The following is a 54,675-nucleotide window of genomic DNA, read 5'->3' on the forward strand; positions in this document are numbered from 1 at the left end:
GGCGCCGTCCCGGCAATCCGCGCCCGAGCCAGCCGGCGCCCTCGCCGAGGCCCTGCGCCGGGCGGCTCTCGCCAAGGGCTCCGCGCCGGGCGGGCGCAAGGGTTAGGCCGCCTCGCCCGCGTGCCCGTCGCCTCCGCCGGTGCCACGCCCGAGATGCGGCGCGCGGGCTCAGTCCTTCGTCACGAGTGGCAGGGGTGCCACCGGGGCCTCCGGGGCGGCAAGCCCGCAGCGCAGGGCCGCGTCGGGGGGCTGGAGCGGGTCGAGCAGGGCGCGGCGGCTGTTCAGGGCCGCCAGCGTGCGCTCGACCGGAACCGCCTCCGGACCCACCGGCACCTCGATCACGAGGTGCTCCAGGGCGTAGCGGTAGCGCGCGAGGCGCTCGCCGGCCTCCAGGCGCACCCAGGCGATCAGGCACCGATTCTCGGCCACCCGCATCGCGGCGTGGCGCACGTCGGCGTCGTCGAGCACCTTCACGAAGGGCAGGCTGCGCAGGCGCAGGGCGTCGGCGTCGTTCACCCGGACGGCCGTCGCCGCGAAGGCCGGGATCAGCCGGGCGTCGGCGGTCGCGTCCTCCGACAGGCGGCGGTAGCGCGAGACGGGCGAGCGGGCCTCCTCCGAGATCAGCGTCGCGAAATAGGCGGCGATGTCGGCGGGGCGGCCCAGGGTCGGCGGAAGTACGCGGGCGCGGGTCAGGTTCCCCAGGACGTCGAGGAAGGCGTCGCGGCCCGCGGCCGGCATCAGGAAGCGCCAAGCCCGGTCGCGCAGGGTGAGTTCGTCGTCGGTCAGCGGGAAGGCGGAGGCGGGCTCTCCGCGCTCGCGCGCCGCGAGCGTGCCCGTGGTGTCGACGAGGCTGTTCCAGGCGCCCGCCTTCGGCCGGCCGAAATCCCCCTGCTGCGCGCAGGCTCCGAGGAAGGTGAGCGCGGCGGCCAGCGCGAGGGAATGCGGGCGGGGTGAGGGCAGCGGGTCGTCCCGCGTCGGCGCGGGCGCGGACCTTGGAATTCGTCGCATCCGGCTACGGCTCTCGGCATCCGGGCAGGCCGGCATCGTCCCGCCGCGGTCGGGGAAATCGATCGTGGGAAGCGTCAGGAGTGGCGGCGGCGCGGCACCGGCGCCACCTCGGGCTCCGGCAGGCGCTCGTAGCGCACACCGAGGAACAGCAGGATCTCGCCCCTCGCCTCGCTCGGCACGGCCTCGCGGCGCGCCGGCCGCGCCTCTGCCGACGGGAAGGCCAGGACATTGCCGGCTCTCGGCGCGGGCTGCGGGGTGACGGGCTTCATGGGTCGTTTCCTGACGATGATCCTCGCGGCCCCGAGTCGCGGTGTCGGCTTCGGTCTCGACGGAACGCCCCGGGCAGGCGGCACCGCGGCACCAGATCAGCACGGTATGGTTAACGGTCCGTTTCTCGGGGCCGCGGCCGGGGACGGAGCGGCCCGATCCTCCGCTTCCGCAGCCGCCACGATCGCCCGGCCCGGACGTCGACGAGGCAACTGGCTCGCCCCTTGCATCGCGGTCGGCTGCCCATGGCGGGCGTTTCCTCCCTTGCACTCGGCCTCGCTCACGCTTCGAGCGAGGCCTTTTTGTTTCAGGCGCGCATGCACGGAACCGCGGCCGTGCGCGGCGGCTTGCCTAGCCGACGGAACGCCCGATATGCCGTCCCCTCTGACCCACAGCGAAGGACACCGCTGGATGCGACTGGACATGCCACGACTGATGCACTCCCGGGCGAATGCCCGAGACCGCCTCTCCGCGGGCCGTTCGGCCGCTCTGAAGATCGCGCCATTGGCCCTGCTGATGCTCGCCGCGAGTCCGGCCCAGGCGCAGCGCGAGGACCAGGGCCTGCAGCTCGGCTGCGCGAACGACTATTTCCGCCTCTGCGCGGGCGTCGACCCGAACAGCGACGACGCCGAGCGGTGCATGACGCGCAACCGCAAGCGCCTCTCCCCCGAATGCCGCTCCGCGATCGGCGATTACGACCGTCGCACGGGTGGCAAATCGATGCCCGAGAACTGACATATCCCCGCGTCCCGGGGGCGCGGAGGGGGCGGCTTCTCCGCAACCCGGCATCGTGGAGCATCGACGACGAACATGGCCCTCACCGTGGCGGTCCAGATGGACCCGATCCAGGCGATCCGCATCGCTGGGGACACGACCTTCGCCCTGCTGCTCGAGGCGCAGGCGCGTGGACACAGGCTCCTCTACTACACGCCGGATCGGCTCTCCCTGCAGGGGCGGCTGGTCACGGCGCGGGTCGAGCCCCTGACCGTGCGCGATGTCGAGGGCGCCCATGCGAGCCTCGGCCCCATCGAGCGGATCGATCTCGCCGAGGCGGACGTGGTGCTGATGCGCCAGGACCCGCCTTTCGACATGGCCTACATCACGGCCACCCACATCCTGGAGCGGCTCCACCCGCGCACGCTCGTCGTCAACAACCCGGCCGAGGTGCGCAACGCGCCCGAGAAGCTCTTCGTCCTCGACTTCCCCGAACTGATGCCGCCCACCCTGATCACCCGCGACAAGGCGGAGATCGAGGAGTTCCGGCGCGAGCACGGCACCATCGCGATGAAGCCGCTGCACGGCCATGGCGGGGCGGCGGTGTTCCGGGTCTCGGAGACCGACCCGAATTTCGGCTCGATGTTCGACCTCTTCGCCGCGACCTTCCGCGAGCAATGGGTGGTGCAGCGCGTCCTCGACAAGATCACCGAGGGCGATAAGCGCATCATCCTCGTGGATGGCGAGCCGATGGGCGCGATCAACCGCGTCCCGGCCCTGAACGACATCCGCTCGAACATGGTGCGGGGGGGGGCGGCCGCGGCCTCGGACCTCACGGAGCGGGAGCGGGAGATCTGCGCGGCGATCGGCCCCGAGCTCCGGCGGCGCGGCCTGATCCTTGTCGGCATCGACGTGATCGACGGGCATCTCACCGAGATCAACGTCACCTCGCCGACCGGCATCCGGGCGATCAGGCGCCTGGGCGGCCCCGATCTCGCCGTCGCGGTCTGGGACGCGATCGAGGGCAGGGTCGGGCGCTCGACCTGAGGCCCCTCACGTCTCGGCGCGCGGCGTCACGTTGAGTTCGGCCCAGTCGAACTCCTCCTCCAGCACGTAATAGGCATCGTCGCCGATGCGGCCCTCCCGGCGCAGTGCCAGCACGCGGTCGCGGGCGGCGCCGATCGCGCGGCGGCGGGCCTCGTCGGCCGGCAGGCTCTCGGGCGCGAGGCCCTCCTCGTGGCCCTTCGCCTCCTTCAGCGCGGCGGCGAATTCCTCCCGCAAGGCCTCCGTCGAGGCACCCTCGTCCGGATCCAGCGTCTCGATGGCGGCGGCGTATGCCTCGGCTCGGGCGCGGCCCACCTCCCGCCCCACGGGATCGTCGTCGGAGAGGCCGAGCCAGGCGAGCAGAGGCCCCAGCGTGAGCCCCTGGATCACCAGGGTGCCGATCACCGTGCAGAAGGCCGTGAACACGATGAGGTCGCGGTAGGGGAACCCGCCGTTCGAGCCGCCCTGGGGCAACGCCAGCGCGGCCGCGATGGTGACGATGCCGCGCATGCCCGACCAGGAGAGCGCGACCGCCGCCTTGAGGCCCAGCACCGTGTCCGCGGTGCCTTCCCGCGCCCGGCGCTGGCTCGCGAATTCGAGTCGGTCGAGACCGCTCGCCGGCAGGACCCAGGCGATGCGCACGAGCACGACCGTGAGGAACACCATGCTGGCGAGGACGATCGCCGTCGTCTGCTCGGCCTCGTTCAGCCGCTCAAGGATCGGGCCGATCTGGATGCCGATGAGCACGAAGGCGAGTACGTTGAGGACGAACACCGACGTGTCCCAGACCGCGTAGGACAGGATGCGGGTGCGCGGCGGCGTGATGCCGGGCGAGAACCGCGCCACCGTGATCGCGAAGCTGACGACCGTCAGCACCCCCGACATCTCGACGCCCTCGGCCGCGATCCAGATGCCGAAGGCGGCGACGAATTGCAGCACGATGGTGCTCGCCGCGTCCTGGAAGTGGCGCATCACCCCGACATAGGCGAAGGCGAGGATGGGGCCCGCCACGAGGCTGCCGACGACGCCGAGCAGGAAAGTCGGCGCGATCTCGCCGGGATGGAAGCTCCCCGTGATCGCCGCCGCCACGCCGAGGCGGTAGATCAGCAGGGAGCCCGCGTCGTTGAGGAGGCTCTCGCCGCGCAGGATCGTGGTCAACCGGTGCGGGAGCGGCACGTGCCGGAGCACGGAGAGAGCCGCCACCGCGTCCGGCGGGGCCACGACCGCGCCGAGCACCACGCAGGCGGCGAAGGGCATCTCGGGCACGATCGCTTTCGCCACGACCGCGACGGCCACCGTCGTCACCGCCACCGCGCCGAGGGCGAGGCCCCCGATCGGCCGCCAGTTGGCCTTGAGGTCGCGCAGCGAGGTGTCGTAGCCCGCATCGAGCAGGACGGGGGCGAGGAACAGCGCCAGCGCCAGCTCCGGGTCGAGCTTCAGGTTCGGCACGCCCGGCACGAAGGCCAGCGCCACGCCGCCGAGCGCGAGGAAGGCGGGATAGGGAGCGCCCACCCGCCTCGCCAGCGCCGCCAGCAGCACCGCGCCCAGAAGGACGCTCACGACCCACTCGAAAATCACCATCCTGTGAGGGAAACTAGGGCAGCCTTCGCCCTGGCGAAGGGATGATGGGAGACGGCATCGTCCGCGACGGCCGGTGACGTCAGCGACCCCATGATCCCGACGCCGGGCATCCCGGTCTTTCCCGGAGCGCGCCGCTCGCCTAAGCCGGCGCGGTTCGAGCCTTGCAAGCGGATCCCCATGCCCGAGACACAGAGCCTTGAAACCCCGACCTTCGCCCACGGCGCCGTCGCCGCGCCCCACAGCCTCGCGGCGGAGGCCGGCCGCACCGTGCTGGCGCAAGGCGGCAACGCGGTCGAGGCGATGATCGCCATGGCGGCGGCGATCGCCGTCGTCTACCCGCACATGAACGGCATCGGCGGGGACGGCTTCTGGCTGGTGCGCGAGAAGGGCGGGCGGGTGCGGGGCATCGAGGCCTGCGGGCCGGCCGGGCGCCTCGCCACGATCGCGCGCTACCGCGACCGGGGGCTCGACGCGATTCCCGCACGCGGGCCGGACGCGGCGGTCACCGTCGCCGGCGCGGTCGGCGGCTGGGGCATGGCGCGGGAGCTCGCCCGAGCGCTCGGCGGCCGCCTGCCCCTCGACATCCTCCTCGCCGACGCGATCCGCCATGCCCGCGAGGGTTGCGCCGTCTCGGCCTCAGAGGCGCGCTACGTCCCGAAGGAACTCGACACGCTGCACGACGCCCCGAACTTCGCCGCGACCTTCCTGAAGGACGGAAAGGCTTGGCCGGCCGGCGAGATCCGCCGCCTGCCCGCGCTCGCCGCGACGCTGGAGCAGCTCGCCCATGCGGGGCTCGACGATTTCTACCGGGGCGATGTCGGGCGCGAGATCGCCACCGACCTCGAACATCTCGGCGCCCCCGTGACGCGGGCCGACCTCGAAACCTACCGGGCGGCCGAGCGCGCCGCCCTGTCCATCCGGCGGCGCGGCGCCACGATCTACAATTTCCCGCCCCCGACCCAGGGGCTCGCGGCGCTCCTGATCCTCGGGATCTTCGACCGGCTCGACATCCGCGAGCCGGAGACGGTCGCGCATTATCACGGGCTGATCGAGGCGACGAAGCGCGCCTTCGCCATCCGAGACCGGGTGGTCACGGATTTCGACCGGCTCCGCGCCGACCCGGCAAGCTTCCTGACACCGGAGCGCCTGGCGCGCGAGGCGGCCGCGATCGACAGGGGCCGGGCAGCCTCGGTGCCGCTGCGCAATCCGGGCGAGGGCGACACGGTCTGGATGGGGGCGATCGACCGCGACGGGCTCGCCGTCTCCTACATCCAGTCGATCTACTGGGAATACGGCTCGGGCACGGTGCTGCCGAAGACCGGCATCCACTGGCAGAACCGGGGCATGTCGTTCTCGCTCGATCCGAGCGCCGTGAACCCGCTGGAGCCGGGCCGGCGCCCGTTCCACACCCTGATCCCGGCGCTCGCGGCCTTCGACGACGGCCGGGTCACCGCCTACGGCAGCATGGGCGGCGACGGGCAGCCGCAATTTCAGGCACAGGTGTTCACGCGCTATGCGGATTACGGGATGAGCCCCGCGGCCGCGGTCGATGCGCCCCGCCTGCTTTATGGGCGGACCTGGGGGGCGGAATCGCTGTCCGTGAAGGTCGAGGACCGGTTCGATCCGGCCTGCATCGCCGCGCTGCGCGGCATGGGCCACGACATCGAGGAACTCGGCGGCGCCTACATCGACTCGCTCGGCCATGCCGGCATCCTCGTGCGCCACCCGCAGGACGGCCGCATCGAGGCGATGCACGATCCCCGCTCGGACGGTGGCGCGCTCGGCCTGTGAGGAAGGGGCCTCAATTCGTGATCTGCGGCTGCAGCGCGGTCTGGGCGAACATCCGGGCCAGGGCCGCGTCGATGGCCGGCCCGTCCGAGGCCTCCGCGTACCAGCCCGGGGAGGCACAGGCCTGCAGGCTCGGGGCGATCTTGTCGGCGTGGGGCAGGACGAGGTTCTTGTAGTCGCCGTTGAGCGCCGTCGAGCCGTCGGTGGGGTTGTTCAGGATCGGCAGGAAGGTCGTGTAGATCACCCCCACCGTCACGTTGGCGCTCTTGTAGGTCTGGCACACCGCCGGATCGAAGGGCGCCGTGCAATGACCCGAGGTGCAGGCACCCTTCACGTCTGGCAGGCCGTCGGTGATGATGAACAGGAAGGCCCGGGACTGGGCCTGGGTGTTGCCGTCCCCGCTCGTCGGCACCCGGCCCCGCAGCGCGTTGAGCGGCTCCGTGAGGAAGGTGTCGCCGGTGCCGCCGCCGTTGTTGGGACCGAGCGTGATCCCGGCCGCGGCCGTCTTCAGCGACGCCCAGTTCGTACTGAGCGGGGCGAGCTCGACGAGACCGGAGGTCGTCGCGTTCGCCGAGGCGAGGCCCATCGTGTAGAGGCCGATCCGGTAGTTGCTGGTGCCCACCGCGCGGGCATCCGCCTCGGCTGTGCTGATCGTCCGGCTCACGGCGTCGCGCAGGACGTCGATGCGCAGCGGGATGCCGGCATTGCGCGCCAGCGTTTCGTAGCTGAGCGGCACGGCGCTGCCGTTCTGGACGACGTGGCAGCCGAAGACGCAGCCCTTCGGCGACTTGTTGCCGGCGTCCTTCTCGCTCTTCAGGGTGAGCCTGAACAGGTCCTGGGCCCCCGTCTTCGTGGCGGCGAGCCCCATCGACTGGGACACGTCGAGGGCCATGTAGAGATCGGTGTAGAGGGGCATCGAGGCCGAGGAGACGGCCTGCCCGATGGCCGAGAGGCTGCGCACGCCGAACAGGCCGCCGAAGGTCGTGCGCGTCGAGACCGCATAGCCCGCGGCCGCGTCGATCCGCTGGCCGGTCTTGGTCAGGGTCACCGTTGCCGCAACCGAGAGCTTGCCCGTGCGGGCGACGTGGGCGTTGAACAGGGCCTCGGAGCGGCTCTTGGCCTCGCCGAAGGCGGCCGCAACCGCTGTCGCGCTGCCGTCCGACTGCTGGATCAGCGTCTTGGCGACGCCGCTCGCGTAGAGGGCCGCGGAATCGGCGCCGGTCTGGCAGGCCGTGCGCGCGATGAGGAGCTGCCCGTAATCGATGGCGAGCCCGACCGTGCCGATGAGGGGCAGGATCAGGAGCCCGAACAGGATCGAAATGTTGCCGTCCCGCGCGGCGCTCCACGTGCTGCGGGCGCGGGAGAACTCCTCGGACGCTCTCCGGCCGGGCCGCCTCCCCGCCTCTCGCGCGCTGACCGGCATGACTCGCCTCCTCGCCCCGTGCACTAGACGCCAGGGCAGTTGCTGGCCGCCCTGACCTGAGTGACCTGCCGCGGCCGGAAGTAGGCGGAGCGCCGGAACTTCGCGGGGAACGCCATGGCCGACAGAAAGAGCGGCTTGAAGAACACCTCGACATCGACGACGACCAGCGAGACCGGCCCGAAGGTCGAGATCGGCAGCGTTTTGGACGCGGCCGGCGCGCCGTCGGCGGCCGGGAGCAGGAGGCCGCAGGGGCGCGTGGTGCCCGAGAGGGCCCGGCTGAAGATCGTCGTGGCGAGAAAGATGCAATTCGCCGTGCAGGTCGGGACGGCCTTGGTGAAGGCGATGCTCGACACCGTGACGTTGACGAGGCTGGCGAGGTCCGTGCTGCCGATCTGCCGGCCGTAATCCAGGATGTCGGCGTCGATCAGCGGCGCACTGCGGATGAAGCCCTCGATTTCGTCGGCCGTGAGAACGTGGTCCACCTGCGAGACCAGTTCGGCGATCGAATCCGCGACGTAGCCCGCCCGGTTGGCGGCCGTGACGGCGCGGCTCGCATCGACCGAGCCGAGCAGCATCAGAACGAGGATCGGCGCGACGAGGGCGAACTCGATCGCCGAGGTGCCCTTCGCATCGGCGATCGGGTGGCGCGCGCGCGCCGGGTCCAGGAGGTCAGTGAACCACCACCGGATCCTCCATCGGCTGACGGCGAGCGCCCGGATGCGGACGCGCCACGCGCTGCCCGGACGGGGTGGCCAGGGCCGTTCGCCGGCCGATCCGCTGCCGGGCCTCGCCATCTAGCAGCCCGCCTGCGCGCTGCCGCTCGAGACCTGGAACGGCTCGTTGTAGACGAAGGTCGTCGAACGCAGGATCAACGCCTCGCCCAGCGACTCCCCGAAATAGGCCTGAACGAACCTGCCGAAGCTGAGAAAGCTGTAGGCCACGTCGATGAAGAGGTAATCGCCCGGGCCGCCGAGACAGTAGACGCTCTTGTTCGGGTCGAGGTTGACCGGCCTGAGAGCCGGCAGCGTCTGATCAATGAAGGCGTAGATGCCCGAGCCGCTCTGCGCGGAGGAGACCTTCGCGATCTTCGAGATGCTAACGGTGATCTTCGAGCAGTCGATCGGCACCCTCAGCGCCGGGCAGAGGAGCTGGGTCCGGAACTGGGAGGCCGAGATCGACTTGGCCTGAACGTTGCCCGTCATCACGAGACGCGCGGCCGTCCGCGTCGCGCTGTCGAGGGATTGCAGGGCGAAGTGGTAGAGCGCGACCTGGAAGATCACGAAGACGAAGCCGAGGAACGGTACCGCCGTGAGGGCGAACTCGACGGCCGCGCTCCCGGCCCCGTCGCCGATCAGGCTCCCGACTGGAGAGCCCCTCCTGCCCCCTCTCCACGCTCCGTCCATCGCCGGTCCCGAACGGCCTCACCCGCGGTGGCATCCCGATCGATGCCTCGCGCCAATGATGAGTCCTGCCGCTTACGGACGCGTGAAGGGTCAACAGTATACCGCTCGGGCATCTGAGCGGAAATTGTCCTTTCAAGGCGGCGCCACCGCGAATCGAGCGATTTCGATCTCGCACGCGCAGAACAGAGAATTTCAGACTTGCGCATCCGTCGCAACGCCTGCTGTTATCGCTTCCTCAAATCCTGCGGCCCACGGGGAAGATGCATGCGAGAACAATCCGGGACGTCCTCGCCCGTTGTGACATCGCTCTCATCCTCGCGACGCTCGGACGTCTCCCGACAAAAACTGTCCAAGCCTCATTCCAGCAGCGGCGGGTGCCCGAGAGCCGCCCTGCCCCGTGCCGGGGGCGCCGCCACGGCATCCCTCTGGCACGGACGTTGCTAACGGTTACATCTGCAAGGAGCGTATAATGGATACAACAACAAACTCATCCCGCCGGTGGATACAACTTCTGCTTGGATTGATCGTCATGATGACGATCTCCAGTCCGCAATATGTCTGGACCCTGTTCGTCAAACCCTTTCAGACGAGCACCGGCGCCTCGCTGGCGGCCGTCCAGGTGACCTTCACCCTGGTGATCGTGCTGCAGACCTTCTTCTCGCCGGTGCAGGGCTGGCTCATCGACCGGTTCAGCCCCAAGCTGATGATCGCGCTGGGCGCCCTGCTCAGCGGGCTCGGCTGGGTCACGGCCTCCTACGCCGAGAGCCTGTTCGCCCTCTACGCTACCTACGGCGTGCTCTGCGGTCTCGGCACCGGCATCGTCTATGTCGGCATCGTCGGCCTGATGGTGCGCTGGTTCCCCGATCGCCGTGGCTTCGCCGTGGGCGTCGTCGCCGCCGGTTACGGCATGGGCGCGATGATCACGACCTTCCCGATCACCAACCTGATGGCCGCGACAGACTTCCGCCACACCCTGCTCGTGTTCGGCCTCGTCCTCGCGGCCGTCGGCCTCGTCGCGGCGCTCGGCCTGCGCGCACCGCGGCCCGGCGAGATGCAGGCGCTGCCGGACACGAAGGTGATCTCGGCGGCCGGGGACACGGCCCCGAAGGCGATGCTGCGCACGCCGCTGTTCTGGCTGATGTTCGGCATGATGGCGATGATGTCGACGGGCGGCCTGATGGTGGTCGCGAACTTCGCCAACTTCGCGCGCGAGTTCGGCGTGGCGGACGAGACGCTGGTCTTCTTCGGCGTCGCCTTCGCGGCGCTGCCCTTCGCGCTCACCTTCGACCGCGTCACGAACGGCCTGACCCGGCCCTTCTTCGGCTGGGTCTCGGACCATATCGGCCGCGAGAACACGATGGCGATCGCCTTCGCGCTCGAGGCCTGCGCGATCTGCCTGCTGCTCTACTACCGGCAGAACGCCTACGCCTTCGCCCTCCTCTCGGGCCTCGTGTTCTTCGCCTGGGGTGAGATCTTCTCGCTCTTCCCCTCGATCCTCACCGACACGTTCGGGACCAAGCACGCGACCACGAATTACGGCTTCCTCTACATGGCCCAGGGCGTCGGCTCGCTGCTCGGCGGCCCGGTCGCGGCGCTCATCCACGACTCGGCGGGCAATTGGGTTCCCGTGTTCGGCATCGCCATCGCCCTCGATCTGCTGACGGCGATCCTGGCCTTCTTCGTTCTGAAGCCGATGCGCAGGACGTGGCTCGGCGTCGCGAGACCGGCCGAGGGCGCGGCGATCGCGAAGCCGGCGATGGTCTGAGGGCCGAGGCGCGGCCCGGGAAGCGAAGGGGCGGGATGCCGTGCATCCCGCCCCTTTTTTCGTCCGGTCTCGCAGCCGGTCAGGCCTTGCCCGCGCTCACGGCCAGTTCCGGCCGGTGGTTCAGGGTCTGGAAGACCACGCAGTAGCGCTCCGTCAGCTTGAGGAGCTGGTCGAGCTTCTCCTGCGGCGCGTCGGTGTCGAGGTGGAAGGCGAGGCGGATCGCGCGGAAGCCCACCGGCGCCTCCTTGTCGACGCCGAGCGTCCCGCGGAAGTCGAGGTCGCCCTCCGCCGAGACGGTGCCGGCGCGCAGCGGGATTTCCAGGGCGGTCGCGACGGCCTTCAGGGTCACGCCCGCGCAGGCGACGAGCGCCTCGAGCAGCATGTCGCCCGAGCACAGCTCCGCGCCCGAGCCTCCGGTCGCCGGGTGCAGGCCCGCGACGGCCAGCGCGCGGCCCGTCTCGACTTTGCAGGCGATGCTGCTGTCGTCGAGCGATCCCTTCGCCTTCAGCGTGATGACCGCGGAATCGGGCGTGCTGCGGTACTGATCCTTCAGGGGGGCCTGGAGGGCGCGCAGGGCGGTGGCGTCCATGGATGTTTCCTCGTTCTGGTCGACCAAGGCCCGCGGTCTAGCCTGCCCGGGTCCGCTCGACCAGCGGGTGCGCTACCACCAGTTCGCGTTCTGCGGGGCCGCCTCGGCCGGGCGCAGGGAGCGGTCGAGGGCCGCGAGGATCTTCCGCGTGGCCGCCTCGCTCTGGGGGGCTGCCGGCTCCCGCGGCCGCGGGAGCGGCAGCGGAACCGTATCGTCGAGGCGGCCGGGCTTCGGACGCATCACCACGGCCCGGTCGGCCAGGGCCACGGCCTCGCCGACGTCGTGGGTGACGATGAGCACCGTCGGCCGTACCTCCTCCCAGAGAGCAAGGAGGTGCCGGTGCAGGTCGCGCCGGGTGAAGGCGTCGAGTGCCGAGAACGGCTCGTCGAGAAGGAGCACCCGCGGGTTCGCCACGAAGGCGCGGGCGATCGAGACCCGCTGCTGCTGTCCGCCCGAGAGCTCCCGCGGCCAGCGGCCCGCATGCTCGGCAAGCCCCACCCGCTCCAGCGCGTGCGCGACCCTGGCCCGCCGCTCGCCACCCGGCAGGTGTGCGAGGCCGAAGCCGACATTGTCGGAGACGCTGAGCCAGGGCAGGAGGCGCGGCTCCTGGAAGACGAGGCCGACGCCCGGATGCGGAGCCGTGATCGCCTCGCCGTCGAGGCGGATCTGCCCCGCGCTCGCCCGGTCGAGGCCGGCCACGAGCCGCAGGAGCGTGGTCTTGCCGCAGCCCGAGCCGCCGATCAGAGCGACGATCTCGCCGGCCGGCACCTCGAGGTCGATGTTCGCGAGGGCCTGGGTGCCGTCGGCGTAGGTCTTGGACAGATCCGCAATGGTCAGCACGGGCGCGCTCCGCACGTCGCGGGCCGGGGGCGGTTCGTTCTCCGTGACATTTGCATGAAACGAAATGTTTCTCGGCGCATTGTCCTCCTCGGGCGGCCATGGGCCGCGCCTCGGCCCATCGAGCGAGAGCGGCTGCGGGAAAGGCGCGTCGCGGGAGACGGTTTCAGCATGTTCCGGAGCGATCTCAACCCACCCCATGCCGGTCCCGAGTCGGACCCGGTCCTGTACGGGGTCGCGAGGGGGCTCGCAGAGCTGTTTCCGCCGGTCGAGACGACCCGTCCGCAGCGGCGGGAGCCGCACACCTCCTCCGAACGCGACGAGGAGCGGGACGAAGCCGACGGCTGAGCCCGGTCAGAGGCTGTCACGGGCCGTGTCCTGCCAGCGCGTCAGGGGCCGGGTCAGCATGACCAGCGTCGCGTCGGCGAGCTTTCCGAGGATCGCGAAGGCGATGATCGCGGCCAGGATCTGGTCCGGCTTGCTGAATTGCTGCCCGTCGACGAGGAGGTAGCCCAGGCCCTCGGAGGCGCCCATCAGCTCGGCCGCCACGACGAACAGGAAGCCGAGGCCGAGGCCCGTGCGCAGCGCCACCAGGGTCGCGGGCAGCACGGCCGGCAACAGGATGCGCCGCGCCAGCGCCGCCTTCGAGAGGCGGAAGATCCGGCCCACCTCCACGAGCTTGCGGTCGACCGAGGCGATGGCGCCGGCGACGCCCACGTAGACCGGGAAGAACACGCCGACCGCGATGAGCGCGATCTTGGGCGTCTCCAGGATCCCGAGCCAGAGGATGAACAGGGGCACCCAGGCGAGGGAGGGGACCGCGCGCAGGGCCTGCAGGCTCGGGTCGAGGAGGTGGCGCGCGAAGGGCAGGGTGCCGGTGAGCGCCCCCACCAGGATGCCCGCCACGGCCCCGAAGGCGAAGCCGAGGACGACCCGCAGGAGGGTCGCCGTGACGTGGATCCAGAGGTCGCCCGAGGCGGCGAGATCGTAGAGGGCCGCGCCGATCCGACTCGGCGGCGGCAGCAGGCGCCCCTGCGCCAGACCGTAGCGGACCGCCGCCTCCCAGCCGAGCGCCAACGCCAGGGGCAGCGCGAGGCCGACGAGGGTGCGGGCCCCATGACCGAGGACGGAGGCGCCGCGTCTGCCCGCGGCAGGGGAGATGGGCGCCGCCGCGCCCTCGGAGACCAGGATCTGAGCCGTCATGCGGCTCGCCCTATCACAGGCGGGCGCGAAAGATCAGACGGTCAGGGCTTCCCGCCGGGGTTGAACTGCGGGTCGATCAGCGCGTCGACGGCCGCCGCCACGTTCGTCTCGGCCGGGATCACGCCGGCCTGCTGCAGGGCGAGACCCGCCGCCCGGATCGCCTCCCCTTGCGTCGGGCCGACATTCGGCTGGCTCAGGTCGGTGCGTTCGATCTGGCGGGCGATCACCGGATCGGGCAGCTTCGTCGCCGCGACGAGGGCGCTCCTCAGCGCGTCCGGGTTCGCGATCGCGAAGGCGCGGGCCTGCTCGTAGGCCGCGATCACGGTGCGCACGAGATCCGGGTTCGCCTTGGCGAAATCCTCGCGCACGTCGAGCACGCCCCAGGTGTTGGCGTTGGCGTCGCGGAAGAACAGCACGTCGTCGTTCTCGATCTCGGCCGCCGCCATCATCGGGTCGAGGCCCGCCCAGGCGTCGACGTCGCCGCGGTCGAGCGCCGTGCGGCCGTCCGGGTGCTGCAGGAGGACGAGCTTGGCGTCCTTCTCGGTCAGGCCGGCGCCCTGGAGGGCGCGGATCAGGAAGATGTGGGGGTCGGTCCCGCGGGTCACGGCGACGCGCTTGCCCTTGAGATCGGCGACCTTGGTGATGCCGGTGTCCTTGCGGGTGACGAGCGCGGTCCATTCCGGGCGGGAATAGGCGTAGACGACCTTGATCGGGTTGCCGTTGATGCGCGCGAGGAGCGCGGCGGCACCCGCGGAGGAGCCGAAATCGATCGCCCCGCCGTTGAGGAATTCGAGCGCCTTGTTCGAGCCGAGCGACTGCGTCCAGCGCACCTTGATGCCCTGCGGCTTCAGCGCCTCCTCCAGGAAGCCCTTCTCCTTCAGGACGAGGCTGACGGGGTTGTAGGTCGCCCAGTCGAGGCGGATCTCCTTGACGTCGCCGGCCTGCGAGGCCCGCGGCAGAGAGGCGGCGACGAGGGCGAGGGCACCGAGGGTGCGCACAAAGGTCCTGCGGTCGAGGCGCAGCATCATCCATCTCCCCTGCCGATCGCGCCCGGTACCCTGCGCGTGCGGCAGATCAGCTAGGCAATTCCGTTCGTTTCGTCAAACGAAATTTCCGGGGAGGAGAACGCACTCTGGATTGTGCTCGCCGAGAGAAGAAGCCCACTGTTCCCGCCGTGTTCCGGCCGCTGGCAGCTTCGGCGTAACGTGCTAACGGGAAGGGCATGTTCGACGCTGCCGCCGCCCTGAGCAAAGTCCTCGACAACCTCGATCGCGAGGCCCGCGAGCCGACGAAGCTGCGCGCCATCCTCGTGCCGGAGCTGCGGGCCGTGATCGAGCGCGGCCACAAGGAGGCCGAGAAGCAGCTCCTGCGCGACCGGGACGGCATCGCCTGCGCGCGCGCCCTGTCGAACCTCACGGACGCGGTGGTGCGGGCGATCCACGACGCGGTCGTCTGGCGCCTCTACCCGAACGACAATCCCTCGACCGGCGAGCAACTCGCCGTGGTCGCCACCGGCGGCTACGGCCGGGGCACGATGGCGCCGGGCTCGGACATCGATCTCCTGTTCCTGCTGCCCTACAAGCAGACCGCGTGGTCGGAGAGCGTCGTCGAGGCGATGCTCTACGTGCTCTGGGACCTCAAGCTGAAGGTCGGCCACGCCACGCGCTCGGTGGAGGAGTGCCTGCGCGAGGGGCGCGCGGACATGACGATCCGCACCGCGCTCCTCGAGGCGCGCTTCCTGTTCGGGGCGCGCAGCCTGTTCGAGGAACTCGTCACCCGCTTCGACGCGGAACTCGTCATGGGCACGGCCCACGAGTTCGTCGAGGCGAAGCTGCGCGAGCGCGACGCCCGCGTCGCCAAGGCCGGCGCCTCGCGCTACCTCGTCGAGCCGAACGTCAAGGACGGAAAGGGGGGCCTGCGGGACCTCAACACGCTGTTCTGGATCGCGAAATACACCTACCGGGTGCGCGACCAGGCCGAGCTCGTCGCGGCCGGCCTGTTCACGCCCGAGGAGTTCAGGCTGTTCGAGCGCTGCGACGAGTTCCTGTGGCGGGTGCGCTGCCACATGCACTTCGTCACGGGACGGGCGGAGGAGCGCCTCTCCTTCGGGCTGCAGCCGCGGATCGCGGAGCGGATCGGCTTCGGCGCGCGCGGCGGCCTGTCGGGCGTCGAGCGCTTCATGAAGGCCTACTTCCTGATCGCCAAGGATGTCGGCGACCTCACCGCCATCGTCTGCGCGGAACTGGAGGCGCGCCACGCCAAGCGCACGCCCGTCCTCGACCGCTGGATCGGCCGCTTCCGCGACCGCTTCCGGGCGACCGCCATCGAGGCCGAGGATTTCTGGATCGACCATGGCCGCGTGAACCTGCGGGCCGAGGACGCGTTCGAGCGCGATCCCGTCAACCTGATCCGGCTGTTCTGGCTCGCCGACCGGCACAACCTCGCGATCCACCCCGACGCCAAGCGTCTCGCCAACCGGTCCCTTCGGCTGATCAACCCGACGCTCCGGGCGGACGAGGAGGCGAACCGCCTGTTCCTCGACATCCTGACCTCGAAGAACTCGCCCGAGACCATCCTGCGCCAGATGAACGAGGCGGGCGTGCTCGGCCGCTTCATCCCCGATTTCGGCCGCATCGTCGCGATGATGCAGTTCAACATGTACCACCACTTCACGGTGGACGAGCACCTGCTGCGCACCCTCGGGGTGCTGGCGGCGATCGATTCCGGACGGGCCGAGGAGGAGTTCCCCCTCGTCTCCCGCCTCATCGGCACGATCCACAACCGCACCGCCCTCTACGTCGCGATCCTCCTGCACGACATCGCGAAGGGGCGGCCGGAGGATCACTCGATCGCGGGCGCGGCCATCGCCCAGAAGCTCGGGCCTCGCTTCGGCCTCACCCAGGCCGAGACCGAGATGGTGGCCTGGCTCGTGGAGCATCACCTCCTGATGTCGATGACGGCCCAGAGCCGCGACCTCTCGGACCCGAAGACGATCGAGAAGTTCGCGAGCGTCGTCCAGACGCTGGAGCGCCTGCGCCTTCTCGCCATCCTGACGGTGGCCGACATCACGGCGGTGGGGCCGGGGGTCTGGACCGCCTGGAAGGGCACCCTGATCCGCACCCTCTACGACGAGACCGAGGTGGTGCTCTCGGGCGGCCATTCGGAGATCGCCCGCACGGACCGGGTCCGCCTGATCCAGATGGCGCTGCGCGAGCAGCTCTCCGCCTGGTCCTCGGAGGAGTTCGACGCCTACGCCGCCCGGCACAACCAAGCCTACTGGCTCAAGGTCGAGGCGGTGCGCCAGTTCAAGAACGCGGGCTTCATCAAGCGCCTGACCGGGGAGGGCCGCACGGTCGGCACCGAGGTCGAGACCGATCCGGTCCGCGGCGTCACGGAGCTCACCGTCTACTCGCCGGACCACCCGCGGCTCCTGGCCATCGTCACCGGCGCCTGCGCGGCGGCCGGGGGGAACATCGTGGACGCGCAGATCTTCACGACGACGGACGGCTTCGCCCTCGACTCGATCTTCGTCTCGCGCGCCTTCGAGCGGGACGAGGACGAGTTGCGCCGCGCCAAGCGCATCACCGCGGCGATCGAGCGGGCGCTGAAGGGTGAGATCAAGATCGCCGAGCTCGTGGCCGACAAGCATCCGCCGACGAGCACCCGCGCCAAGACCTTCCCAGTGCCGCCGGACGTGTTCATCGACAACGCCCTGTCGAGCCGGGAGACGGTGGTCGAGATCACCGGCCTCGACCGGCCGGGCCTCCTCTACGAGCTGACGACGGCGCTCAGCCGCCTCTCCCTCAACATCACCTCGGCGCATGTGGCGACCTTCGGCGAGCGGGCGGTCGACGTCTTCTACGTCACGGACCTCACCGGAACCCGGGTGATCCAGCCGGACCGGCAGGCCGCGATCCGCAGCGCCGTGATGGAGGTGTTCGCGGGCGACGTGGCGGCCCTCAAGGCGGAGGGCCTGGAGGCGCTCGTCGCGGCGCCGCCGCCGCGGGAGGCGTGAGTCCGGCCGCGGGTTGATTTCGCGGGCGCGCCGCCTGATATCAGCGGCCATCCCTGAATCCTTGGCCACGACAGAATCGCGATGATGAGCAACGACATGGAGCATGACGGCCGGCACGAGGACGCGAACCGGAACGCGGAGCAGGCACCCGAGACCGGCCTCGAGGGGCAGGCCCCGGAGGCGCAGGCCAGTGCGGATGCGGTCGCCGGAATCATCGCCGAGCGGGACGAGCTGAAGGACCGCGTCCTGCGCACGCTCGCCGAAATGGAGAACCTGCGCCGCCGGACCGAGCGCGAGGTGGCCGATGCCCGCACCTACGCGGTGACGAACTTCGCCCGCGACATGCTGAACGTCGCCGACAACGTCCGCCGCGCCATCGAGAGCGTGCCGGCCGAGGCGCGCGCGGCTGCGGAGGGCGCCCTCAAGAGCCTCCTCGACGGCATCGAGCTGACCGAGCGCGACCTCGCCAAGACCCTGGAGCGGCACGGCGTGAAGATCGTCGATCCGCAAGGCCAGCGCTTCGATCCGAACCGGCACCAGGCCATGTTCGAGGTGCCGAACGCCGAGGTGCCGGCGGGCACCGTGGTGCAGGTGGTCCAGTCCGGCTACGTCATCGGCGAACGCGTGCTGCGTCCCGCCCTCGTCGGCGTGGCCAAGGGCGGGCCGAAGCCGGCTCCGGCGCCCGACGCGGCCTGAGGCTGCCTCAATCGAGGCAGGCTCAATCGAGGCACGGCAGCAGCATCGCCGCGTCCGAGACGAACTTCGCCTTGTCGCGTAGCGCCCGCGGCACGGCCGGGTTGCGGGCCACGAGCCCGGCCTCCGCGTGCAACCGGTCGTGGCAGGCGCAACGCGCAATGTCGCCGGGCGGCGGCGTGCAGGCATCGTGATGCATGCAGGCGACGTCGAGGGCGTCGACCGGCGGGTAGGCCGGGCCGCGATTGCCGGGGCCGCAATAATTGCCGTGGATGAGGAGCGCACCGCGGCCGGGATCGATCCGCGGCAGGTCCTGGCCGATGGCCGGGCCGGCGATCGCCAGCGCGAGGCCGAGCGAGAGGGCCGCCGCGGTGCCGATCCGGCATCCCCGCAGGCGGGCGGGCGTCGAGACGGGCAAGGCTGGTCCTTCCGTGTCCGGAAACGCCCCTCCGCCGCTCAAGATGGGAGCCTTCCGCGCTGCGGCAAGGCTCAGCTTCGCTCCAGAGTTGTGCGAATCTACCAGCGATAGTTGAGGCCGGCGCGGACGACCGCGAAGCCCGGATCCGTGCGGCCAATGCCGTAATAGGCCGGCACGCCCGCATCGTAGACGGTCGCGGAATTCGCCCAGCTGCGGCGCAGATTGACGTAGAGCGCCTCGATCTTGGCCGACCAGCGATCGGTGAAGGCGTATTCCAGGCCGCCACCCACCGCGTAGCCGATCCGGCTCGAATCCGGCAGCGTCCCGGTATAGGCGCCGGCATAGCGGGAGCGCCCGCCCCCGCCATAGGCGAAGCCGCCGGTGCCGTAGATCAGCACCCGGTCGAAGGCGTAGCCGACGCGCCCGCGCACCGTGCCGACATAGTCGAGGTTCGGCGCCACGCTGTCATAGGGCGTCGTGCCGAGATAGGCCGCGTCGGCCTTGGCGAAGGCGGTCCCCTGGAAATCGGTCTCCAGGCCGAGCACGAGGCCGGACCCTGGGCTCACCTGATAGGTGTAGCCCGCCTGCACGCCGCCGAGGAAGCCGCCGCGGTCCCGGCTCGACTGCGTGACCGTGCCGGAGGTGGCGTCCTGAAAGGCCGAGGGCGCGCCGCGGAAGCCGTAGCCCGCATTCACGCCGAGGTAGAAGCCCGTCCAGGTAAAGGCGGGCGGGATCGGCAGGGCCGGCGGCGGCGCCTCCCGGCGGGGCAGGTCGGCGGCGGCGGCCCCGGTCAGGCTCGCGGGCAGCAGCACGGCGAGGCTCAGGCAGGCGGCCGGAAGCGTTCTCGGCATCGGATTGTCTCGTCTTGGGGAGGCTGGAAGGCCGTTCTCAGAGCGCCAGCGTCAGCAGGGCGATGATGGCGACGGCGAGGATCAGGCAGATCGCGAGGTCGAGCACCCGGGCGCCGCCGCAGGTGTCGGATTCCTCGCTTCGACACAGGGTCGGGATGGCGGAGGCGGCTTGGTCGATCACGGGCGCTGCCGGGGTTCGAGGGTCGCGAGGATCACCCCGCCGGGGCGGAGGCCGCGGGAAGGTGCCGCCGCCCCGCGCGAGGGGGTTGGCGGGGCGGCGGTCTGCATCGTCCCCGAGCGGCCGGCGCGGTGGACCTGATCCGCGAGACCGATTCCGAGGACGGGCAGGGCGAGTGCGGCGAGGCAGAACAGGCCGCGACGAAGGGGGGCGAGGCCGAAGACCGGGGCGAGTGGCGAGCGGCTGGGCGCCGCCAGGATGATCGGCGGTTGCGCTGCGGCTTCGAGGCGGGTCCGGTTCGTGTTCATCGGCTCTCGTCCGTGGGAAAATTGACCACACCGTGAAGTTACGTGTGCAAAATTCCCACGTCAACGCGAAAACGCGCCGGTCAGGTGCGCGACCGCACTCTGTGGGATTGCGTCCCACGGATGGTCCCGTAAGCTGGAGGCATGAGCGAGATCGTCCCGACGTCGCCCGAGGGCGCGAGTCTGCACGCGCCCGTGGCGCGCCTGCTGCGCCCGCTGGTGCGCCTGTTCGTGGCGCGGGGCATCACCTTTCCGGCCCTGACGAACCTGCTGCGCGAGCTCTACGTGAACGTGGCGGAGTACGATTTCGCGCTTCCCGGCAAGGAACAGACGGATAGCCGCGTCAGCCTGCTCACCGGCATCCATCGCAAGGAGGTGCGGCGCCTGCGGGGTGCGGGCGCGCCGGTGAGTGCGGTGCCGGTCGCGGTTTCGCGCACGAGCCGGATCGTCGCCCGCTGGCTCGCCGACCCGACCTTCACTGACCGGGCCGGTCGGCCGCTTCCGCTCCCTCGCGCGGCCGAAGGGGCGGCCCCCTCCTTCGAAGGGCTCGTTGCGGGCGTGACCCGGGATCTGCGCCCCCGCGCGGTGCTCGACGAGTGGCTGGACCGCGGGCTCGCCACGGTGGACGGGGAGGGCCGGATCGTTCTCGCCGAGAGCGCCTACGTGCCCAAGGGGGGCGGCGAGCCGCAACTCTACTATTTCGGCCGCAACCTGCACGACCATATCGCGGCGAGCGTGGCCAACATCGTCGGTGAGGCGCCGCGCTTCCTGGAGCGGGCGGTGCATTACGACGGGCTCTCGGAGGAGTTGGCCAAGCGCCTCGAGGCGCGGGCCCGCGAGATCGCGATGGAGGCCCTGCAGCAGGCGAACCGCGAGGCGCATGCCGCCTGCGAGACCGATCCCGGCGGCAGCCACCGCTGGAATTTCGGCCTCTACGTCTATGCCGAGGATGTCCCGGTCGCCGCCTCGGGCGAAACGGCGTGAGAGCGCCCCGCATGCGCGCGCCCGCTCACTCGCGACGTGGATTCCTGCGCCTCGCCGCGGGGCTCGGCGCCCTCTGGCTGCCCGGCCCGCGTCGCGGGCAGGCGGCGCCCGACGCACCGATCCGCGACCAGGGCATCGGCGGGACCGGCGCCCGACCCGGGGACGGGGAGGGCGGCGGCCTCGAGGGCGACCGCGGGATCGGCGGCACCGGCGTCATCGGCACGATCCGCCGGTTCGGCTCGATCATCGTGAACGACCTGCGCATCGCCTACCCGGCGGATGTCGCGGTCCGCATCGACGGGGCGGCGGCGAAGGCCGCGGACCTCAGGATCGGCCACGTGGTGCGCGTCGTCGCCCGGGGGGCGGACGGCCGCCTCTCCACGGGCCGCATCGACGTGACGAGCGAGGTGGTCGGCCCGGTCGAGGCGCTCACCAAGGGCGGCTTGGCCGTGCTGGGGCAAGCCGTCTCGACGGCCGGTCTCGGTACCGATTGGCGCAAGCCCTGGCCGGCCGGGCTCAAGGTCGGCGACCGCGTCGCCGTGAGCGGGCTGCGGCGTCCGGACGGGACGATCGTGGCGAGTCTCGTCGAGCCGCGGACGGGCGGCGCCGCTCGGGTCGCCGGCCCGGTGCGGAGGGACAAGGACGGGACGCCGGTGATCGGCCGGCTGCGCCTCGCCTCCCTCGATCCCGGTCTCGTCGGCCGCCGCGTCTCGGTCACGGGCGAGCCGGGTCCCTCCGGGCTCACGGTCGCGAGCGTCGAGGAGGCGGGGGTGAACCTCGGCCCCGACCTGCGGCGGGTCTCGATCGAGGCCTATATCGGTCGCCGCGGCGACCGGCTCGCCCTCGGCTCCGGCATCGACGTGGCGGGGTCCCCGAGCGCCGCGGTGCCGCGCCGGGGCAGCGTACGGGCCGTCCTGACCACGGACATCGCCCGCGACGGCCGACTCACGGTCGAGCGCCTTCGCGTCGACGAGCGCGCCGCGCCCGCTCCCGCGCCCGAGCGGCAGCCGGGTGCGCCGGGGCGTCTCGATCGCCTGCCCGACCGGCTCGACCTCCGGAACGGCCTTCCCGGACACGGGGGGCCGGACGGGTTCGGCCGCTCCGGGAGCGGTCCGGGCGGTCCCGGCAATTTCGGCGGCGGTGCCGGATCGCGCGGGCTCGACATCGATACGCGCCCGTTCCAGGGGGACCGGCCGGGCGGTCTCGGCGGCTTCGGGGCGGGGCCCGGCGGCGGGCCGGGAGGACTCGGCGGTGCGGGAGATGCGCTGCGCGGGGGCGGTCCGGCCGGTCTCGGCGGCCCGGGCGGATTGGGCGGGCCCGGCGGGCTCGGAGGTCCGGGCGGGTTCGGCGGGCGCCGCTGAGCGGTACCCCGCCCTCCCTCAGGTCAGCATGTAGGTGAGCAGCGAGCGGAGCTGCGCCGGCTTGATCGGCTTGTGCACGAGTTCCGCGCCGATGCCCGCCACCTCGCACTCGATCTCGGGCGAGTAATCCGCCGTGGTGACGATCACGGGCAGCGCCGCCTGGGCGATGTTCCGGAGGTAGGCCGCGACATCGAGGCCGCAGGCACCCTCGTCGAGGTGATAGTCGAGGATGAGGAGGTCGGGCGCGACCGTCCCGGCGGCCACGCCCGCCGCGACGCCGGCCAAGTCGCGATAGGCGCTGACCTCGGCATCCCAGTTCCGCAGCAGGCGCTGGAGCGCGTCCGCCGTCGACTGGTCGTTCTCGACGATGAGGATGCGGGCGCCGGAGAGCCGCGTGGCGATGGGCACGGGGCGCGCCTGCTCGCCCGCCTCCTCCGTCCCGAGCGGCACGGTGAGGCTCATGCGGGTGCCGCGGCCGGGGCGGGAGGCGAGTTCGAGCGGGTGGCCCAGCGCCTGCGCCATGCGGCGCACGATCGAGAGGCCGAGGCCGAGGCCCGGCTCCTCGCCGCGGGTCACGCTCTCGCCGGCGGCCACGCCCTTGCCCCCGCCGCCGCGGTAGAATTCCTCGAAGACGAGGTCGCGCTCGCCCGCGTCGATGCCGCGGCCGGTATCGACCACCTCGATCCGGCAGGCCTCGCCGCGGCGGCGGGCGGCGATCAGCACCCCGCCGCTCTCGCTGTAGCGGATCGCGTTCGAGACAAGGTTCTGCAGGATGCGCTGCAGGAGCACCACGTCGCTCGTCACCACGAGGCCGGACCCGCGCACGGTCAGGCGCAGGCCCTTGCGCTCGGCGAAGGGCTTGAAGCTCGCCACGAGCCCGCCGAACAGGTCGCGCAGGGCGACGGGCTTCAGCACGGGGCGGACGATGCCGGCATCGAGCTTCGAGATGTCGAGGAGGGTCTTGATCAGGTCCTCGATGGTCTGGAGACCGCGCTCGACCTGGCCCGCGATGGCGACCGCGTCCGGCGTCAGCGGAAGGTCGGTCAGGGCCGAGACCGAGAGGCGGGCCGCGTTGAGGGGCTGCAGGAGGTCGTGGCTCGCCGCCGCCAGGAAGCGGGTCTTCGAGCGGTTGGCGGTCTCCGCCTCCTCCTTGGCCGCTACCAGCGCCTCGTTCGAGCGTTCGAGCCGCCGCATCAGGCCCGTCAGCTCCTCGGTCCGCGAGCGGACGCGCCCCTCCAGCATGATCGCGGTCTGGAACAGGGAATAGGCGCCGCCCTGCTGGTCCATGCTGCGCTCGACATGGGCCATCAGCGCCGCGTTGATGCGCTCCAGCTTCTCGATGCGCCGCAGGAGCCCCTCGTCCGCGGCACCGGCCATCGCGATCATGGGAGAAGGGAGGCCGGCTCCGGCACGCAGCGGCCGATGGCGATGCCCGTGAAGGTCTGGTTGAGGTGCATCGAGCGGTACTGCTCGCCGTAGGTCTCGAAGCCGACGACGTTGTAGCGCCGGTAGAGGTCGGCGATGCCGTGACGAACCTGACGGCTCTCGGCGTCGAGGCGGCGCAGGATGCACTCGAAGCCGATCACGAGGTCGATGCCGCCGAGCGCCTCGTCGAGGCGGGACAGCTCGGCCCAGGTCGACGCCACGATGTCGCGCGGCTGGGCGAGGGTGAGCACCACCCCCTCGTCGATGGCGCAGAAGAAGCTCAGCGAGCCGTCCGCGTTCATGCGCCGGATCGAGCGGCAGAAATACTCGCCGCCGATCTTCACTGCGAGCGGATAGGCGGCGAAGCTCATCGGCGAGAGGCGCTCCGGGTCGAGCCCCACCGCCATCGCGTATTCGCGGGCCGCCGGCTCCGCGTTGAGCTCGTGGACGATGCGCTTCTCGTCGTCAGAGGCCGTCACGACGAATTTGGTCCCGGTCGGCTCGAAATTGTCGCTCTTGAAGATCTGGACCGGGAATTCTGTCTCGACGAGGATCACGACGGCGGCGTTGCGGTGGATCGAGCCGTCGTGCAGCAGCACCGTGTCGCGGAAGGTGAGGTCGTCGCCCGCCGAGCCGCCGACGAGGGGGATCCCGTCGAGCGCCCAGCCGATCGCCGAGACCACCGTCTCCTCGGCGTTGGCGAGCCCATCGATCAGCGAGAGCGCGAAGCGGTGGTCGGGCGCCTCCTCGGTGCCGCCGGCCTCGAGGGTGCGACGGAGCGCCCGGACGGCGCCGGCCGTGCGCTCGACGTCGAGATGATCGATCGCGTCGAGGAGCGCCGAGACGATGCGGAAGCCCGCGCGCGGAAAGGCGATCGCGACGAGGCCGCGATCGAGCCCGCCCGCGGGCGAGAAGCCTCCGGACATGGTGCAGCCGCTCACCGCCGTGCCCGGTAGACGCTCGCGGAAGGCCCGGTTCAACTCGTCCGGATCGTAATCGGGTGAGAAGAACGCCACGATCTGCACGGGGTCGGCGTCGCCGACGGCCTCGGCGATCTCGGCCACCGCCTCGCTCGCCCGCTCCGCCTCGGTCCACGCCGTCCGGATCCCGCACAGATGCGCGCGCATCTGCGTGCCCTGTCCCACGTCCCGCTCCCGTCGATCTGCCGGGCTCGTGGGCCCGTGTCTTTGACGTGAGTATGTCGGGCGCGATGGACCGGCGCAACTGGACACGTTCGCCCGGTTTCCGCGGCTCCGGACGGGCAGGAGGATTTCGGACGACCGGCGTTCGATCACCCCTTCGCGACGGTGCGCATCGCGCAGCCGGGATGCTGCGCCACGAGGTCGCGGCCGCGCGCCTCGCCGAGCACCATCGCCGCCGTCGAGAGCCCGTCCGCGAGGAGGCCGGTCGGCGCAGTCACCGTGACCGAGGCGAGTGTGCGGGGCGAGAGGCCGGTGGCCGGATCGAAGATGTGGTGGTCGGCGTGGTCGGGCGAGAAGCTCGTCGCATAGTCGCCCGATGTCGAGGCGAAACCGGAAAACGGCGCGATCACCTCGGAAACCCGGGCGGGTTCGCGCGGGTCGGCGATACCGAGCCGCCAGGGCGTGCCGTCGGGATGCGCGCCCGTCGCGCCGAACTCGCCGGTGTCGACGAAGGCGTCCCGGATGCCCCGCGCTTCCAGCACCGCCATGACCCGGTCGGCCGCGAAACCCTGCACGACGCCGTTGAGGGTCAGCCCCATCCCGGCGGGCAGCCGGATCTCGCCCTTAGCCACGCGGATGCGGGCCCAGCCGACCCGGCCGAGCGTCTCTCGCAGGGCCGTCTCGCCGGGCCGCCCGCCGCGGGCGGTGGCCTCCGCCCACAGGGTCCAGAGCGGCTGCACGGTCGGGTCGAAGGCGCCCCCCGTCTCGGCCGCGAGGCCGAGGGCGAAGCGCAGGGGCTCGAGGAGGAGCGGATCGGGCCGCTCCAGCACGCCATCCCGGTTGAGGCGCGAGAGGGCGCTGTCCGGCCGGAACAGGCTCGCGGCGGCCTCGACAGCCCGGACCGCGCGGAACGCCTCGGTCAGGGCGGCCTCCGCCTGCGCGCCGTCCGCGGCCGCGACCGTGACCGAGACGGTGGTGCCGAAGGCGAGGCCCGCGCGGGTGTGGGCTGCCAGCCCCCGCGCGCGGGCGAGCGTCCGGAAGGCGCCGGTGCCGAGGCTGGCGGCCGCGATGGCGCCCGCCGCGCCGAGGAGCAGCCGGCGCCGGGGGGGGAAGCGCCGCGCCGTCATTCCGCCGCCACCGGTTGCGGAAGGGTCCGCCGGCCGCGCTTGCGTGCCACCACCTGCGGCACGCACTGGGCCGGATCGTGGATGATCGTCACGCATTCCATGCATTGGAAGCACTCGGGATAGTCGATGCGGCCGGAGGGCTCGATGGCGCCGTAGCGGCAGCGCACCTTGCAGAGCTGGCAGGGGCTGCCGCACTCGGACCGCCGCGGGATCCAGTCGAACAGGCGCAGGCGCCCGCCGAGGGCGAGGCTCGCCCCGAGCGGGCAGAGATAGCGGCAGAATCCCTTGTAGACGAAGAGGTTGAGGAGGATCAGCCCGGCTGCGTAGGCCACGAACGGCCAGGAGCGGACGAAGTAGAGGGTGATCGCGGTCTTGAAGGGCTCGATCTCGGCGAAGCCGTCGGCCAGCGGCGAGGAGAGCGCCGCGGCTCCGAGGATCGCGGCCAGCACGCCGTACTTCACGAGACGCAGGGCCCGGTCGAGGGCGGGTGGCACCGCGACCTGCCGCAATCCGAGGCGCTTGGCCGGCCAGGCCGCGAGTTCCTGCAGGGCGCCGAAGGGACAGAGCCATCCGCAGAAGGTGCCGCGCCCCCAGACGACGAGGCTCGCCAGCGCGAAGGCCCAGAGGAGGAGCGAGGGCGGATCGTAGAGGAGGAAGCTGAGACTGCCGCTGCCGGTGGCGGCCCGCACGAGGCCGATCAGCGTCACGATCGAGAGCTGAGCCTGCGCGTACCAGCCGATGAACAGGAGCGTGAAGGCCAGGAAGGCGAGGCGGAAGGCCGAGAAGGGACGCTGGTCCGCGACGAGGCCGCGCTGGCGCACCAGGACCGGCACGAGGAGGCCGAGCGAGGCCGCGATGGCGCCGAGCTCCCAGCCTCGCGCCGTCCAGGAATCGATCCAGCTCGGCCCCGCATCCGGCTTCTCGCGGGTGAAGAGGGTATCCGGCAGGGCATAGCCGATCGCGAAATCGCGCGAGACCTTCTCGGTGAGGATCTGCCCGCGCTCGCGGACAATCCTCTCGGAGAGCGTCCAGGGCCGGCTCGGGTCGAAGCCGGCCTGGGAGGCGATCTTCAGGATGGACCAGGGCCCGGCGGGCAGGCCCGCCATGCCGCCGCCGCGCCGCTCGATCGCCATGTCGCGGGCGTTGATGACGAGGCCCTCCTGCTGGATCGCGATCCGGTCCGGGATCGAGCCGAACACGAAATCCTCGCCCAGCGGGTTGAGGGGGCCGGCGCTGACGACGAGCACGGCGTGGTCGCCCGGGCCCAATTCCCGCATCAGGGCGGAAAAGCGGTTCTCCCCGAGGAGGTTGCGGCCGATCGTCGGCACGTTGAGATAGGCGATCACGAGGTCGGTGAGAGGCGCGTCCGGCGCTCCCTCGGCCTGGCCCTCGACGCTCGTGCCCCGGAAAGCGGCCTCCACCTCGCCGTTCGTCACGACGAAGCGCTTCGCGTAGCCCTGCGCGATGAGATCTTCGAACGACATCGGCGCGTAGATCGCGATCTTCGCTTCGACCTTCAGGCCGACATTCGCGGCGGCTCCGAATCCGAGCTTCCGGCGGGCCACCGCGAGGGAGGCGTTGAGGATCGACTCGTTGATCACCCGGGTCGAAGCGGTCGCCATCGAGATGCCGTCGACGACCGATTGGGGTGCGGCCCCGTTCGCCCGCGCGTTCGAGCGGCCGACCCGGATCGCGCGGCGCGCGGAGAGGCCGACATACTGCTCCACGAAGGCGAAGAGCGGCTCCGAGCCCAATCCCTCGAGGAAGACGGGCTCGTGGTGGGAGAGCACCTTCACGTCCCGGAAACTGCCGTCGGGCGCGAGCGCCACGAGGAGGTTCGGCGGGGTTCCCCCGAAGCCGGGGATCGGCGCGAGGTCGATCGACTCGAAGGCGTAGGCGAAAACCTCGTAGGATCCGGCCTCCTGCTTCAGGATCGGCCAGACCGGCACCGCCTCGTCCCGCTCGCCGACGACGAGGGGCGCTGGGAAGAAGCGCTCGATCCCGGCCCGGTCGAGGCTGCCGGCGCGGGCGGGGAGAGCGAGAAGGAGGAGGCCGAGAAGGGCGAGCCACGCCGGATGAAGCCCGCGACGGGCTCCCTCTCCCGTTCGGGAGAGGGCTGGGGTGAGGGATTCGCCGGATCCGGAAACGCCGCGCGCCTCACCCGGTCCGGCGGCAGGGACTCGACCTCTCTCGAACGGCGGAGGCGAGGCCGGCGATCGATCGCGCGACGTCGTCGCCGGGAATCCTGCCCTCACGGCGCCGCGCCCGCGGAGCGGTCGCTGCCGCTCGGACGCACGGCCGCGCCCCAGGGGAAGCGGCCGACCTTGATGCTCTTGATCGCCTTCTGGGTGCCGACGTCGATCACCGTGACGTCGCCGGAGACGCCGTTCGTCGTCAGCATCCGGCTCTCGTCCGGCAGGAGCGCGAGATGCCAGACCCGGCGCCCGACGAGGATGTAGTTGAGCACCTTGAAGGTCTTTGCGTCGATCACCGCGACGCGGTCCGAGGGGCCGAGCGCGACGAAGGCGAAGCGCCCGTCCCGCGTCAGGGTGATGCCGACCGGCTGGATCCGGTCGCCCGCGATGCCCTTGATCTCGAAGCGGATCGTCTCGATCACCTGCCGGGTCGCCACGTCGATCACCGCGACGCTGCCGCCGATCTCGGAGGAGACCCAGAGCTTGGTGCCGTCGCGGCTGAACTCGGCGTGGCGGGGGCGCTGCTCGACGGCGGTGGCGTCCACCGCCTTCAGGCTCGGCACGTCGATCCAGTGGACCATGTTGGTGGTCTCGGAGGTGGTGATCGCGATCTTCCCGTCCGGGCTCACCGCCATGCCCTCGGGCTCGATCCCGACATCGATCTGGGCCAGCACCTTGCGGGTCTCGGCATCGACCACCGTGGTCGTGGCGTTCTCCTCGTTCGCGATGAACAGCGTCCGGTCGTCGGGGGCGAGGGCGAACTGCTCCGGGTCCTCGCCGGAGGGCAGGTTGTGCAGGAGCCGGCCCGTGTCCGGGTCGATCACCTGCACGGCATCGGAATCGCTCGCGCAGACGTAGAGGCGCCGCCCGTCCCGCGAGAAGGTGACGCCCCGCGGCCGGCGCCCCACGGGGAAGGTGCGCACCACCTCGAGGCTCGTCCCGTCGATCACCGAGACGGTGTTGTCCCGCTCGTTCGAGACGAAGATCTCCTCCGCCCCGGCCGGGCTCGTGACGGCCGGTGTCGCGAGGGCCTGGGCCGCGAGGAGGAGCGCGAGGAGGCGGAGCCGGATCATGCGGGGTCTCCCGAGGTTCATCCCGCGCGTCCCCCGAAGGCCCGGCAGGCGCTCTCGGGCTCGTCGAGGCCGAGCGTGTCGAGCTCGGTGCGCTTGTGCAGGAAGCCCTCGACCGGGGCCGCCGCGACGACCGCGCCGGGCCAGAGCAGGAAGAGGGGCTGGCGCAGCTGCCCGTTCCAGGGGCGGAAGCTCAGGGAGCGCCCCTTGAAGCCGCCGACCTCGAAGCGGGGCGAGAGCATCAGGGTCTGGATCGCGGCCGGATCGAGGCTCTTGAGCTTCGCGGCCGCGGTGCCGATTGCGTGGACGGCGAGCCAGCCCGCGTAGTCGATCGGCCGCATCGCCCGCCCCGCAAGCTTGCGGAAGCGGCCCTGCAGCTGCACGGCGGCCCAGGCCTCGACCGCCCGGCCCCAGGCGGCGGGCGACAGGCCCTGCGTGCCGACGACGGGCCGCGGCGCGGCGGTGTTGTAGACGAGGTTCGTGCCGAAGGCGCCCGCCTCGTCGGCCACCGCCACCACGTCGTGGTCCGGGCTCCGCGTGACGAGGGCGAATTCGCGCAGCGCCGAATCGCGGATGTCGGCCCCGTGCACGTCGAAGCGCGCCTCGCCGACGATCCGCGCCCCGAACTTGCGGGCGCTGGCCTTCAGCGCCTCGGCGTAGAGGGCGTCGGCCGGCTCCGTCCCCGAGACGAGGAGGATGCGCCCCCAGCGCTTGAAGACGAGGAACTGCATGAGCGCGTCGGTGAGCATGGCGCGCGAGGGACGCACGTGCAGGAGCCGCGCCCGGCAGTCGCGGTCGCGCAGGCGCGTGTCGGGGGCGCCGACGTTGAGGAAGACCGTGTCCTTCGCCGCCGGCAGGTCGGCGAGGGCCAGCACGTCCTCGGCCGGCGCGTTGACCACGACGAAGCGGGGGGCGCCGAGCTTGCCGAACGCCTCCGCCAGATCCGCGCCGGGCTCGACGAGGGTGCGCGTCAGCGCGAAGGAGAGGCCGAGGAAGCGGCCCGTCGCGTTCGAGTCCGCCAAGCCCAGTTCCGTGCCGGCCGCGCCCTCGTCGTCGGGGATCGGGTCCTCGTTGTTGAGGGGGCTCGGCCGCTCGATGCGCCGCTCCAGGTAGTGGATCGCGAGCGGCGCCTCCGCGGCCGCGGCCGGTAAGGCGGGGAGGAGAAGCCCGGCGAGGAGGGCGAGGCATGCGGCGGCCCGTGCGGAAGCGGCGTGCCGTCCCGTCGCGCCGTGCCCGCGCTCGCCTCCAGCCCGCATCGCGGCCGATCTCGCTTCCACCCTGGATCGTCTGTTGTCGGGAAACGATAGAGGGCCGGCGCACCCGCCCGATATTGGACCAAGGTGCACAAGGCCGGCGACTTGAAGCTGTACCAAAGCACAATGGGTTCGACGGAAGGGGCTTGCTACCGTCCTTCTCAAGATCAGGAGGAAACGGTATGCGGAAGGTCCCCCGGCTCGCGGGGAGCGCGGCGCTCGCGCTCGGTCTCGTTCTCTCGGCGCAGCACGTTCTCGCCCACGGCGACGTCCAGCCCCAGCCCGTCGACACGACCGGCCTCGAGCCCCTCGGCGACGAGTGGCGCAGCGAGAATCCCTATCGGGGCAACGCCAAGGCCATCGCGATCGGCGATTCCGGCTACAACCAGAACTGCGCGCGCTGCCACGGCCTCCAGGTGATCTCGGGCGGCCTCGCGCCGGACCTGCGCTATCTCGACAAGGGCCAGGAGGGCGACACTTGGTTCCAGGAGCGCGTGCGCCACGGAGCCCTCATCAACGGCGTCACCAAGATGCCGGCCTTCGAGGGGGTGCTCTCGCAGGAAGCCCTCTGGGCGATCCGCAGCTACATCGAATCGAAGCACGAGGAGTAGGATGCGGCTCGACCTCCGCGCCCTCGCGATCTCGGGTCTGGCCCTCCTCGCCGCGGGGGCGGCGCCGGCGCGCCCCCTCGACGAGGTCGTGGCCTCCGGCACCCTGCGGGTCGCCCTCTACGGCGACAACGCGCCCTTCTCCGAGGAGCGGGCCGGCAAGCCGCGGGGCATCGACGTCGACCTCGCGCGCGCCATCGCCGAGAAGCTCAGCGTGCGCCTCGACCTGCGGATTGTGGATGCGGGCGAGAACATCGACGGCGATTTCCGCCTCAACCTGTGGAAGGGCGACCTCGCGGGCAGCGCGCTCGCGGACCTGATGCTGCACGTCCCCCACGACAAGATGCTCGCCACCCGCAACGAGCAGATCTTCCTGACGATCCCCTACTACGACCAGCACCTCGCCTTCGCCTACCGCAAGGACAAGGTCGAGGGCCTGAAGGGCCTCGCCGACATCGAGGGGCATTCCGTCGCGGTCGAGGGGGCGAGCGCCTCGGACCTCCAGCTGCTGATGGCCGAGGGCGGGCGCCACCGCGGCGCGCTCAAGCACTTCCGCAGCTTCGACGAGGCGGCCAAGGCCTATCTCTCCGGCGAGGCGCCGATCCTGGCGGGCACCCGCTCGTCGATCGAGGCTGCGCTCGGCGAGGGCGGCGCGGCACCGGACGAGAACCCGGTCGTCGAGATCGCGATCCCCGGCATGGTGAAGACGCATTGGGACCTCGGCGGCGCCGTGCGCACCGATTCGCGCGATCTCGCCTACGCGGTCGGCGACGCGATCACGGCGCTCACCGCGGAGGGGCGGCTGAAGGCGATCTGCGAGACCTACGGCGTCAGCTTCACGGCGCCGAAGGGCTACTAGGCCGCGCCGGCCCCGGCCAAGGCCCCGATTGGGGGCGGTTGATCCGATGAGACGGCCTCCGATCCAAGTCATTGGGTCGGATGGCACCGTTTTGGCCGCCGGAAAGTGCGGCGAAACCTGAGAAAGATCTGAGAACTTTCGACTAATGGCCAATAAGCGGCGGCCGTGAGCCGCTCTACGCTCAGGCACAAGGGGCTCCTTCGAATCGGGGAGCGAGGCCCCGACGGCTTCCGGGAACCGGGGCCGCGCCATAACGGAGGAAACGCCATGAGGGTACGCAAGGAATTCTTGAGCGCGGTGGGGGCGCTCGCGCTCGTCGCCGCCGCCGCCGGGCTGCCCGCCCGCGCCGAGGGCGTGAGCGACCAGGACATCCTGAACGACGCCAAGACCACCGGCGACGTCGTCACCTACGGCCTCGGGCCGCAGGCCCAGCGCTACAGCCCGCTGAAGACGATCAACCGCGACACCATCAAGGGCCTCGTGCCGGCCTACTCCTTCTCCTTCGGCGGCGAGAAGCAGCGCGGCCAGGAGAGCCAGGCGCTCGTCAAGGACGGCGTCATCTACGTCACCGGCTCCTACTCGCGCCTCTACGCGATCAACTCCCGCACCGGCGAGAAGATCTGGGAATATGCCGCGCGTCTCCCTGAGGGCATCCTGCCCTGCTGCGACGTCGTGAACCGCGGTGCGGCCCTCTACAAGGACAAGGTGATCTTCGGCACCCTCGACGCCAAGCTCGTGGCGCTCGACCAGAAGACCGGCAAGGTCGTCTGGAAGAAGGACATCGACGATTTCAAGGCCGGCTACAGCTACACGGCCGCCCCGATCATCGTGAACGGCAAGGTCATCACCGGCGTGTCGGGCGGCGAGTTCGGCGTCGTCGGCCGGGTCGAGGCGCGCGACGCCGAGACGGGCGAGCTCGTGTGGCAGCGCCCGGTCATCGAGGGCCACATGGGCACCCTCAACGGCAAGCCCTCGACCATGACCGGCAAGGTCAACGAGACTTGGCCGGGCGACATGTGGAAGTTCGGCGGCGGCGCCACCTGGCTCGGCGGCACCTACGACCCCGAGACGAACCTGATCTACTTCGGCACCGGCAACCCGGGCCCGTGGAACTCGGCCCTGCGGCCGGGCGACAACAAGTGGTCGGCCTCGCGCATCGCGCTGAACCCCGAGAACGGCGAGATCGTCTGGGGCTTCCAGACCACGCCGCACGACGGCTGGGACTTCGACGGCGTGAACGAGTTCGTGCCCTTCGACCTGCAGAAGGACGGCAAGACCGTGAAGGCCGGCGCCACCGCCGACCGCAACGGCTTCTTCTACGTGCTCGACCGCACGAACGGGAAGTTCATCTCCGCCTCGCCGTTCGTGGCCAAGATCAACTGGGCCAAGGGCATCGATAAGGACGGCCGCCCGATCTACGACGACGCGTTCCGCCCCGGCGACCCGACGAAGTCCGAGGACGGCAAGAAGGGCAAGACCGTGTTCGCGGTGCCGAGCTTCCTCGGCGGCAAGAACTGGATGCCGATCGGCTACAGCCCGGACACGAAGCTGTTCTACGTCCCCTCGAACGAGTGGGGCATGGACATCTGGAACGAGCCGGTGAACTACAAGAAGGGGGCCGCCTATCTCGGCGCCGGCTTCACCATCAAGCCGGTCTTCGACACCCATATCGGCTCGCTGAAGGCCATCGACCCGACGAACGGCAAGGTCGTCTGGGAATACAAGAACAAGGCTCCGCTCTGGGCCGGCGTCCTCACCACCGCGGGCAACCTCGTCTTCACGGGCACGCCTGAGGGCTTCCTCAAGGCCTTCGACGCCAAGACCGGCGAGGAAGTCTGGAAGTTCCAGGTCGGCACCGGCGTCGTCGCCTCGCCCATCACCTGGGAGCAGGACGGCGAGCAGTGGATCGGCGTCGCGGCGGGCTGGGGTGGGGCGGTTCCGCTCTGGGGCGGCGAGGTGGCGAAGTCCACCGCCGGCATCAACCAGGGCGGCAGCTTCTGGGCCTTCAAGCTCCCGAAGACCCTGGCCTCCCGCTGAGGTGAGTCCCCGCCGCCGGTTCCTCCGGCGGCGGGCGCTCCGGGACCTCGGGAGCCGGGGCGGTTTTCTCAACGCCCGTCCGGGCACCCGGGGTCTCCGGACGGGACCGGGTCTCCCGCTTTCCAAAGCCGGTTCCGATCCGGGCCCCTGTGCGAAGGAGCGAGCGTGTTGGACCGGGGCGCGGGATCGTGGGAGAACGGGGCTCCCGCTGAGGACGGAGCGGGAGGGGCGCCCATGCAACTCTTGATCGTCGACGACCACCCCCTGTTCCGGGACGCGCTCGCGAGCGCCATCCGCCTCGCCTACCCGGACGCGGTGCTCCACGAAGCCGACGGCATCGCCAGCGCCTGCGCCGTGCTCAGCGCGAACCGCGGCATCGATCTCACCCTCCTCGACCTCTCCATGCAGGGCGTGGCCGGCTTCGACGGCCTCGTCACCATCCGCACGCGCTTCCCCCGCGTGCCGATCCTCATCGTCTCGGGCCACGAGGATCCGCGCATCATGCGCGAGGCGCTCCAGCACGGGGCGGCGGGCTACGTGCCGAAGGCCGTCGACAAGGCGACGCTGACGCGGGCGATCTCGGACGTGCTGAGCGGCGCCCTCGCGATCCCGCCCGGGCTCGCCCAGGCGGCGAGCGCGCCGGCCTCGTCCGCGGGCCGGGGCAAGGCGCCGCTGGCCGAGCGCGTGGCGCGCCTGACGCCGCAGCAATTGCGCGTCCTGATGATGATCCGCCAGGGCAAGCTCAACAAGCAGATCGCCCACGAGTTGCAGGTCGGCGACTCGACCGTGAAGGCGCACGTCTCCGAGATCCTGCGCAAGCTCGAGGTGATCAGCCGGACGCAGATCGTGATCGAGACCGCGCTGCTCGATTTCGAGCAGATCCACAACACGCATCCGGGCTGAGGCGGGCGCCCCGCGAAGAATCCCGAAAAAAAGTGCGTCCGTCGGTGAACCCACTGGCGGGGTGGCGCGACCAACGGATGTCAGGGCCGCGATGGATGGCCCGGAAACACCCGAAGGATCCCCGCCATGGCCCGCTCCGCCCTCCTGCCGATCGCCCTCTCCGCCCTCGTCCTCGCCGGCCTCGGCGGCGGCGCCCGGGCCGACCAGTTCAAGCTCGCCCCCTGCGCCCTGTCCGGCACCTGCTTCGGCCCGAAAAAGGCCCCCCCGATCAAGTACTTCCCCGGTCTCGGTGTGAAGAAGCCGGGCGGCTACGGCTACGGGCCGGGCTGGGGCTACGGCGCCGCCGCGCTCGCGGGCGGCCTGGCGCTCGGCGCCATCGCCGTGGGTGCGGCGGGCGCGGCCGAGTCCTGCTACGTCGAGCGCCGCCGGATGGAGGACGAGGAGGGCAACGTCTACGTCCGCAGGGTCCGCGTCTGCGAGTGAGGTCAAGTCTTCGCCTCGTCCACCGCTGATCCGCCAAGTCCCGGCGCGGCCGTGGACCCGGTGGATCGGCTCCTCTACAGTCGAGACGCCCCGAGACACTTGACGAATCGGGGCTCGCCGAAGGGGCAGCCCTGCCATGCGGCAGCCGTTCGACACGCCGTCCTCCGTCGCCGGGGCGCTTCGCCGGCTCGCCGCAACCCTCCTCCTGCTGACGTGCGGGCTCGCGCCCGCCGCGGCGCAGACCCGGCCCGGCGCCGTCCTCGACCGGGGCGTCCCCGCGCGCGGAGGCTACGGGGGCGGTCCCATGATCGGGCTGCCCGGCCTCATCGGCATCGTGCCCCGCCTGATCCCGCCGCCGCGCGAGGTCGTCGAGGAGGACGAGCCGCCGCCCCGCCGACGCCCGGAGGCGACGCGTGCGCCGGAGGTCGAACGCCCGCCGCGCCGCGCCACGCAGGTCCGCGCTGTTCCCGAACCCCGGCATCCGCCCCGGCGCCGGCAGGCCGCCCCCGGGCTCGAAGCGTCGCCCAAGCCGGCGCCCAAGCCGCCCAAGGCCGCGGCGCGACCGCCGAACCCGCCGCCCGCGAGGCCCGCACCCGGCCCCGCTTCGTCGCCCCCGCCGGCTCGCGCCGCGCTCGCCGAGCCCGGCGAAGTCCCGGGCGAGGTGCTGTTCGCGCTCCGCCCCGGCGCCCGCCCCGGGACGCTCCGGTCCCTCCTGGCGCGGGAGCGGCTCGATCTCGTCTCCTCCGACACCTTCACCCTCGTGCCGGTCACGCTGAACCGTGCCCGCATCCGCGGCGGGCGCTCCGTGGAGTCCCTCGTCGCCGCGCTGGCGCGGGACCCGGCGGTCGAGTCCGCGCAGGCCAACCACGCCTACGCCCTCGTCGGCGCGGCGCCGGCCTTCGCGGGCGTCCAGTACGCCGCCGGCAAGCTCCGGCTCGACGAGGCACACCGCACCGCCACGGGCCGAGACGTGCCCGTCGCGGTGATCGACTCCGGGGTCGACGAGGCCCATCCCGCCCTGCAGGGCGCGGTGGCCGAGCGCTACGACGCGCTGGGGAAGGCCGGCCCGCCGGCGCCGCACCCGCACGGCACCGCCATCGCCGGCCTTCTCGGCGCCCGCGCCCAACTCGCGAGCGCGGCGCCGGAGGCGCGGCTCCTGGCGGTGCGGGCCTTCTCCGGCGAGACGGCCGCCGGCGCACAGGGCACCACGCTGCATGTCCTGCGGGGCATCGACTGGGCGGCCCGGGCGAAGGCGCGCGTCGTCAACATGAGCTTCGCCGGCCCCCGGGACGAGGCGCTGGCGCGCTTCCTCGCGGCGGGCGTCCGGGCCGGCACCGTCTACGTGGCCGCCGCCGGCAACGGGGGCCCCGGCGCGCCGCCCCTCTACCCCGCCGCCGATCCGAGCGTCATCGCGGTGACGGCGACCGACGCCGAGGACCGGCTGTTTCCCGCCGCCAGCCGCGGCGCCCATGTCTGCGTGGCCGCACCCGGCGTCGATGTGCTGGTGGCCGCTCCCTCCGGCACCTACGGCTTCTCCTCCGGCACCTCGATGGCGGCGGCGCAGGTGAGCGGGCTCGTCGCCCTCATGCTGCAGGCGAGGCCCGCGCTCGCGCCGGGCGAGATCCGCGCCGCCCTGGTCCGTGCGGCCCGGGATCTCGGCGCGCCGGGGCCCGATCCCGAGTTCGGTGCGGGCTTCGCCGACGCGGAGGGCGTCCTGAACGCGCTCATTGCGCCCGCGGTCGCCGCGGCCCAATCCTCCGGCGGCATGAGCGCGACGCCGATCCCAGGCAGCGGCCAGATCCCCGGCAGCGATCAGGCGCGGCCGTGACCGGGCCGCGGATTCTTTCGCCCTCCCGTGAACCGACGCCCCCTCCCGCGCGACGAACCGGGGAGCACGGATGAGGGACATCCCGGACGCGGACCTCGTCGCCCGCATCGCCCGGGGCGACCGGGCCGCGATGCAGGCGCTGTACGCCCGCCACGCCACTGCCGTGTACCGGTTCCTGGTGCGCCTCCTCCGGGATGCGGCCGGCGCGGAGGATCTCGTGAGCGACGTGTTCTTCGATGTCTGGCAGCAGGCCGGCCGCTACGAGGGCCGCGCCAGCGTCACGACCTGGATGCTGTCGATCGCCCGCTTCAAGGCGCTCTCGGCCCTGCGGCGGCGCCCGCACGCGGCGCTGGACCCGGAGACGGCCGAGGCCGTGCCCGACGAGGCCGACACGCCCGAGACCGTCCTGCAGAAGGCGGGAAAGTCGGAGGCCCTGCGCCGCTGCATCGCGGCCCTGTCCGCCGAGCACCGGATGGTGGTCGATCTCGTCTACTATCACGACCTCTCCGTCGAGGAGGTGGCGCAGGTCCTCGCCATACCCGCGGGCACCGTGAAGACCCGCCTGTTCCACGCGCGCAAGCGCCTGTCCGAGCACCTGCTCGCCGCCGGCATCGACCGCGGCTGGCCCTGAGGTGATCCGCCCATGCCCTCCACCCCGAAGACGCCCCCCGAGCCGGACGACCTCGACCTCATCCTGCCCTGGCGGACGACGGGCCGCCTCGACCCCGCGGATTCGGCCCGCATCGAGGCGGCGCTCGCCCGCGATCCCGACCTCGCCCGCCGGCTCGCGATCGCCGAGGCCGAGCGGGACGAGACGATCGCGGTCAACGAGGCGATCGGCGCGCCCTCGCGGGCGGCCCGCGACGCGCTCTTCGCGCGGATCGACGCGGATCTCGCGGCGCAGGCCGGGCGGAGCCCGCGGGGCTGGCTGGCGCGTCTCGGCGAGGCCCTGTCCGGCCTCTCCCCGCCGGCGCTGGCCGGCCTCGGCCTCGCCGCCTGCCTCGTGATCCTGGGGCAGGCCGGGCTTCTCGCCGGCGCGCTCCTGCAGGAGCGGGGCGGTCCCGCCTACGAGACGGCCTCGCACGGCGGCGGAGGCGCGGCCGGGGCGGGAAGCCACGCCCTCGTCGCCTTCGCGCCCGGGGCGAGCGCCGCGCAGATCGCCGAGGCCCTGCGCGAGACCGGCGCGGTCATCGTGGACGGCCCGCTCCCGGGGGGCGTGTTCCGGATCCGCCTCGCGACCGGGCGGCTCGATCCCGCGGCCGTCGAGGCCGCCCTCGACAAGCTCCGGGCGAGGCCGGGCCTCGTGCAGCTGGCTCTGCCCGAGGCGGTGCCCGCCCGCTGACACCGGGGCACGGCCGCCCTGCGTTACGCACAGCATTAACCCAATCTTAACCGGCCGATTGCGGGCGGAGCCGGGCCGTGAGACGTTCGTTAATGAAAGCTTAACGGATGGGCTCGGCGATGCGGTTCGCAGGTCTGAAGCAGCGGATTACGGTGTCGGCCCGGCGCGGGCTCGGGCGCTGCGCCCTGGCGGGGCTCGCCCTCGCGGCTCTCGCCGCACCGGCGGCGGCCCAGAGCTACGCGGCCCTGCCCTCGGTCCCGAGCGCGGCCGTCGTGGCCGGCGATGCGCGGCCGATCTCGGCCTGGGTCACCTTCTGCCAGGGCTACGCGGCCGAGTGCGCCGTCGACCGCAGCGAGCCCGCCTCCATCGCCCTCACGCCGGGGATCTGGAACACCATCGTCTCGGTCAACCGCCGGGTGAACAAGGCGGTGCGCGCGATGACCGACATGGACCACCTCAACGTCCCGGACCGCTGGGACATGGCCGAGGACGGCATCGGCGATTGCGAGGACTTCCAGCTCCTCAAGCGCCACATGCTGGCGGAGGCCGGACTGCCCCGCCGGGCCATGCGGATGACCGTGGTGATCGACGAGAAGGGCGAGGGCCACGCCGTCCTGACGCTCATCACCGACCGCGGCGACTTCATCCTCGACAACAAGACGAGCACCGTCCTGCCCTGGCGGCAGACCGGCTACGCCTTCATCAAGCGCGAGAGCCAGGACGCGATCGGCTGGGTCTCCCTCGGCCGCACGCCCTCGCCGACCATGACGGCCAACCGCTAGCGCCGTCTCGAGGGGGGTGGAGCCCGGACCGCGCGAGGACCGGGGGCCGCATCGGGGCCTTCTTCCTGATCCGGGGATCCGCGAGGAGGCTCGAGTCCCGATCCGGGACGGGGTGGAGCGGAGTGCGTTCAGGCTTCGTCAAGCACGAGGCGCGAGGCTGGCAGCGTTCCGGAGCCTCCCGCCCATGACGCCACGCTTCCTCGCATGCTCCGTGCTGGGAGCCTGGCTCGCCGGAGCGTTTCCGGCCGGTGCGGGCGACGCGGCCGATCGTCATCAGGCGTGGCAGGGCTGCCTGCATCGCAGCTTCACCGTGCAGGCCGCGCTCACGAGCCGGACGCTCGCCGCGGACGCGGCGTTGCGCGCCTGCAAGGATGCCGAGGCCGCCTACCTCTCGGCGCTCGGGACATCGCCGCTGCTCGACGGCGACGACGTGGCCCGCGTGCGCCCCGCCCTCCTCCTGAGGGCCAGAGGCTGGCTCCTGCGCCGGAACGGCCCGCGGACCCTCTAGGAATCGATCCTCAGGCTGCGGCCACGGCCGCCTTGCGGCTCGCCCGGCTCTTGCCGGCCCCCGGGGGGCGGCGCGCGCCATCGGTCGCCACCGGCTCGGCCTCCTCCGGCGACGCCTCCAGGCCGAGCCGGCCCGGCTGGCCGAGGCCGAGGCTCTTGGCGAGGGCGGAGCGCTGCGCCGAGTAATTGGCCGACGTGGTCGGATAATCGGCCGGCAATCCGTAGCGCTCGCGGTAGCTGTGCGGGTCGAGCCCGTGCTTCGTCAGGTGCCGCTTCAGCGTCTTGTACGACTTGCCGTCGATGAAGCTGATCAGGCCGTCCGGCCGGATCGACTTGCGGATCTGAGCCGTCGTCGGCTTCTCGACCACGTCGGCCTCGACCTTGGGCGTGCCGTCCGCCAGGCTCTTCAGTGCCTCGTGGACGCTCGCGATCAGAGCCGGAAGATCGGCAGTGGGAACGGAATTGTTCGAGACGTAAGCGGAGACCACATCAACAGTGCGCTCGATGCCGACACTGTGCGGTGCTGGTGCAACCTCAGACATGTTCACGATCCTCGACGCTGAATCCCCTCCGCAGCGCAAGTTATGACGATGCGCGGGGAAGGCAAGGACAAATGTGTAACTACTTCCCAGATGAACACCGTCAGAGCGTGAATTCAAGCGCGATCTCGCGAAAGGACCGCGACCTCTATCTCAAAGCAAGCCAGCAACGTTGCCCGATTTATGAGCGAATGTTGTGCTTCGTACAGTTCGAAGCCTGGAGTGCGGCGGGAGTTGTGCTCGAAAAGAGGTCGAACCGGCACGAGCCCCACCTGAATAGGGCAGGATTTGCGAGGCGCCCGCGCCCCATCCGGGCCGCTCCCGGCGAGCGTCCGCAAGCGTACTCTCGTCCCCGTCCCTCGGGTGTGGCCCGTCACCCGCACACAACATCAAGCGACGTCATGATCATCTCGAAATCGGGCGAGAATCTGCGCTGCAAGATGAACACAGGAACGTCATGAAACCTGATCACGTTTTTGTGAAACGATGTCATTTAAGAGATTCTTAGTCACTGAAGGCGAAACATCTTATCCACGAATGGATTAGGGGGGATCGCCATGAGGTTCGGCGGATCTGATCACGCGGCGATATTGACTGCGCTCGATCAGTCCCAAGGCCGAATCGATTTCGATCTCGACGGGACGATCCTGTCCGCGAACCCGATCATGCTCGCCCTGCTGGGTTACGATCTCGCCGAGTTGAGGGGCCGCCACCATAGCCAGCTGGTGCCGGAGGCCGAACGGACGAGCGAAGAGTATCGCGCCTTCTGGAATGCGCTGCGGGCCGGCCGGTTTCAGGCCCGCGAGTTCAAGCGGATCGCGAAATCCGGGCGCGTCGTCTGGATCCAGGCTTCCTACAACCCGGTCGTCGATCGTCGCGGGCGCGTCGTGAAGATCGTCAAGGTCGCGGCCGACGTCACGGAGCGCAAGCTGCGCGACGCGATCACAGAGGGCCAGATCGCGGCCCTCCATCGCTCGCAGGCCGTGATCCACTTCACCCTCGACGGAATGATCACCGACGCGAACGAGAACTTCCTCGCCACGATGGGCTACAGCCTCGACGAGGTGCGCGGCCGGCATCACAGCCTGTTCGTCTCCGAGGCTGAGCGGGCCTCCCCGGCCTACGCCGCGTTCTGGCGGGCGCTCGCGGCCGGGCAGTATCAGGCCGGCGAGTTCCAGCGGTTCGGCAAGGCCGGACGGGAGGTCTGGATCTTCGGCGCCTACAACCCGGTCCTCGACGCGGAGGGCAGGCCCTGCGCCGTCGTCAAGTTCGCCACCGACGTGACGCGGCAGGTCGCCGACCGGAACCGGCGCGTCGCGGGCCAGCAGGCGATCGATGCCGATATCGACGCGATCATGCGGGCGATGACCGATGTGGCCCGCCAAGCCCGGTCCACGACCGAGACCGCGGGCCAGACCTCGGGCAACGTGCAGGCCGTCGCCGCGGGCACCGAGGAATTCGCCGCCTCGATCGAGGAGTTGAGCCGGCACGCCAGCGAATCGAAGGCCGCCTCCGACGAGGCCGTGCGCCGGGCGGGAGAGGCGGGCAGCATCATCGCGAGCCTCACCTCGGCCGCCGACAAGATCGGCGAGGCGGTCACCCTGATCCGCTCGATCGCGGACCAGACGAACCTTCTCGCGCTCAACGCGACGATCGAGGCGGCCCGCGCCGGCGAGGCGGGGCGCGGCTTCGCCGTCGTCGCGGCCGAGGTGAAGGCGCTCGCCAACCAATCCTCGCGCGCCACCGAGGAGATCGCCCAGCAGATCGGCGCCGTCCAGTCCGCGACCGCGCAGGCCGTCGAGTCGATCGAGGGCGTGACGCACACGATCGGCTCCCTGAGCGAGATCTCCCTCAGCGTCGCCTCGGCCGTGACCGAGCAGGCCGCAGTGACCCGCGACATGTCGGTGAACATGCAGAACGCCGCCGACAGCGTCGGCATCGTGCGGGGCAGCATGGAGAGCATCGCGGAGGCCGCGGACGCGGTGGATGCCTCGGTGCGCAAGGTCGCCGCCGCCCGCGCCCTCGCCTGAGGCCCCTCACCGGAGCCGCCTCCGCCGGGGCGGGATCCCGGACGATCGGGCTCGACGTCTCCATGCCCCGTTTCGAAGCCGCGCCCGGTCGCGGCGGGCCCGATCACGGCCTCCTCCCGGCTTGGCGCGCCGTCGCCGCTGTCGTCCGGTTTCGGCGGAACGCGTCCTAATGCGTTCCGGCGCGCACCGCCTCGACCATGCGGGAGATGGCCTCGACCGAGTGGAAATTCTGCGGGCTGAGGCAGGCTGGCGGGATCAGGATGTCGAATTCCGCCTCGATCGCCAGCATCAGGTTCACGAGGTCGAGGGAGGTCAGGCCCACATCGACCAGGGCGTCGCTCGGCCGGAACGCCCGGGCGCCCGCATGCTGGGCCGCGATCTCCTGGGCGAGCGCCATCGCGCGGTCGGCCACCTCGGTCGATTCGATCTGTGACATGCTGGTCTCGCAATCCTGGAATGCTGCGGTTGTGAGCATTCGGCACGAATGTTCACGTGCGATGCCCCGATGTGTGTTGAATAGGTCTCCGGTGGCCGAGGATCAATAAGGCCTCAAATTTAACGATAATTCTCGTTAATTCGGTTCTGGGCCGATCTCAGTAGTTTTCGAGGATCTCCATAAGGGTGTCTTAGCGGTAGCCGTACTTACGTTCTCCCGAACGGCGGCCCGCACGCGACCGGTCGCGAATCGGGCCGTGAGGTCTGCGACGGCGCGAGAGGTTCCATGACGATCCAGCACGGCCATGCGGCCGCCTCCATCGAGAGCGGGAGCGACCTGCAGGCGCGGGCTGCCGCCGCAGCGGCCGTCGCGGCCCTGCACGCCGAGGCCGTGGACCGCGACGCGCGCTTCCCCGCCGAGGCCGTGGAGGCGTTGCGCGCCGTGCGGCTCCTCGGCGCCGGCATCCCGATCGCGCTCGGCGGCGAGGGCGCCACCACGCAGGATCTCGCCGAGATCGCCTACGCGCTCGGCCGCGCCTGCTCCTCGACCGCCATGATCTTCGCGATGCACCAGACCAAGGTCGCCTGCCTCGTCCGTCACGGGCGGAGCGAGCCCTGGTGCGAGGGCGTGATGCGCCGCCTCTCGGCCGAGCAACTCCTCCTGGCCTCCTCGACCACCGAGGGCCAGGGCGGGGGCAATGTCCGCTCCTCGGCGGCCGCGATCGAGCCGGACGGGGATTTCGTGACCCTGGAGCGTGCCGCGACCGTGATCTCCTACGGGGCGGAGGCCGACGGCATCGTCACCGTGGCCCGCCGCTCCGCGGACGCCGCCGCCTCTGATCAGGTGCTCTGCGTCTTCCTGAAGGAGGACTACACCCTGGAGCGCCTGAGCGGCTGGGAGACGCTCGGCATGCGCGGCACCTGCAGCGCGGGGTTCCGGCTGCGCGCCCGCGCGAGATCCGAGCAGGTGCTCGCCGCGCGCTACCAAGAGATCCACGGCCAGACCATGACCCCGGTCTCGCACATCCTCTGGTCAAGCGCCTGGGCCGGCATCGCGGCTGGCGCGGTGGACAAGGCCCAGGCCTTCACCCGCACCGCGGCCCGCGGGGCCGGAGGCCAGGCGCCGCCCGGCGCCGTCCACTACGCCCGCGCCGTCTCCAGCCTGCGCCAGGCCCGCGCCCTGATCGCCCAGGCGATCGACCTGTTCGCCGATGCGGGCGAGGATCCGTCGCGCCTCTCCGCCCTCGACGTCCAGACGACGTTGACGATGCTCAAGGTCGAGGTCTCGGAACTCGCGGTCGCCGCGGTGTCGAGCGCGCTGCGCGCCAACGGCCTCGCGGGCTACCGGCAGGACGGCGCGTTCAGCGTCGGTCGCGCGCTCCGCGACATCCTCTCGGCGCCGGTCATGATCCACAACGACCGGATCCTGGCGAACCTCTCCACCCTCACCCTGATGTCCCCCGTCGCCGCCTCCCTGCGGGACTGACCGGCCAGGAAATCGCTCACAGGAGCCGCCCACATGAACATGAAGGTCATGGACGTGCCGGCCGCGCCGCCGGCGCAGGACCCGCTCGACGCGCTCTTCGACGCGATGTTCCGGCCGATGAACGCGCAGGGCGTCTACGCCCGCACCGGCGCCTACGAATCGGTCGTCGAGGCGCTCGCCGCCCTGATCTCCTCGAAGCGCGACGCGGAGACGGAGGTGTTCCGCTTCCCGCCGGTGATGAGCCGGGCGCATCTGGAGCGCCACGGCTACCTGAAGAGCTTCCCGAACCTGCTGGGCTGCGTCTCCTGCCTCGAGGGCAGCGAGGCGGAGATCCGCGCGGCGGCCGACCTGCACGCGGCGGGCGGCGACTGGACGGCGGAGCTCGCGACCGCCGATCTCGTGCTGACCCCGGCCGCCTGCTACCCCGTCTACCCGATCGCCGCCGCGCGCGGGCCGGTGCCGGCCGGCGGCTACCGCTTCGACGTCGCCTGCGACTGCTTCCGCCGCGAGCCCTCGCCGCATCTCGACCGGCTGCAATCCTTCCGCATGCGCGAGTATGTCCGCATCGGCACGCCGGAGCAGGTGCGCGACTTCCGCGAGCGCTGGATCACCCGCGCCACGGCGCTCGCCGACGACCTCGGCCTGCCCTACCGGATCGAGCAGGCGAGCGACCCGTTCTTCGGCCGCGTCGGGCAGATCATGGCCTTCAGCCAGCTGGAGCAGTCGCTGAAATTCGAGCTGCTGGTGCCCCTGCGCGGGGAGGCGGCGGGCACGGCCTGCATGAGCTTCAACTACCACCGCGAGCATTTCGGCACGACCTGGGACCTGCGCGACGCGGCGGGCGAGCCGGCCCATACGGGCTGCGTCGCCTTCGGCATGGACCGGCTCGCGGTGGCGCTCTTCGCCATCCATGGGGGCGACGTCGCGGGCTGGCCGGAGAGCGTGCGCGCCGCCCTGCGGCTCTGACGCGTCGCGTGACCCTCGACCCGCACGCCCGGCGCTTCCTCGACATGATCGCCATGGGCGGCGTGGCCGAGCCGGATGTGGCCGGGCGGCGCGCCTCCCTGCGCAGCCTCGCCCGGCTCGCCGCCCGCGGGGCGGAGCCGGCCGAGACCCGCGACCTGATCCTGCCCGGCCCCGGCGGACCCCTCCACGCCCGGCTCTACGTGCCGGCGGGCGCCGAGGCGGCCCCCAGCGCCGGGCTCCTCTTCTTCCATGGCGGCGGCTTCGTCGCGGGCGACCTCGACACCCATGACGGGATCTGCCGGGCGCTGACGGCGGCCTCCGGCTGCCGCACCGTCTCGGTCGCCTACCGGCTCGCCCCCGAGCACCCCTTTCCTGCCGCGGTCGAGGACGCGCGCGCGAGCCTCGCCTGGGTCGCCGCGCATGCCCCTGCGCTCGGGATCGATCCGGCGCGGCTCGCGGTCGGCGGCGATTCGGCCGGGGCCGGGCTCGCGGCGCGCCTCGCCCAGGAGGCGCGGGAGCACGGGCCGGCGATCGCCGCACAGATTCTCCTCTGCCCCGTCCTCGACGGGGTGGGGGAGGGGGCCTCCCGAGCCGACTACGCCAGCGGCTACTTCCTCGACGCGGCGACGATCGCCCGCGACGTCGAGGCCCTCGGCCTCGCGGGCCTGGACCTAGCCGACCCACGCCTGTCGCCGCTCCGGGCGGCCTCCCTCGCCGGCCTGCCGCCGGCCATCATCCACACCGCCGAGTACGACATCGTCCGCGACGACGGCACGGCCTACGCGGCGCGCATCGCGGAGGCGGGCGTGCCCGTCCGCCACACCTGCCATCGGGGCATGATCCACTTCTTCTACGGCCTCGGCGGCCTCGTCCCGGCGGGCCGGCCGGCCCTGGCGGCGATCGGGCGGGACCTTGCCGAGGTGGTCGGCTGAGGCGCGACCGCACGACGCCCGCATGCTACCTCTTCGGGGCTTAGGGTTCTGCCCGCCCCGGAGCCGTCCGATGTCTGCCGCCGCATTCGCCGCCTCCCCCGAGCCGCCCCTCCTCCTGCGGGAGGACCGGGAGGGCGTCGCGATCCTCACCCTGAACCGGGGGGCGGCGCGCAATGCCCTGTCGCTGGCGCTGATGGAGGCGCTGCTGACGGCGCTCGAGGGGATCGGGGCGGATCCGGGGGTGCGGGCCGTCGTCCTGAGGGGGGCGGGACCCGCCTTCTGCGCGGGGCACGACCTCAGGGAGATGCGCGCGAATCCGGGCCGCGAGGCGGTCGATGCGATCTTCGCTCGATGCACCCGAACGTTGATCGCGATCATCCGGCTGCCGCAGCCGGTGATTGCGCAAGTACACGGCATTGCCACCGCCGCGGGCTGCCAGCTCGTGGCGACCTGCGACCTCGCGGTGGCCTCGGAGGAGGCGCGCTTCGCCACGCCCGGGGTCGAGATCGGCCTGTTCTGCTCGACGCCGATGGTGGCGCTGTCGCGGGCGGTCCCGCGCAAGGCGGCCCTCGAGATGCTGCTCCTCGGCGAGCCGATCGGGGCGGCGGAGGCGCTGCGCATCGGCCTCGTCAACCGGGTGGTGCCGAGCGACGCGCTGGAGGCCGCGACCCTCGCGCTGGCCCGGGCCATCGCGGAGAAGCCGCGCCGGGTCGTCGCCCTCGGCAAGGCGGCCTTCGCGCGCCAGGTCGAGCTCGGCCTGGAGGAGGCCTATGCCGAGATGGGCCGGGTGATGGCGGAGAACATGATGATGGCGGAGGCCGCCGAGGGCATCGACGCCTTCCTGCAGAAGCGGGCGCCGCGCTGGCCCGGGTGAGCCCGGCTCAGGCCGTGTTGCCCGCGTCCACCGTCAGCACCGTGCCGGTGACGTTGCGGCCGCCCGGCCCGAGCAGGTACTCGACGGCGTGGGCGACGTCCTCGGCGCCCGCGAGGCGGCGGAGCGCGGAGCGGCGCACGATCCGCGCGCGGCCCTCCGCGCCGAGCCCCTCCGTCATCTCCGTGTCGATGAAGCCCGGCGCCACCGCGTTGACGGTGATGCCGAGATGCCCGACCTCGCGGGCGAGCGACTTGGTGAAGCCGACGAGGGAGGCCTTGGTCGCCGCGTAGACCGAGAGGCCGGAATAGCCCGTCGCCGCGATGATCGAGGCGACGTTGACGATGCGCCCGCCCCCGTCCGCCATCATGCCCCGCACCACGAACTTGGTGAGCATGATCGGCGAGAGGGTGTTGAGCCGGATCAGCGCCTCGATATGCGGGTTCTGCATCGTGGCGAGCAGCCCCTCGGTGCCGAGGCCGGCATTGTTCACGAGGCCGTGGAGCGTGCCGAACGCGCGCCGGGTCTCGCGCACCAGCGCCGGCAGCGCCTCGATGTCGGAGAGGTCGGCCGCGCGGAAGCGGATCGAGCCGGTCTCGGCCGCCCGCGCCGCCTCGCTCGCCGCGAGCAGCCCCTCGGATTCGCGCCGCGCCACCGCGATCACGTCGTGGCCGCAGGCGGCGAGCCGGGTCGCGATGGCGAGCCCGAGGCCGCGGCTGCCGCCGGTGACGAGGACGTTGGGCATCGGGGTCTCTCCCGGCTCAGGCGGGGCGCCGGGCGAGCTTGCCCGCAGCCGTGACGTCGAGGCGGGGCACGATCCTGAGGAGCGCCGGCACCTTGTGCGGGCTGAGCTCGGCCCGGCAGGCGGCGAGGATCTCCCGGCGGATCGCCTCGGGCGGGCCGGAATCCTCCGCCTCGTCGAGGACGACGCTCGCCTGGACGATCGAGCCGGTGATCGGGTTGCGCCGGGCCTCGACGAGGGACATCCGCACCCGGGCGTGCCGGTTGATGACCGCCTCGATCTCCTCCGGGTGCACCTTCAGGCCCCCGACATTGATGATGCCGCCGCGCCGCCCCACGAAGTGGTAGCGGGCCGCCCCGTCGACGACGCGCTCCTCCACCATGTCGCCCGTGTCGACGAAGCCCTCGGCATCCGCGAGCGCGAGCCCGTCCGAGCCGACATAGCCCGAGGCGGTGCGGCGGGAGCGGATGCGCAGCGACCCGTCGACGACCCGCATCTCGACCTCGCCGGGCCGGCCGACGAAGTCTTTCGGGAAGCCCTCGAGCCCGTCCGTGACCTCGAAGCCGACGCCGGCCTCGGTCGAGGCGTAGGCGTGGCCGATCGAGGCGCGGGGATAGGCGTCGCGCAGGCCGTCGAGCACCGCCTGGTCGGCGATCTCGCCCGAGAGGCGCAGATAGGCGGGGTCGATCAGGCCCCGGGCCGGGCTCATCAGCACGCGCCGCCAGTGCGAGGGCGTGCCCGAGACGTGGGTGACGCCGTGGTGCCCCAGCCGGGCGAGATGGTCCGAGACCGGCTCCGCGCCGCCGCCCGAGAGGACGAGGGAGCCGCCGCCGAGGATCCCGCGCAGGAAGATCTGCAGGCCGCCGTAGCGCCGGATGTCGTAGAAGGTCGCCCAGACCGGCGGCGCGTCCCCCACGGGGCGCGGCCGGATCGCGGCGGTCAGCCCCGCGAGATCGTGGCGCACGAGCTTGGGCACGCCGGTCGTGCCGGAGGTGAGGAGCAGCCATTCCGTCGCCCGCTCGAATTCGGGCTCGCGGGCCGCGGGCACGGGCGGCCAGGCGCAGTCGATCAGCGGCAGGGCGTCGAGGCCCGGCAGGGCGGAGCGCGGCCGGTCGGTCAGGAGGCAGGTCGCGCCCGCGCGCTCCGCGATCACGGGCAGGTGCTCGGGGGCGAGGTCGGGCGGGCACAGCACCACCGCCTCGGCGAGGCCGTCGACGGCGATCAGCGCGAGCCCGGCGAGGAACTGGTCCCCCATGACGAGGAGGACCCGCTGCCCGCCGACGTCGCCGTTCAGGCAGCTCAGGTCGAGGAGGTCGGGCAGCGCGACGCCGTGCGCGATCCCCTCGAGCCGACGTGGCGTGCCCGGCGCGCTCGTGCCGCGCGCGAGGGCCTCGCGCAGCGAGCGCGGCTCAGGCCGCTTCATCGACCTGCGCAGCCTCGTAGAGGGCCACGAAATCGCCGAGGGTGACCGGAAACTCGATCTCCTCGGAGGCGGTGAAGGGATCGGCGCCCAGCTCGTCCTCCAGGCGGCTCACTAGGATCGCGAAGCAGAGCGAATCGAGGCCGGATTCGAGCAGCACGAGGTCGTCGGTCAGGGGAGCGAGAACCTTCTCCTGCTCCGCCGCAACCTGTTCGATGGCCTCGATGATGATGAACCGTGCAGACATCCCGAAATCCTCGAAAACTCCAGTCCGGGACGGTAAGAGTGGGACTGTGCTGCTTCAAGCCGAACAGCGGAATATGGTGAAGAGCTGAAAGTGTTGACGAATACAGTAAATGCCGGAGTCGCGGCGGCCGCTCCCCGCCTCCGGGCCCGCCCGGTTACGGGGCGTTAACCATGCCCGGGCCATCCTGCGCCGACGTGGGTTCTCAGGACGGGCCGGGGCCATGCTCAAGATGCCGACGGATCGGAAGCCCGAGGCGCGGCGCCCGACGCTGAGCGCCGGCGTGCGCCGCCATCTCGGCTTGAGCCTGCAGGCCTTCTACGCGGACGCGCTCTCGGCCCCCGCGAGCCCGCGCCTCGAAGCCGTCCTCGCCCGATTCCTGCGCCGGCCCGAGATCGTCGCGCCTCCCTCGACGGAATATTGAGCGAGGGCGCTTTGTGAGCGGCGCACGATCCGCCTATCCTGCCGCCGTCGCGTCACGAAGGCAGGGCGGTTGAGGACATGGCGGCAGGCGCGACGAGCGACCGGACGGCCTCGAGGGCCTACGCCTTCGAGCGTGCCATCGAGGCCCTGCGAGCCGACATCGCCGCCGCCGGCGCCCACATGGTGATCGACGCTCAGGCCCGCGCGACCTACGACCGGCTGATCAGCCGGCTCGCCGCCGAGATGCGCGCCGACGTCCAGCAGGGCCGGTTGACCTGGGAGGCGGCGGCCGAGCGCGCGCGGGGCCTGCGCAACGCCACCATGGAGATCATCCGCTCGCGCAGCACGCCGGTCGGCCGCGCCTTCGCCGAGCAGCTCAAGCGCGAGGGGCTGACGCTCAACGAGCTGATCGCCCGGAAGACGGTGCGGCTCTTCGGCGAGCGCGCCGATTTCAACCGGCTCGATGTGAGCCAGCGCAACCAGGTCTTCGCCGAGATCGTGGACTCGGCCGGGCGCTCCAACCCGCGCGTGACCGGGATGATGCGCGGGATCTCCCGGGCCGGGCGCGCCCTGCTCGTCGTCTCCGTCGCGGTCGCCGTCTACAACATCGGCACCGACCCGGACCATTGGGCGGCCGCGCGCCGCGAGGGGGCGATCCTCGGCGGCGGCATCGCCGGTGGGGCCGCCGGGGGAGCCCTGGCCGGCCTCGCCTGCGGGCCCGGCGCGCCCGTCTGCGTCACGATCGGCGCCTTCGTCGGCGGCACCGCGGCCGCCCTCGGCGTCGGCCTGCTGTTCTGACCGATGCGCTTCCTCGGCACCGATCGGGTCCGCCACGCGGCCCTCGGCCCCGCGCAGCCGGGCCGGAGCTCGGTCGCGGTGGCAGGGGCCGCCGGCGAGGTCGAGGGTCTCGTGCTCGAAGCGGTCGCGCTGCTCGACGCGCAGGATCCGATCCCGGGCTATCTCTTCTTCCTGACCGACGACGTGCCCTTCGAGGACGCGCTCTCGATCACGCTGACCGATCCGGCCCTGCGCATCCTCGACACCGCCCGGCTCGGCGGCGCCTACGCCACCGGCGCGTGGCGCGATCCCGCCATCGACGGGCCGGGCCGGCTGAGCTTCCGCTTCATCGACGAGAAGCGGTGGCGGCTGAGGGTGCTGCCGAGACCGGGGCCGCGCCTGCCCTTCCTGAGCGAGCCGCGCGGCGTCCACCGCCCCCTCGGGCTGACCCGGCACTTCGTCCTCGCGGCCGGGCCCGAGGGCGGCTGATCGCGGGCCGGGCGCGGCCGCCCGGCGTCAATCCAGCGCGACGGCGACGAGGGAGAACAGGCCGGCCAGCATGAGGTTGCCGGCAAGGACGAGGGCGATCACGGTCATGGCGTCTGGGGCTCGGCTCGGATGTCAGGCCAGGGGTGCGGCACCGTACGGTGCACCCTGCTTGTAGGGGCAACCGGTTCACGATGCGCCCACACCGGCCGGATTTCCCCATCTCGCGCGCGATAAGGTTGACGGCGATGCAGGACGGCCACGCTTGCCCGCCGCCGCTTGCCTCCTGTGCCGAACCGGGACAGTGTGGCCGCGGTTGCGCGCCGCGCGACCGCGGCCCTGACCCCGGAGGGAGCGATGGCTCTGGTGACGATCGGCGAAGCGCTGAGCGCGGCCTCCAGCCTGTTCGGCCTCAACGCGCTCCGCACCGGTCTCCCGCCGCTCGGCGCCGCTCCCGGCGCCGACGACCTCGCGGACGATTCCGACGCGGACCCCCTCGCCGCGGACGCGATCGACGAGGGCCTGTTCGAGGCGGTCGAGGCCGCCCTCAGGGACGCGGGCTACCTCCCGGCCTGAAACGACCCGCGAGGACGCCCCAAGAGTCTGCTCCAAGGGTTCGCTCCACGCGGACGCCCCGCGGTCCCGGGTTCCGCGATCCCGCCTCGGCTGGGCCGCCGAGAGGGCGGCGGATTCCTGCGTGGATTCCTGCCCTGGGGAGCGCGCCGGACACCCGGTCCGCGGCCTGAGGAAGCGCCCCTGCACGGCCGATTCGATTGCATTGCCGGAAACGCAACCACAGGTCGAGACGACCGGCCGATGTCTACCGCAGTGCAGCAACCGGCAGGTCGGTGACCCGGCCGGTGCGGGCCTATGCCGGCCCTTGTCCCGTCATGAGAGGGCGGCGAAGCACGCAGATCTCCGAAGTGTTCTTTCTATAGAACATCGGCCCTGCGATAAATTTGTTCTCCGGTCGGACCACATAAGAGAAGGCGCTCGCTGATACGCTCTGATATGATGCGTCTTCGGGGAAGGTCGTCGCGTGAGGCCCCGCCTCCGCGGCTTGACAATGTTCGATAAAACGAACGACAAGCTGAGGCGTGCCGTGCGGTGCAGCGACCGGATCGTCGTCGCGCATCCCCCGGCCCCGACGTTTCCAGAGGACGACACGATGCAGATGCCTGTGACGAGAGCCGCACGCCCGGTCCACCGCATCCGGAGCCTCCTGCTCGCGGCCTGCCTCGCGCCCGCGCTCGGCCTCGCGTCCCCGGTCCTCGCCGAGACGGCGCTCCTCAACGTGTCCTACGATCCGACCCGGGAACTCTACCGGGAGGTGAACGCGGCCTTCGCCGAGGAGTGGAAGGCGAAGACGGGCGAGGCCATCACGGTGCGCGCCTCCCACGGCGGCTCGGGCTCGCAGGCCCGCACGGTGATCGACGGGGTCGATGCCGACGTGGTGACGCTCGGCATCCCCTCCGACATCGACGCCATCGTCAAGCTCACGAAGAAGATCCCGGCCGATTGGCGCGACAAGCAGCCGAACCAGGGCCTGCCCTACACCTCCACGGTGGTGTTCCTCGTCCGCAAGGGCAACCCGAAGGGCGTGAAGGACTGGAACGACCTCGGCAAGCCCGACGTGAAGGTGATCACGCCGAACCCGAAGACCTCGGCGGGCGGGCGCTGGAACTTCCTCGCCGCCTGGGGCTACGCCTACAACCAGGACAAGGATGTCGAGAAGGCCAACGCCTTCGTCGGCCAGATCTACAAGAACGTGCCGATCCTCGACACGGGCGCGCGCGGCTCCACCGTCACCTTCGCCCAGCGCGGGCTCGGCGACGTGCTGCCGACCTGGGAGAACGAGGCCTTCCTCGTCCTGCAGGAATTCGGCGCCGACAAGTTCGACATCGTGGTGCCGCCGACCTCGATCTACGCCGAGCCGCCGGTCGCCCTCGTCGACGCCAACGTCGACCGGAAGGGCACCCGCAAGGCGGCCGAGGCCTATCTCGCCTTCCTCTACACGGACAAGGCGCAGGCGATCTTCGCCAAGCACCGCTACCGTCCCCTCAAGCGCGAGGCGGCGGACAAGGCGGATCTCGCCTTCCTGCCGGACGTTAAGCTCTTCAAGATCGAGGATCTGCAGGGCAACTGGGACGACATCCAGAAGAAGAACTTCGACAACGGCGGGCTGTTCGACCAACTGAGCAAAGCCGGGCGCTGAGGGTCTTCCCATGGTCGCGACGCCTCCTCGGCGGTTCCACTTCCGCCGTCCCAGCGTGATCCCGGGTTTCGGGCTCACCTTCGGCTACGCGCTCACCTGCCTCAGCCTCGTGGTCCTGCTGCCGCTCGCCGCCCTGGTGGCGCGGGCGTCGGGCCTCGGCCTGTCCGGCATCTGGGATGTCGCCCGCGACCCGCGGGTGGCGAGCGCCCTGCGCCTCAGCTTCGGGGTGTCGCTGCTCGCGGCGCTCACGGCCTCGGTGTTCGGCTTCGTCGTCGCCTGGGTGCTGACCCGCTACGACTTCCCCGGCCGCCGGATCGTCGACGCCGCCGTCGACCTGCCCTTCGCCCTGCCGACGGCGGTGGCCGGCATCGCGCTGGCCTCCCTCTACGCGCCGAACGGGCTCGTCGGCGCGCAGCTCGCCAAGGTCGGCATCCAGGCGGCCTACACGCCGATCGGGATCTTCATCGCCATGGTCTTCATCGGCCTGCCGTTTGCCGTGCGCACGGTGCAGCCGCTGATCGCCGAGATCGACAAGGAGGTCGAGGAGGCCTCCGCCACCCTCGGGGCCAAGCGCCTGCTGACGCTGACCCGGGTGGTGCTGCCGCCCCTGATCCCGGCGGTGCTGACGGGCTTCGCGCTCGCCTTCGCCCGCGGCGTCGGGGAGTACGGCTCGATCATCTTCATCGCGGGCAACCTCCCTTTCGTCTCCGAGATCGCGCCGCTCCTCATCGTCATCAAGCTCTCCGAGTTCGACTACGCGGGGGCGGCCGCCATCGCCACGATCATGCTCGGGATCTCGTTCCTGACCCTGCTCGTCATCAACCTGATCCAGGCCTGGAGCCGGCGGAGGTTCGGCTATGTCTGAGGGCATCACGCTCGAAGCGGCGGCCGCGCCCCGCCCGCGCAGCGTCATCTCCGAGGGGCGGGGCGTGCGCTGGCTGCTCACCGGCATCGCGATCCTGTTCCTCGCGCTGTTCCTGGTGCTGCCGCTGCTCACCGTCTTCGCGCAGGCGCTGGCCCGCGGCTGGGCGGCCTATTTCGAGGCCTTCGCGGAGCCCGACGCGCGCTCCGCGATCCGCCTGACGCTCACGGTCGCGGCGATCAGCGTGCCCTTCAACCTC

56 protein-coding genes (1 of these 56 only partly in view) are annotated in these 54,675 nt (G+C 71.6%); 31 read left to right on the forward strand and 25 right to left on the reverse strand.

Translation table 11 applies throughout. The features are described 5' to 3' along the window. Positions 1–168 precede the first annotated feature (168 nt). Together E1J50_RS08465 and E1J50_RS08470 are read right to left on the reverse strand one after the other, a co-directional pair. Positions 169–1,008: a hypothetical protein gene (locus E1J50_RS08465; RefSeq protein WP_245516490.1), complete on the reverse strand. Its 840-nt coding sequence runs from the start codon at positions 1,006–1,008 to the stop codon at positions 169–171. Positions 1,009–1,082: 74 nt separating this feature from the next. After that, a complete protein-coding gene (locus E1J50_RS08470; protein WP_132252422.1) occupies positions 1,083–1,277 on the reverse strand; it encodes a hypothetical protein in 195 nt (64 codons plus the stop codon). A gap of 421 nt (positions 1,278–1,698) precedes the next feature. Here E1J50_RS08470 and E1J50_RS08475 point away from each other — a divergent pair, with 421 nt between their 5' ends. Continuing rightward, complete coding sequence (locus tag E1J50_RS08475; protein WP_405029706.1) at positions 1,699–2,010, forward strand: hypothetical protein; 312 nt, start codon at positions 1,699–1,701, stop codon at positions 2,008–2,010. Between the two features lie 75 nt (positions 2,011–2,085). Then, entirely contained in the window at positions 2,086–3,036 is a 951-nt protein-coding gene (gshB, locus tag E1J50_RS08480; protein ID WP_132252424.1) for a glutathione synthase, read from the forward strand. Positions 3,037–3,042: 6 nt separating this feature from the next. Here the strand turns inward: gshB and E1J50_RS08485 are convergent, their stop codons facing one another. Continuing rightward, the gene (locus E1J50_RS08485) at positions 3,043–4,614 is read right to left on the reverse strand and encodes a cation:proton antiporter (RefSeq protein ID WP_132252426.1); all 1,572 of its coding nucleotides are present in this window, start codon (positions 4,612–4,614) and stop codon (positions 3,043–3,045) included. Between the two features lie 177 nt (positions 4,615–4,791). Here E1J50_RS08485 and E1J50_RS08490 point away from each other — a divergent pair, with 177 nt between their 5' ends. Then, positions 4,792–6,405: a gamma-glutamyltransferase family protein gene (locus E1J50_RS08490; protein ID WP_132252428.1), complete on the forward strand. Its 1,614-nt coding sequence runs from the start codon at positions 4,792–4,794 to the stop codon at positions 6,403–6,405. A gap of 10 nt (positions 6,406–6,415) precedes the next feature. On the opposite strand, the gene E1J50_RS08495 is transcribed toward E1J50_RS08490, so the two are convergent. From E1J50_RS08495 to E1J50_RS08505, 3 genes are read right to left on the reverse strand one after another with little or no spacing between them, the layout of a single operon-like run. Further along, a complete protein-coding gene (locus E1J50_RS08495) occupies positions 6,416–7,825 on the reverse strand; it encodes a TadE/TadG family type IV pilus assembly protein (protein ID WP_132252430.1) in 1,410 nt (469 codons plus the stop codon). 23 nt (positions 7,826–7,848) lie between these two features. Beyond that, on the reverse strand, positions 7,849–8,619 hold the full coding sequence (locus E1J50_RS08500; protein WP_132252432.1) for a TadE/TadG family type IV pilus assembly protein: 771 nt from the start codon (positions 8,617–8,619) through the stop codon (positions 7,849–7,851). Beyond that, the gene (locus tag E1J50_RS08505; RefSeq protein WP_132252434.1) at positions 8,620–9,228 is read right to left on the reverse strand and encodes a TadE/TadG family type IV pilus assembly protein; all 609 of its coding nucleotides are present in this window, start codon (positions 9,226–9,228) and stop codon (positions 8,620–8,622) included. Positions 9,229–9,697: 469 nt separating this feature from the next. Here E1J50_RS08505 and oxlT point away from each other — a divergent pair, with 469 nt between their 5' ends. Further along, positions 9,698–10,993, forward strand: a complete 1,296-nt coding sequence (oxlT, locus tag E1J50_RS08510; protein WP_132252436.1) for an oxalate/formate MFS antiporter — start codon at positions 9,698–9,700, stop codon at positions 10,991–10,993. Between the two features lie 79 nt (positions 10,994–11,072). Here the strand turns inward: oxlT and E1J50_RS08515 are convergent, their stop codons facing one another. Further along, positions 11,073–11,582 carry an OsmC family protein gene (locus tag E1J50_RS08515; protein WP_132252438.1) on the reverse strand — a complete coding sequence of 170 codons (510 nt, stop codon included), beginning with the start codon at positions 11,580–11,582 and terminating at the stop codon, positions 11,073–11,075. 72 nt (positions 11,583–11,654) lie between these two features. Next, entirely contained in the window at positions 11,655–12,422 is a 768-nt protein-coding gene (locus E1J50_RS08520) for an ABC transporter ATP-binding protein (RefSeq protein ID WP_132252440.1), read from the reverse strand. Between the two features lie 168 nt (positions 12,423–12,590). Here E1J50_RS08520 and E1J50_RS27195 point away from each other — a divergent pair, with 168 nt between their 5' ends. Beyond that, positions 12,591–12,767 carry a hypothetical protein gene (locus E1J50_RS27195; RefSeq protein ID WP_165937821.1) on the forward strand — a complete coding sequence of 59 codons (177 nt, stop codon included), beginning with the start codon at positions 12,591–12,593 and terminating at the stop codon, positions 12,765–12,767. A 6-nt stretch (positions 12,768–12,773) separates the two neighbouring features. On the opposite strand, the gene E1J50_RS08525 is transcribed toward E1J50_RS27195, so the two are convergent. Both E1J50_RS08525 and E1J50_RS08530 read right to left on the reverse strand, forming a co-directional pair. Further along, on the reverse strand, positions 12,774–13,622 hold the full coding sequence (locus E1J50_RS08525) for an ABC transporter permease (protein ID WP_132252442.1): 849 nt from the start codon (positions 13,620–13,622) through the stop codon (positions 12,774–12,776). A 41-nt stretch (positions 13,623–13,663) separates the two neighbouring features. Continuing rightward, positions 13,664–14,650 carry an aliphatic sulfonate ABC transporter substrate-binding protein gene (locus E1J50_RS08530; protein ID WP_405029707.1) on the reverse strand — a complete coding sequence of 329 codons (987 nt, stop codon included), beginning with the start codon at positions 14,648–14,650 and terminating at the stop codon, positions 13,664–13,666. Between the two features lie 194 nt (positions 14,651–14,844). Here E1J50_RS08530 and E1J50_RS08535 point away from each other — a divergent pair, with 194 nt between their 5' ends. After that, complete coding sequence (locus tag E1J50_RS08535) at positions 14,845–17,637, forward strand: [protein-PII] uridylyltransferase (RefSeq protein WP_132252445.1); 2,793 nt, start codon at positions 14,845–14,847, stop codon at positions 17,635–17,637. Between the two features lie 81 nt (positions 17,638–17,718). After that, positions 17,719–18,333: a nucleotide exchange factor GrpE gene (gene grpE, locus E1J50_RS08540; RefSeq protein ID WP_132252447.1), complete on the forward strand. Its 615-nt coding sequence runs from the start codon at positions 17,719–17,721 to the stop codon at positions 18,331–18,333. Between the two features lie 22 nt (positions 18,334–18,355). On the opposite strand, the gene E1J50_RS08545 is transcribed toward grpE, so the two are convergent. The 4 genes from E1J50_RS08545 to E1J50_RS08555 form a co-directional block, all read right to left on the reverse strand. Continuing rightward, positions 18,356–18,748 (reverse strand): phospholipase A2 family protein, encoded by a 393-nt coding sequence (locus E1J50_RS08545; protein WP_245516491.1) that lies wholly within the window; start codon positions 18,746–18,748, stop codon positions 18,356–18,358. Positions 18,749–18,846: 98 nt separating this feature from the next. Next, entirely contained in the window at positions 18,847–19,599 is a 753-nt protein-coding gene (locus tag E1J50_RS08550; RefSeq protein ID WP_132252450.1) for an outer membrane protein, read from the reverse strand. Positions 19,600–19,636: 37 nt separating this feature from the next. Beyond that, positions 19,637–19,780 (reverse strand): hypothetical protein, encoded by a 144-nt coding sequence (locus E1J50_RS27200; protein WP_165937820.1) that lies wholly within the window; start codon positions 19,778–19,780, stop codon positions 19,637–19,639. After that, positions 19,777–20,085, reverse strand: coding sequence for a hypothetical protein (locus E1J50_RS08555; protein WP_132252452.1), 309 nt, complete (start codon positions 20,083–20,085; stop codon positions 19,777–19,779). The genes E1J50_RS27200 and E1J50_RS08555 overlap by 4 nt, the downstream gene beginning before the upstream one ends. Before the next feature lie 141 nt (positions 20,086–20,226). On the opposite strand from E1J50_RS08555, the gene E1J50_RS08560 reads away from it, so the two are divergent. Together E1J50_RS08560 and E1J50_RS08565 are read left to right on the forward strand one after the other, a co-directional pair. After that, positions 20,227–21,066: a DUF6502 family protein gene (locus E1J50_RS08560; RefSeq protein WP_132252454.1), complete on the forward strand. Its 840-nt coding sequence runs from the start codon at positions 20,227–20,229 to the stop codon at positions 21,064–21,066. Positions 21,067–21,077: 11 nt separating this feature from the next. Continuing rightward, on the forward strand, positions 21,078–22,427 hold the full coding sequence (locus E1J50_RS08565; RefSeq protein WP_132252456.1) for a DUF5666 domain-containing protein: 1,350 nt from the start codon (positions 21,078–21,080) through the stop codon (positions 22,425–22,427). Between the two features lie 18 nt (positions 22,428–22,445). Here E1J50_RS08565 and E1J50_RS08570 read toward each other — a convergent pair whose 3' ends face one another. The 6 genes from E1J50_RS08570 to E1J50_RS08595 form a co-directional block, all read right to left on the reverse strand. Next, positions 22,446–23,804, reverse strand: a complete 1,359-nt coding sequence (locus tag E1J50_RS08570; protein WP_245516492.1) for a hybrid sensor histidine kinase/response regulator — start codon at positions 23,802–23,804, stop codon at positions 22,446–22,448. 5 nt (positions 23,805–23,809) lie between these two features. Further along, entirely contained in the window at positions 23,810–24,997 is a 1,188-nt protein-coding gene (locus E1J50_RS08575; RefSeq protein ID WP_132252460.1) for an FIST N-terminal domain-containing protein, read from the reverse strand. A 146-nt stretch (positions 24,998–25,143) separates the two neighbouring features. After that, positions 25,144–26,121, reverse strand: a complete 978-nt coding sequence (locus E1J50_RS08580; RefSeq protein ID WP_132252463.1) for an FAD:protein FMN transferase — start codon at positions 26,119–26,121, stop codon at positions 25,144–25,146. Further along, positions 26,118–28,376, reverse strand: coding sequence for a 4Fe-4S binding protein (locus E1J50_RS08585; RefSeq protein ID WP_132252466.1), 2,259 nt, complete (start codon positions 28,374–28,376; stop codon positions 26,118–26,120). Before E1J50_RS08585 ends, E1J50_RS08580 begins: the two co-directional genes overlap by 4 nt. Next, entirely contained in the window at positions 28,373–29,389 is a 1,017-nt protein-coding gene (locus E1J50_RS08590; protein WP_132252468.1) for a YVTN family beta-propeller repeat protein, read from the reverse strand. Before E1J50_RS08590 ends, E1J50_RS08585 begins: the two co-directional genes overlap by 4 nt. Before the next feature lie 17 nt (positions 29,390–29,406). Continuing rightward, complete coding sequence (locus E1J50_RS08595; RefSeq protein WP_132252546.1) at positions 29,407–30,642, reverse strand: ABC transporter substrate-binding protein; 1,236 nt, start codon at positions 30,640–30,642, stop codon at positions 29,407–29,409. 179 nt (positions 30,643–30,821) lie between these two features. Between E1J50_RS08595 and pedF the strand changes: the two genes are divergently transcribed. From pedF to E1J50_RS08645, 10 genes are all read left to right on the forward strand, one after another. Further along, complete coding sequence (pedF, locus tag E1J50_RS08600) at positions 30,822–31,250, forward strand: cytochrome c-550 PedF (RefSeq protein ID WP_132252470.1); 429 nt, start codon at positions 30,822–30,824, stop codon at positions 31,248–31,250. Between the two features lies 1 nt (position 31,251). Then, positions 31,252–32,106 carry a substrate-binding periplasmic protein gene (locus E1J50_RS08605; RefSeq protein WP_132252473.1) on the forward strand — a complete coding sequence of 285 codons (855 nt, stop codon included), beginning with the start codon at positions 31,252–31,254 and terminating at the stop codon, positions 32,104–32,106. 267 nt (positions 32,107–32,373) lie between these two features. Beyond that, entirely contained in the window at positions 32,374–34,143 is a 1,770-nt protein-coding gene (locus E1J50_RS08610; protein WP_132252475.1) for a PQQ-dependent methanol/ethanol family dehydrogenase, read from the forward strand. A gap of 234 nt (positions 34,144–34,377) precedes the next feature. Further along, positions 34,378–35,046, forward strand: coding sequence for a response regulator (locus E1J50_RS08615; protein ID WP_132252477.1), 669 nt, complete (start codon positions 34,378–34,380; stop codon positions 35,044–35,046). Between the two features lie 126 nt (positions 35,047–35,172). Further along, positions 35,173–35,529: a hypothetical protein gene (locus E1J50_RS08620; RefSeq protein ID WP_132252479.1), complete on the forward strand. Its 357-nt coding sequence runs from the start codon at positions 35,173–35,175 to the stop codon at positions 35,527–35,529. 136 nt (positions 35,530–35,665) lie between these two features. After that, on the forward strand, positions 35,666–37,357 hold the full coding sequence (locus tag E1J50_RS08625) for a S8 family serine peptidase (RefSeq protein WP_132252482.1): 1,692 nt from the start codon (positions 35,666–35,668) through the stop codon (positions 37,355–37,357). A 70-nt stretch (positions 37,358–37,427) separates the two neighbouring features. After that, positions 37,428–37,988: a sigma-70 family RNA polymerase sigma factor gene (locus E1J50_RS08630; RefSeq protein WP_132252484.1), complete on the forward strand. Its 561-nt coding sequence runs from the start codon at positions 37,428–37,430 to the stop codon at positions 37,986–37,988. Positions 37,989–38,000: 12 nt separating this feature from the next. Further along, positions 38,001–38,699, forward strand: coding sequence for a hypothetical protein (locus E1J50_RS08635; protein ID WP_132252486.1), 699 nt, complete (start codon positions 38,001–38,003; stop codon positions 38,697–38,699). A 119-nt stretch (positions 38,700–38,818) separates the two neighbouring features. After that, positions 38,819–39,481 carry a transglutaminase-like cysteine peptidase gene (locus E1J50_RS08640; RefSeq protein ID WP_132252488.1) on the forward strand — a complete coding sequence of 221 codons (663 nt, stop codon included), beginning with the start codon at positions 38,819–38,821 and terminating at the stop codon, positions 39,479–39,481. 184 nt (positions 39,482–39,665) lie between these two features. After that, positions 39,666–39,989 carry a hypothetical protein gene (locus tag E1J50_RS08645; RefSeq protein ID WP_132252490.1) on the forward strand — a complete coding sequence of 108 codons (324 nt, stop codon included), beginning with the start codon at positions 39,666–39,668 and terminating at the stop codon, positions 39,987–39,989. A gap of 10 nt (positions 39,990–39,999) precedes the next feature. Here E1J50_RS08645 and E1J50_RS08650 read toward each other — a convergent pair whose 3' ends face one another. Then, positions 40,000–40,530 (reverse strand): Ros/MucR family transcriptional regulator, encoded by a 531-nt coding sequence (locus tag E1J50_RS08650; RefSeq protein ID WP_132252492.1) that lies wholly within the window; start codon positions 40,528–40,530, stop codon positions 40,000–40,002. Between the two features lie 554 nt (positions 40,531–41,084). Between E1J50_RS08650 and E1J50_RS08655 the strand changes: the two genes are divergently transcribed. After that, positions 41,085–42,557, forward strand: a complete 1,473-nt coding sequence (locus E1J50_RS08655) for a methyl-accepting chemotaxis protein (RefSeq protein WP_132252495.1) — start codon at positions 41,085–41,087, stop codon at positions 42,555–42,557. Between the two features lie 166 nt (positions 42,558–42,723). Here E1J50_RS08655 and E1J50_RS08660 read toward each other — a convergent pair whose 3' ends face one another. After that, positions 42,724–42,993: a phosphopantetheine-binding protein gene (locus E1J50_RS08660; RefSeq protein ID WP_132252497.1), complete on the reverse strand. Its 270-nt coding sequence runs from the start codon at positions 42,991–42,993 to the stop codon at positions 42,724–42,726. A gap of 285 nt (positions 42,994–43,278) precedes the next feature. Between E1J50_RS08660 and E1J50_RS08665 the strand changes: the two genes are divergently transcribed. From E1J50_RS08665 to E1J50_RS08680, 4 genes are all read left to right on the forward strand, one after another. Then, positions 43,279–44,478, forward strand: coding sequence for an acyl-CoA dehydrogenase family protein (locus tag E1J50_RS08665; RefSeq protein ID WP_132252499.1), 1,200 nt, complete (start codon positions 43,279–43,281; stop codon positions 44,476–44,478). Between the two features lie 33 nt (positions 44,479–44,511). Beyond that, on the forward strand, positions 44,512–45,444 hold the full coding sequence (locus E1J50_RS08670) for an amino acid--[acyl-carrier-protein] ligase (protein WP_132252502.1): 933 nt from the start codon (positions 44,512–44,514) through the stop codon (positions 45,442–45,444). Positions 45,445–45,452: 8 nt separating this feature from the next. Further along, positions 45,453–46,376 (forward strand): alpha/beta hydrolase, encoded by a 924-nt coding sequence (locus E1J50_RS08675; protein WP_132252505.1) that lies wholly within the window; start codon positions 45,453–45,455, stop codon positions 46,374–46,376. 70 nt (positions 46,377–46,446) lie between these two features. Beyond that, positions 46,447–47,250 (forward strand): enoyl-CoA hydratase, encoded by an 804-nt coding sequence (locus E1J50_RS08680; protein ID WP_132252507.1) that lies wholly within the window; start codon positions 46,447–46,449, stop codon positions 47,248–47,250. 7 nt (positions 47,251–47,257) lie between these two features. On the opposite strand, the gene E1J50_RS08685 is transcribed toward E1J50_RS08680, so the two are convergent. From E1J50_RS08685 to E1J50_RS08695, 3 genes are read right to left on the reverse strand one after another with little or no spacing between them, the layout of a single operon-like run. Beyond that, positions 47,258–47,992 (reverse strand): SDR family NAD(P)-dependent oxidoreductase, encoded by a 735-nt coding sequence (locus E1J50_RS08685; RefSeq protein WP_132252509.1) that lies wholly within the window; start codon positions 47,990–47,992, stop codon positions 47,258–47,260. Positions 47,993–48,008: 16 nt separating this feature from the next. Next, the gene (locus tag E1J50_RS08690) at positions 48,009–49,412 is read right to left on the reverse strand and encodes an AMP-binding protein (protein ID WP_132252512.1); all 1,404 of its coding nucleotides are present in this window, start codon (positions 49,410–49,412) and stop codon (positions 48,009–48,011) included. Then, entirely contained in the window at positions 49,399–49,656 is a 258-nt protein-coding gene (locus tag E1J50_RS08695; protein ID WP_132252514.1) for a phosphopantetheine-binding protein, read from the reverse strand. Before E1J50_RS08695 ends, E1J50_RS08690 begins: the two co-directional genes overlap by 14 nt. A gap of 220 nt (positions 49,657–49,876) precedes the next feature. Here E1J50_RS08695 and E1J50_RS08700 point away from each other — a divergent pair, with 220 nt between their 5' ends. The 7 genes from E1J50_RS08700 to cysW all read left to right on the forward strand — a co-directional run. Next, entirely contained in the window at positions 49,877–50,077 is a 201-nt protein-coding gene (locus E1J50_RS08700) for a hypothetical protein (RefSeq protein ID WP_132252516.1), read from the forward strand. Positions 50,078–50,154: 77 nt separating this feature from the next. Then, a complete protein-coding gene (locus E1J50_RS08705) occupies positions 50,155–50,874 on the forward strand; it encodes a hypothetical protein (RefSeq protein ID WP_132252519.1) in 720 nt (239 codons plus the stop codon). A gap of 3 nt (positions 50,875–50,877) precedes the next feature. Further along, the gene (locus E1J50_RS08710; protein ID WP_132252521.1) at positions 50,878–51,342 is read left to right on the forward strand and encodes a hypothetical protein; all 465 of its coding nucleotides are present in this window, start codon (positions 50,878–50,880) and stop codon (positions 51,340–51,342) included. Positions 51,343–51,696: 354 nt separating this feature from the next. Further along, complete coding sequence (locus E1J50_RS08715) at positions 51,697–51,915, forward strand: hypothetical protein (protein ID WP_132252523.1); 219 nt, start codon at positions 51,697–51,699, stop codon at positions 51,913–51,915. A 598-nt stretch (positions 51,916–52,513) separates the two neighbouring features. After that, the gene (locus tag E1J50_RS08720; protein ID WP_132252525.1) at positions 52,514–53,554 is read left to right on the forward strand and encodes a sulfate ABC transporter substrate-binding protein; all 1,041 of its coding nucleotides are present in this window, start codon (positions 52,514–52,516) and stop codon (positions 53,552–53,554) included. Between the two features lie 10 nt (positions 53,555–53,564). Then, positions 53,565–54,419: a sulfate ABC transporter permease subunit CysT gene (cysT, locus tag E1J50_RS08725; RefSeq protein ID WP_132252528.1), complete on the forward strand. Its 855-nt coding sequence runs from the start codon at positions 53,565–53,567 to the stop codon at positions 54,417–54,419. After that, positions 54,412–54,675, forward strand: partial view of a sulfate ABC transporter permease subunit CysW gene (gene cysW, locus E1J50_RS08730; protein WP_132252530.1) — the beginning only. 618 nt of this gene lie beyond the right edge of the window; the window shows 264 of its 882 coding nt (coding positions 1–264); it begins with the start codon at positions 54,412–54,414; the stop codon falls past the right edge of the window. The genes cysT and cysW overlap by 8 nt, the downstream gene beginning before the upstream one ends.

Source organism: Methylobacterium segetis, assembly GCF_004348265.1.
Classification (GTDB): Bacteria; Pseudomonadota; Alphaproteobacteria; order Rhizobiales; family Beijerinckiaceae; genus Methylobacterium; species Methylobacterium segetis.

Bases quoted from the DNA above. Each gene is read 5' to 3' on its own strand.
- E1J50_RS08465 (WP_245516490.1), bottom strand. From the start codon at position 1,008: ATGCGACGAATTCCAAGGTCCGCGCCCGCGCCGACGCGGGACGACCCG.
- E1J50_RS08470 (WP_132252422.1), bottom strand. From the start codon at position 1,277: ATGAAGCCCGTCACCCCGCAGCCCGCGCCGAGAGCCGGCAATGTCCTG.
- E1J50_RS08475 (WP_405029706.1), top strand. From the start codon at position 1,699: ATGCCACGACTGATGCACTCCCGGGCGAATGCCCGAGACCGCCTCTCC.
- gshB (WP_132252424.1), top strand. From the start codon at position 2,086: ATGGCCCTCACCGTGGCGGTCCAGATGGACCCGATCCAGGCGATCCGC.
- E1J50_RS08485 (WP_132252426.1), bottom strand. From the start codon at position 4,614: ATGGTGATTTTCGAGTGGGTCGTGAGCGTCCTTCTGGGCGCGGTGCTG.
- E1J50_RS08490 (WP_132252428.1), top strand. From the start codon at position 4,792: ATGCCCGAGACACAGAGCCTTGAAACCCCGACCTTCGCCCACGGCGCC.
- E1J50_RS08495 (WP_132252430.1), bottom strand. From the start codon at position 7,825: ATGCCGGTCAGCGCGCGAGAGGCGGGGAGGCGGCCCGGCCGGAGAGCG.
- E1J50_RS08500 (WP_132252432.1), bottom strand. From the start codon at position 8,619: ATGGCGAGGCCCGGCAGCGGATCGGCCGGCGAACGGCCCTGGCCACCC.
- E1J50_RS08505 (WP_132252434.1), bottom strand. From the start codon at position 9,228: ATGGACGGAGCGTGGAGAGGGGGCAGGAGGGGCTCTCCAGTCGGGAGC.
- oxlT (WP_132252436.1), top strand. From the start codon at position 9,698: ATGGATACAACAACAAACTCATCCCGCCGGTGGATACAACTTCTGCTT.
- E1J50_RS08515 (WP_132252438.1), bottom strand. From the start codon at position 11,582: ATGGACGCCACCGCCCTGCGCGCCCTCCAGGCCCCCCTGAAGGATCAG.
- E1J50_RS27195 (WP_165937821.1), top strand. From the start codon at position 12,591: ATGTTCCGGAGCGATCTCAACCCACCCCATGCCGGTCCCGAGTCGGAC.
- E1J50_RS08525 (WP_132252442.1), bottom strand. From the start codon at position 13,622: ATGACGGCTCAGATCCTGGTCTCCGAGGGCGCGGCGGCGCCCATCTCC.
- E1J50_RS08530 (WP_405029707.1), bottom strand. From the start codon at position 14,650: ATGATGCTGCGCCTCGACCGCAGGACCTTTGTGCGCACCCTCGGTGCC.
- E1J50_RS08535 (WP_132252445.1), top strand. From the start codon at position 14,845: ATGTTCGACGCTGCCGCCGCCCTGAGCAAAGTCCTCGACAACCTCGAT.
- grpE (WP_132252447.1), top strand. From the start codon at position 17,719: ATGATGAGCAACGACATGGAGCATGACGGCCGGCACGAGGACGCGAAC.
- E1J50_RS08550 (WP_132252450.1), bottom strand. From the start codon at position 19,599: ATGCCGAGAACGCTTCCGGCCGCCTGCCTGAGCCTCGCCGTGCTGCTG.
- E1J50_RS08555 (WP_132252452.1), bottom strand. From the start codon at position 20,085: ATGAACACGAACCGGACCCGCCTCGAAGCCGCAGCGCAACCGCCGATC.
- E1J50_RS08560 (WP_132252454.1), top strand. From the start codon at position 20,227: ATGAGCGAGATCGTCCCGACGTCGCCCGAGGGCGCGAGTCTGCACGCG.
- E1J50_RS08565 (WP_132252456.1), top strand. From the start codon at position 21,078: ATGCGCGCGCCCGCTCACTCGCGACGTGGATTCCTGCGCCTCGCCGCG.
- E1J50_RS08570 (WP_245516492.1), bottom strand. From the start codon at position 23,804: ATGGCCGGTGCCGCGGACGAGGGGCTCCTGCGGCGCATCGAGAAGCTG.
- E1J50_RS08580 (WP_132252463.1), bottom strand. From the start codon at position 26,121: ATGACGGCGCGGCGCTTCCCCCCCCGGCGCCGGCTGCTCCTCGGCGCG.
- E1J50_RS08590 (WP_132252468.1), bottom strand. From the start codon at position 29,389: ATGATCCGGCTCCGCCTCCTCGCGCTCCTCCTCGCGGCCCAGGCCCTC.
- E1J50_RS08595 (WP_132252546.1), bottom strand. From the start codon at position 30,642: ATGCGGGCTGGAGGCGAGCGCGGGCACGGCGCGACGGGACGGCACGCC.
- pedF (WP_132252470.1), top strand. From the start codon at position 30,822: ATGCGGAAGGTCCCCCGGCTCGCGGGGAGCGCGGCGCTCGCGCTCGGT.
- E1J50_RS08605 (WP_132252473.1), top strand. From the start codon at position 31,252: ATGCGGCTCGACCTCCGCGCCCTCGCGATCTCGGGTCTGGCCCTCCTC.
- E1J50_RS08610 (WP_132252475.1), top strand. From the start codon at position 32,374: ATGAGGGTACGCAAGGAATTCTTGAGCGCGGTGGGGGCGCTCGCGCTC.
- E1J50_RS08615 (WP_132252477.1), top strand. From the start codon at position 34,378: ATGCAACTCTTGATCGTCGACGACCACCCCCTGTTCCGGGACGCGCTC.
- E1J50_RS08620 (WP_132252479.1), top strand. From the start codon at position 35,173: ATGGCCCGCTCCGCCCTCCTGCCGATCGCCCTCTCCGCCCTCGTCCTC.
- E1J50_RS08625 (WP_132252482.1), top strand. From the start codon at position 35,666: ATGCGGCAGCCGTTCGACACGCCGTCCTCCGTCGCCGGGGCGCTTCGC.
- E1J50_RS08630 (WP_132252484.1), top strand. From the start codon at position 37,428: ATGAGGGACATCCCGGACGCGGACCTCGTCGCCCGCATCGCCCGGGGC.
- E1J50_RS08635 (WP_132252486.1), top strand. From the start codon at position 38,001: ATGCCCTCCACCCCGAAGACGCCCCCCGAGCCGGACGACCTCGACCTC.
- E1J50_RS08640 (WP_132252488.1), top strand. From the start codon at position 38,819: ATGCGGTTCGCAGGTCTGAAGCAGCGGATTACGGTGTCGGCCCGGCGC.
- E1J50_RS08645 (WP_132252490.1), top strand. From the start codon at position 39,666: ATGACGCCACGCTTCCTCGCATGCTCCGTGCTGGGAGCCTGGCTCGCC.
- E1J50_RS08650 (WP_132252492.1), bottom strand. From the start codon at position 40,530: ATGTCTGAGGTTGCACCAGCACCGCACAGTGTCGGCATCGAGCGCACT.
- E1J50_RS08655 (WP_132252495.1), top strand. From the start codon at position 41,085: ATGAGGTTCGGCGGATCTGATCACGCGGCGATATTGACTGCGCTCGAT.
- E1J50_RS08660 (WP_132252497.1), bottom strand. From the start codon at position 42,993: ATGTCACAGATCGAATCGACCGAGGTGGCCGACCGCGCGATGGCGCTC.
- E1J50_RS08665 (WP_132252499.1), top strand. From the start codon at position 43,279: ATGACGATCCAGCACGGCCATGCGGCCGCCTCCATCGAGAGCGGGAGC.
- E1J50_RS08670 (WP_132252502.1), top strand. From the start codon at position 44,512: ATGAACATGAAGGTCATGGACGTGCCGGCCGCGCCGCCGGCGCAGGAC.
- E1J50_RS08680 (WP_132252507.1), top strand. From the start codon at position 46,447: ATGTCTGCCGCCGCATTCGCCGCCTCCCCCGAGCCGCCCCTCCTCCTG.
- E1J50_RS08685 (WP_132252509.1), bottom strand. From the start codon at position 47,992: ATGCCCAACGTCCTCGTCACCGGCGGCAGCCGCGGCCTCGGGCTCGCC.
- E1J50_RS08690 (WP_132252512.1), bottom strand. From the start codon at position 49,412: ATGAAGCGGCCTGAGCCGCGCTCGCTGCGCGAGGCCCTCGCGCGCGGC.
- E1J50_RS08695 (WP_132252514.1), bottom strand. From the start codon at position 49,656: ATGTCTGCACGGTTCATCATCATCGAGGCCATCGAACAGGTTGCGGCG.
- E1J50_RS08700 (WP_132252516.1), top strand. From the start codon at position 49,877: ATGCTCAAGATGCCGACGGATCGGAAGCCCGAGGCGCGGCGCCCGACG.
- E1J50_RS08705 (WP_132252519.1), top strand. From the start codon at position 50,155: ATGGCGGCAGGCGCGACGAGCGACCGGACGGCCTCGAGGGCCTACGCC.
- E1J50_RS08710 (WP_132252521.1), top strand. From the start codon at position 50,878: ATGCGCTTCCTCGGCACCGATCGGGTCCGCCACGCGGCCCTCGGCCCC.
- E1J50_RS08715 (WP_132252523.1), top strand. From the start codon at position 51,697: ATGGCTCTGGTGACGATCGGCGAAGCGCTGAGCGCGGCCTCCAGCCTG.
- E1J50_RS08720 (WP_132252525.1), top strand. From the start codon at position 52,514: ATGCCTGTGACGAGAGCCGCACGCCCGGTCCACCGCATCCGGAGCCTC.
- cysT (WP_132252528.1), top strand. From the start codon at position 53,565: ATGGTCGCGACGCCTCCTCGGCGGTTCCACTTCCGCCGTCCCAGCGTG.